This is a genomic window from Streptomyces sp. NPDC020489 (genome assembly GCF_044386545.1).
Lineage (GTDB): Bacteria > Actinomycetota > Actinomycetes > Streptomycetales > Streptomycetaceae > Streptomyces.
Genome location: NZ_JBIRUZ010000014.1, coordinates 57299 through 113281, shown reverse-complemented (window position 1 = coordinate 113281; position 55983 = coordinate 57299). Strand labels below are relative to the sequence as shown.

General features: G+C 72.2%; 54 protein-coding genes and 1 riboswitch (2 of these 55 only partly in view). Of the genes, 31 read left to right on the top strand and 23 right to left on the bottom strand.

All coding sequences use genetic code 11. The features are described from left to right. Nucleotides 1-214, top strand: the 3' portion of a protein-coding gene (locus ACH41F_RS32180; protein WP_398838653.1) for a DUF6350 family protein. It extends 1637 nt beyond the left edge of the window; only the last 214 of its 1851 coding nucleotides appear in the window; the start codon falls outside the window, past its left edge; its stop codon occupies nucleotides 212-214. 3 nt (nucleotides 215-217) lie between these two features. On the opposite strand, the gene ACH41F_RS32175 is transcribed toward ACH41F_RS32180, so the two are convergent. Further along, nucleotides 218-979 carry a hypothetical protein gene (locus ACH41F_RS32175; RefSeq protein WP_391234601.1) on the bottom strand — a complete coding sequence of 254 codons (762 nt, stop codon included), beginning with the start codon at nucleotides 977-979 and terminating at the stop codon, nucleotides 218-220. A 319-nt stretch (nucleotides 980-1298) separates the two neighbouring features. On the opposite strand from ACH41F_RS32175, the gene purN reads away from it, so the two are divergent. The 3 genes from purN (at nucleotide 1299) to ACH41F_RS32160 (ending at nucleotide 4363) form a co-directional block, all read left to right on the top strand. Further along, entirely contained in the window at nucleotides 1299-1928 is a 630-nt protein-coding gene (gene purN, locus ACH41F_RS32170) for a phosphoribosylglycinamide formyltransferase (protein WP_391234603.1), read from the top strand. Next, nucleotides 1925-3490, top strand: a complete 1566-nt coding sequence (gene purH / locus ACH41F_RS32165; protein WP_391234605.1) for a bifunctional phosphoribosylaminoimidazolecarboxamide formyltransferase/IMP cyclohydrolase — start codon at nucleotides 1925-1927, stop codon at nucleotides 3488-3490. The genes purN and purH overlap by 4 nt, the downstream gene beginning before the upstream one ends. A 129-nt stretch (nucleotides 3491-3619) precedes the next feature. Continuing rightward, the gene (locus ACH41F_RS32160; protein WP_391234607.1) at nucleotides 3620-4363 is read left to right on the top strand and encodes an AAA family ATPase; all 744 of its coding nucleotides are present in this window, start codon (nucleotides 3620-3622) and stop codon (nucleotides 4361-4363) included. 65 nt (nucleotides 4364-4428) lie between these two features. Here the strand turns inward: ACH41F_RS32160 and ACH41F_RS32155 are convergent, their stop codons facing one another. Further along, nucleotides 4429-6348, bottom strand: coding sequence for a protein kinase (locus ACH41F_RS32155; RefSeq protein WP_398838651.1), 1920 nt, complete (start codon nucleotides 6346-6348; stop codon nucleotides 4429-4431). Nucleotides 6349-6613: 265 nt separating this feature from the next. Further along, nucleotides 6614-7258 (bottom strand): hypothetical protein, encoded by a 645-nt coding sequence (locus tag ACH41F_RS32150; RefSeq protein WP_391234611.1) that lies wholly within the window; start codon nucleotides 7256-7258, stop codon nucleotides 6614-6616. A 261-nt stretch (nucleotides 7259-7519) separates the two neighbouring features. Here ACH41F_RS32150 and ACH41F_RS32145 point away from each other — a divergent pair, with 261 nt between their 5' ends. The 5 genes from ACH41F_RS32145 to ACH41F_RS32125 all read left to right on the top strand — a co-directional run bounded on the left by ACH41F_RS32145 (nucleotide 7520) and on the right by ACH41F_RS32125 (nucleotide 13056). Then, nucleotides 7520-8374, top strand: coding sequence for a bifunctional methylenetetrahydrofolate dehydrogenase/methenyltetrahydrofolate cyclohydrolase (locus ACH41F_RS32145; protein WP_391234613.1), 855 nt, complete (start codon nucleotides 7520-7522; stop codon nucleotides 8372-8374). Next, entirely contained in the window at nucleotides 8364-8831 is a 468-nt protein-coding gene (locus ACH41F_RS32140; protein ID WP_391234615.1) for a DUF3017 domain-containing protein, read from the top strand. Before ACH41F_RS32145 ends, ACH41F_RS32140 begins: the two co-directional genes overlap by 11 nt. 543 nt (nucleotides 8832-9374) lie before the next feature. Then, on the top strand, nucleotides 9375-10565 hold the full coding sequence (locus ACH41F_RS32135; RefSeq protein ID WP_398838649.1) for a DUF2690 domain-containing protein: 1191 nt from the start codon (nucleotides 9375-9377) through the stop codon (nucleotides 10563-10565). A gap of 313 nt (nucleotides 10566-10878) precedes the next feature. Next, nucleotides 10879-11868 carry a malate dehydrogenase gene (locus tag ACH41F_RS32130; protein WP_398838647.1) on the top strand — a complete coding sequence of 330 codons (990 nt, stop codon included), beginning with the start codon at nucleotides 10879-10881 and terminating at the stop codon, nucleotides 11866-11868. A gap of 132 nt (nucleotides 11869-12000) precedes the next feature. Then, on the top strand, nucleotides 12001-13056 hold the full coding sequence (locus ACH41F_RS32125) for a hypothetical protein (protein ID WP_398838645.1): 1056 nt from the start codon (nucleotides 12001-12003) through the stop codon (nucleotides 13054-13056). 78 nt (nucleotides 13057-13134) lie between these two features. Here ACH41F_RS32125 and ACH41F_RS32120 read toward each other — a convergent pair whose 3' ends face one another. Further along, nucleotides 13135-13881 carry a hypothetical protein gene (locus tag ACH41F_RS32120; protein WP_398838642.1) on the bottom strand — a complete coding sequence of 249 codons (747 nt, stop codon included), beginning with the start codon at nucleotides 13879-13881 and terminating at the stop codon, nucleotides 13135-13137. A gap of 225 nt (nucleotides 13882-14106) precedes the next feature. On the opposite strand from ACH41F_RS32120, the gene ACH41F_RS32115 reads away from it, so the two are divergent. From ACH41F_RS32115 to ACH41F_RS32095, 5 genes are read left to right on the top strand one after another with little or no spacing between them, the layout of a single operon-like run. Further along, a complete protein-coding gene (locus ACH41F_RS32115; RefSeq protein WP_391234625.1) occupies nucleotides 14107-15615 on the top strand; it encodes an aldehyde dehydrogenase family protein in 1509 nt (502 codons plus the stop codon). Between the two features lie 40 nt (nucleotides 15616-15655). Beyond that, entirely contained in the window at nucleotides 15656-17179 is a 1524-nt protein-coding gene (locus ACH41F_RS32110; RefSeq protein ID WP_391234627.1) for a GMC oxidoreductase, read from the top strand. Then, nucleotides 17179-18279 carry a betaine/proline/choline family ABC transporter ATP-binding protein gene (locus ACH41F_RS32105; RefSeq protein WP_391234629.1) on the top strand — a complete coding sequence of 367 codons (1101 nt, stop codon included), beginning with the start codon at nucleotides 17179-17181 and terminating at the stop codon, nucleotides 18277-18279. Before ACH41F_RS32110 ends, ACH41F_RS32105 begins: the two co-directional genes overlap by 1 nt. Continuing rightward, nucleotides 18279-20216 carry an ABC transporter permease gene (locus tag ACH41F_RS32100; RefSeq protein WP_398838640.1) on the top strand — a complete coding sequence of 646 codons (1938 nt, stop codon included), beginning with the start codon at nucleotides 18279-18281 and terminating at the stop codon, nucleotides 20214-20216. The genes ACH41F_RS32105 and ACH41F_RS32100 overlap by 1 nt, the downstream gene beginning before the upstream one ends. Nucleotide 20217: 1 nt before the next feature. Beyond that, entirely contained in the window at nucleotides 20218-21174 is a 957-nt protein-coding gene (locus tag ACH41F_RS32095; protein WP_391234633.1) for a glycine betaine ABC transporter substrate-binding protein, read from the top strand. A 232-nt stretch (nucleotides 21175-21406) separates the two neighbouring features. Here ACH41F_RS32095 and ACH41F_RS32090 read toward each other — a convergent pair whose 3' ends face one another. From ACH41F_RS32090 to ACH41F_RS32080, 3 genes are read right to left on the bottom strand one after another with little or no spacing between them, the layout of a single operon-like run. Then, on the bottom strand, nucleotides 21407-22138 hold the full coding sequence (locus tag ACH41F_RS32090) for an isocitrate lyase/phosphoenolpyruvate mutase family protein (protein WP_391234635.1): 732 nt from the start codon (nucleotides 22136-22138) through the stop codon (nucleotides 21407-21409). After that, nucleotides 22135-22581, bottom strand: coding sequence for a carboxymuconolactone decarboxylase family protein (locus tag ACH41F_RS32085; protein ID WP_391234637.1), 447 nt, complete (start codon nucleotides 22579-22581; stop codon nucleotides 22135-22137). Before ACH41F_RS32085 ends, ACH41F_RS32090 begins: the two co-directional genes overlap by 4 nt. Further along, nucleotides 22578-23087 (bottom strand): carboxymuconolactone decarboxylase family protein, encoded by a 510-nt coding sequence (locus tag ACH41F_RS32080; RefSeq protein ID WP_391234639.1) that lies wholly within the window; start codon nucleotides 23085-23087, stop codon nucleotides 22578-22580. Before ACH41F_RS32080 ends, ACH41F_RS32085 begins: the two co-directional genes overlap by 4 nt. A gap of 47 nt (nucleotides 23088-23134) precedes the next feature. Between ACH41F_RS32080 and ACH41F_RS32075 the strand changes: the two genes are divergently transcribed. Beyond that, the gene (locus ACH41F_RS32075; RefSeq protein ID WP_398838639.1) at nucleotides 23135-24520 is read left to right on the top strand and encodes a PLP-dependent aminotransferase family protein; all 1386 of its coding nucleotides are present in this window, start codon (nucleotides 23135-23137) and stop codon (nucleotides 24518-24520) included. A gap of 266 nt (nucleotides 24521-24786) precedes the next feature. Here the strand turns inward: ACH41F_RS32075 and ACH41F_RS32070 are convergent, their stop codons facing one another. Then, complete coding sequence (locus tag ACH41F_RS32070; RefSeq protein ID WP_398838753.1) at nucleotides 24787-25617, bottom strand: hypothetical protein; 831 nt, start codon at nucleotides 25615-25617, stop codon at nucleotides 24787-24789. 139 nt (nucleotides 25618-25756) lie between these two features. Here ACH41F_RS32070 and ACH41F_RS32065 point away from each other — a divergent pair, with 139 nt between their 5' ends. From ACH41F_RS32065 to ACH41F_RS32050, 4 genes are all read left to right on the top strand, one after another. Continuing rightward, on the top strand, nucleotides 25757-26113 hold the full coding sequence (locus ACH41F_RS32065) for a hypothetical protein (RefSeq protein ID WP_391234643.1): 357 nt from the start codon (nucleotides 25757-25759) through the stop codon (nucleotides 26111-26113). Between the two features lie 31 nt (nucleotides 26114-26144). Continuing rightward, a complete protein-coding gene (locus tag ACH41F_RS32060; RefSeq protein WP_391234644.1) occupies nucleotides 26145-27332 on the top strand; it encodes a glutathionylspermidine synthase family protein in 1188 nt (395 codons plus the stop codon). A gap of 44 nt (nucleotides 27333-27376) precedes the next feature. Further along, complete coding sequence (locus ACH41F_RS32055; protein ID WP_391234646.1) at nucleotides 27377-28192, top strand: methyltransferase domain-containing protein; 816 nt, start codon at nucleotides 27377-27379, stop codon at nucleotides 28190-28192. A gap of 82 nt (nucleotides 28193-28274) precedes the next feature. Further along, nucleotides 28275-28364: riboswitch (ZMP/ZTP riboswitch) on the top strand. A 42-nt stretch (nucleotides 28365-28406) separates the two neighbouring features. Next, entirely contained in the window at nucleotides 28407-29858 is a 1452-nt protein-coding gene (locus ACH41F_RS32050) for a glycine hydroxymethyltransferase (RefSeq protein WP_391234647.1), read from the top strand. A 36-nt stretch (nucleotides 29859-29894) separates the two neighbouring features. Here the strand turns inward: ACH41F_RS32050 and ACH41F_RS32045 are convergent, their stop codons facing one another. From ACH41F_RS32045 to ACH41F_RS32035, 3 genes are all read right to left on the bottom strand, one after another. After that, nucleotides 29895-30608, bottom strand: coding sequence for a hypothetical protein (locus ACH41F_RS32045; protein ID WP_398838636.1), 714 nt, complete (start codon nucleotides 30606-30608; stop codon nucleotides 29895-29897). Nucleotides 30609-30759: 151 nt separating this feature from the next. Continuing rightward, nucleotides 30760-31608, bottom strand: a complete 849-nt coding sequence (locus ACH41F_RS32040) for a hypothetical protein (protein ID WP_398838752.1) — start codon at nucleotides 31606-31608, stop codon at nucleotides 30760-30762. A gap of 124 nt (nucleotides 31609-31732) precedes the next feature. Next, complete coding sequence (locus ACH41F_RS32035; protein WP_391234651.1) at nucleotides 31733-32293, bottom strand: sigma-70 family RNA polymerase sigma factor; 561 nt, start codon at nucleotides 32291-32293, stop codon at nucleotides 31733-31735. Between the two features lie 188 nt (nucleotides 32294-32481). On the opposite strand from ACH41F_RS32035, the gene trpS reads away from it, so the two are divergent. Together trpS and ACH41F_RS32025 are read left to right on the top strand one after the other, a co-directional pair. Then, entirely contained in the window at nucleotides 32482-33492 is a 1011-nt protein-coding gene (trpS, locus tag ACH41F_RS32030; RefSeq protein WP_398838750.1) for a tryptophan--tRNA ligase, read from the top strand. Nucleotides 33493-33664: 172 nt separating this feature from the next. After that, the gene (locus ACH41F_RS32025; RefSeq protein ID WP_391234655.1) at nucleotides 33665-34258 is read left to right on the top strand and encodes a 2'-5' RNA ligase family protein; all 594 of its coding nucleotides are present in this window, start codon (nucleotides 33665-33667) and stop codon (nucleotides 34256-34258) included. 134 nt (nucleotides 34259-34392) lie between these two features. Here ACH41F_RS32025 and ACH41F_RS32020 read toward each other — a convergent pair whose 3' ends face one another. Both ACH41F_RS32020 and ACH41F_RS32015 read right to left on the bottom strand, forming a co-directional pair. After that, nucleotides 34393-35148: a decaprenylphospho-beta-D-erythro-pentofuranosid-2-ulose 2-reductase gene (locus ACH41F_RS32020; protein WP_398838634.1), complete on the bottom strand. Its 756-nt coding sequence runs from the start codon at nucleotides 35146-35148 to the stop codon at nucleotides 34393-34395. Nucleotides 35149-35612: 464 nt separating this feature from the next. Next, nucleotides 35613-36962, bottom strand: coding sequence for an FAD-binding protein (locus tag ACH41F_RS32015; RefSeq protein WP_398838632.1), 1350 nt, complete (start codon nucleotides 36960-36962; stop codon nucleotides 35613-35615). A gap of 143 nt (nucleotides 36963-37105) precedes the next feature. Here ACH41F_RS32015 and ACH41F_RS32010 point away from each other — a divergent pair, with 143 nt between their 5' ends. From ACH41F_RS32010 to ACH41F_RS32000, 3 genes are all read left to right on the top strand, one after another. Then, nucleotides 37106-37708 carry a phosphatase PAP2 family protein gene (locus ACH41F_RS32010; RefSeq protein ID WP_391234661.1) on the top strand — a complete coding sequence of 201 codons (603 nt, stop codon included), beginning with the start codon at nucleotides 37106-37108 and terminating at the stop codon, nucleotides 37706-37708. Beyond that, nucleotides 37701-38678, top strand: a complete 978-nt coding sequence (locus ACH41F_RS32005; RefSeq protein WP_398838630.1) for a decaprenyl-phosphate phosphoribosyltransferase — start codon at nucleotides 37701-37703, stop codon at nucleotides 38676-38678. Before ACH41F_RS32010 ends, ACH41F_RS32005 begins: the two co-directional genes overlap by 8 nt. A 172-nt stretch (nucleotides 38679-38850) precedes the next feature. Then, nucleotides 38851-39762 carry a YhjD/YihY/BrkB family envelope integrity protein gene (locus ACH41F_RS32000; protein WP_391234664.1) on the top strand — a complete coding sequence of 304 codons (912 nt, stop codon included), beginning with the start codon at nucleotides 38851-38853 and terminating at the stop codon, nucleotides 39760-39762. Here the strand turns inward: ACH41F_RS32000 and ACH41F_RS31995 are convergent. After that, entirely contained in the window at nucleotides 39716-41005 is a 1290-nt protein-coding gene (locus tag ACH41F_RS31995) for a D-alanyl-D-alanine carboxypeptidase family protein (RefSeq protein WP_391234666.1), read from the bottom strand. The genes ACH41F_RS32000 and ACH41F_RS31995 overlap by 47 nt on opposite strands. Before the next feature lie 91 nt (nucleotides 41006-41096). Between ACH41F_RS31995 and ACH41F_RS31990 the strand changes: the two genes are divergently transcribed. From ACH41F_RS31990 to ACH41F_RS31980, 3 genes are all read left to right on the top strand, one after another. Further along, entirely contained in the window at nucleotides 41097-41339 is a 243-nt protein-coding gene (locus ACH41F_RS31990; RefSeq protein ID WP_289922017.1) for an SCO4848 family membrane protein, read from the top strand. Nucleotides 41340-41396: 57 nt separating this feature from the next. Beyond that, nucleotides 41397-42734 carry a metallophosphoesterase gene (locus ACH41F_RS31985; protein WP_398838628.1) on the top strand — a complete coding sequence of 446 codons (1338 nt, stop codon included), beginning with the start codon at nucleotides 41397-41399 and terminating at the stop codon, nucleotides 42732-42734. Nucleotides 42735-42911: 177 nt separating this feature from the next. Further along, nucleotides 42912-43313 (top strand): ATP-binding protein, encoded by a 402-nt coding sequence (locus ACH41F_RS31980; protein WP_398838627.1) that lies wholly within the window; start codon nucleotides 42912-42914, stop codon nucleotides 43311-43313. A 250-nt stretch (nucleotides 43314-43563) separates the two neighbouring features. On the opposite strand, the gene ACH41F_RS31975 is transcribed toward ACH41F_RS31980, so the two are convergent. Both ACH41F_RS31975 and ACH41F_RS31970 read right to left on the bottom strand, forming a co-directional pair. After that, nucleotides 43564-44994 (bottom strand): ATP-binding protein, encoded by a 1431-nt coding sequence (locus ACH41F_RS31975; protein ID WP_391234673.1) that lies wholly within the window; start codon nucleotides 44992-44994, stop codon nucleotides 43564-43566. After that, a complete protein-coding gene (locus ACH41F_RS31970) occupies nucleotides 44991-45680 on the bottom strand; it encodes a winged helix-turn-helix domain-containing protein (protein WP_391234675.1) in 690 nt (229 codons plus the stop codon). Before ACH41F_RS31970 ends, ACH41F_RS31975 begins: the two co-directional genes overlap by 4 nt. A 168-nt stretch (nucleotides 45681-45848) precedes the next feature. Between ACH41F_RS31970 and ACH41F_RS31965 the strand changes: the two genes are divergently transcribed. After that, on the top strand, nucleotides 45849-48257 hold the full coding sequence (locus tag ACH41F_RS31965; RefSeq protein ID WP_391234972.1) for an MMPL family transporter: 2409 nt from the start codon (nucleotides 45849-45851) through the stop codon (nucleotides 48255-48257). A 17-nt stretch (nucleotides 48258-48274) separates the two neighbouring features. On the opposite strand, the gene ACH41F_RS31960 is transcribed toward ACH41F_RS31965, so the two are convergent. Further along, a complete protein-coding gene (locus tag ACH41F_RS31960) occupies nucleotides 48275-49093 on the bottom strand; it encodes a TetR family transcriptional regulator (protein WP_398838626.1) in 819 nt (272 codons plus the stop codon). Between the two features lie 25 nt (nucleotides 49094-49118). Further along, complete coding sequence (locus ACH41F_RS31955; protein ID WP_391234678.1) at nucleotides 49119-49529, bottom strand: VOC family protein; 411 nt, start codon at nucleotides 49527-49529, stop codon at nucleotides 49119-49121. 132 nt (nucleotides 49530-49661) lie between these two features. Here ACH41F_RS31955 and ACH41F_RS31950 point away from each other — a divergent pair, with 132 nt between their 5' ends. Beyond that, complete coding sequence (locus tag ACH41F_RS31950) at nucleotides 49662-50096, top strand: hypothetical protein (protein WP_391234680.1); 435 nt, start codon at nucleotides 49662-49664, stop codon at nucleotides 50094-50096. A 58-nt stretch (nucleotides 50097-50154) separates the two neighbouring features. Next, complete coding sequence (locus tag ACH41F_RS31945; protein WP_391234682.1) at nucleotides 50155-50547, top strand: hypothetical protein; 393 nt, start codon at nucleotides 50155-50157, stop codon at nucleotides 50545-50547. 63 nt (nucleotides 50548-50610) lie between these two features. Here ACH41F_RS31945 and ACH41F_RS31940 read toward each other — a convergent pair whose 3' ends face one another. The 5 genes from ACH41F_RS31940 to ACH41F_RS31920 form a co-directional block, all read right to left on the bottom strand. Continuing rightward, entirely contained in the window at nucleotides 50611-51390 is a 780-nt protein-coding gene (locus tag ACH41F_RS31940) for a succinate dehydrogenase iron-sulfur subunit (protein ID WP_391234684.1), read from the bottom strand. After that, nucleotides 51390-53144 (bottom strand): succinate dehydrogenase flavoprotein subunit, encoded by a 1755-nt coding sequence (gene sdhA, locus ACH41F_RS31935; protein ID WP_391234686.1) that lies wholly within the window; start codon nucleotides 53142-53144, stop codon nucleotides 51390-51392. Before sdhA ends, ACH41F_RS31940 begins: the two co-directional genes overlap by 1 nt. Nucleotides 53145-53167: 23 nt before the next feature. After that, on the bottom strand, nucleotides 53168-53650 hold the full coding sequence (locus tag ACH41F_RS31930; RefSeq protein ID WP_391234688.1) for a succinate dehydrogenase hydrophobic membrane anchor subunit: 483 nt from the start codon (nucleotides 53648-53650) through the stop codon (nucleotides 53168-53170). A gap of 5 nt (nucleotides 53651-53655) precedes the next feature. Continuing rightward, on the bottom strand, nucleotides 53656-54036 hold the full coding sequence (sdhC, locus tag ACH41F_RS31925) for a succinate dehydrogenase, cytochrome b556 subunit (RefSeq protein WP_266888806.1): 381 nt from the start codon (nucleotides 54034-54036) through the stop codon (nucleotides 53656-53658). Nucleotides 54037-54189: 153 nt separating this feature from the next. After that, nucleotides 54190-54738, bottom strand: coding sequence for a 2-oxo-4-hydroxy-4-carboxy-5-ureidoimidazoline decarboxylase (locus tag ACH41F_RS31920; RefSeq protein ID WP_391234691.1), 549 nt, complete (start codon nucleotides 54736-54738; stop codon nucleotides 54190-54192). 155 nt (nucleotides 54739-54893) lie between these two features. On the opposite strand from ACH41F_RS31920, the gene ACH41F_RS31915 reads away from it, so the two are divergent. After that, nucleotides 54894-55983, top strand: partial view of a glycoside hydrolase family 20 protein gene (locus tag ACH41F_RS31915; protein WP_398838623.1) — the 5' portion only. 581 nt of this gene lie beyond the right edge of the window; the window shows 1090 of its 1671 coding nt (coding positions 1-1090); the start codon lies at nucleotides 54894-54896; the stop codon falls past the right edge of the window.

Sequence of the window (55983 nt, the reverse complement as noted above, 5' to 3'; positions counted from 1 at the left end):
CTGGTTCTCCCGCGGCAAGCACGCCCGGTCGGCCCCCGCACCCGCCGCGCCGTACGGCCACGGCGAGGACGACCCCTCCTTCGAGCCGTACGACTTCCTGCCCGCCGACCCGCGGGCCTGGCCCGACGACGCCGAGCGGGACGCCTCCCGGCAGGCCCGGTGGGCGGCGCTGAAGGAGGTGTCGGCGCCTCTCGAGCCGCCGGAGGCGCCGTGAGGGTCAGCCGGTGCCGAAGACGTCCCGCAGCTGCTCCGGCAGCAGGCGGTCGCAGGACTGCTTCGCCTCGTTGGTGAGAGCGTCGTTGGTGCAGGTGTAGAAGTCGCTGTAGACGAGCTGCACCGCGAACGTGCTCGCCACCAGGGCGATCGCCAGGGACGAGGTGACCAGTCCGCTGATGGCCGCCGTCCGCTGCGGGCGGCCCCCCGCCTCGGGCACCGAGGCGTCCGGGTCGGGGGTGCGCGGCTTGGCGCGCAGGGCGCTGATGCCCCAGTACAGGGCGAGCGCGCCGAGCAGCAGCGCGACGTACGGCCAGCTGAAGAGGGCGAAGAAGAACGCCCACATACCGGTCAGCAGGGAGTACCGCGCGCGGCGCTGGGCCGGGTCGGTCGGGTCCCAGCGCATGCCGCCGCCCTGGCCGGGACCGCCCTGGCCCTCGGGGCCGGAGCCGCTGCCGGGGCGGTCGCCGAAGGTGCCGGAGGAGCGGCCGGGCTGGCGGTCGCTCCACTGGCTGCCCCACGGCGACCGGCGGCCCTCGTCGTCGTCGGAGGAGTCGCCTGCCGGGTGGCGCGGCTGCCAGGGGCGGTCGGGGGTGCCCTCCGGCGGCGGCGCGAAGGGGTTGTCCTCCTCCGCCTTGCGGTCCGGCTGGTCCGAGGGCGCGTCGGGCGGTGAGGCGGGGCGCTCCCGCAGCAGCACGCCGCGGTGCTCCCCTCCCTGCGCCTGCTGCGGGGGGAGCGAAAGGAGTCGCAGGCTGCGGTCCGGCATCAAGTGAGCGTCTTCCCCTAGGTGATATGACGAGTGACGGCGACGAGCGGACGGCGGGAACGGCTGTCCGGCGTGAGCCTTCATCCGGGAAACGCACCGCACGACGACCACGTTCCCGACTCGGGCCGTAGCAGACGCTACCTCCCGGCCCCGCCCCCGTCCCGTGGGGGCCGCCCGGAGTGCCGGTATCGTTGCTGGCGTTCGGCCGCTTCGTAGACTTCCCCGTATCCCGGGGCGCGAAGCATTCGTACGAACGTACATAACGCACGTCCGGACGGCCGACCGTACGGAAAACGCTCCCCCGAGAAAGGGCCCCACCGTGGCCGCCAAGCCCGTGGCCAAGCGCCTCGTCGTGCTGGTCTCCGGATCCGGCACCAACCTCCAGGCGCTGCTCGACACCATCGGCCAGGTCGGCACGGAGGCCTACGGTGCCGAGATCGTGGCCGTCGGCGCCGACCGCGACGGCATCGAGGGGCTCGCTCGTGCCGAGCGGGCCGGCATCCCGACCTTCGTCCGCAAGGTCAGGGACTACGGGACCCGCGAGGAGTGGGACGCCGCCCTCGCCGAGGCGACCGCCGCGTACGAGCCCGACCTGGTGGTCTCCGCCGGGTTCATGAAGATCGTGGGCAAGGAGTTCCTCGCGCGCTTCGGCGGGCGGTTCGTGAACACCCACCCCGCCCTGCTGCCCAGTTTCCCCGGCGCCCACGGCGTCCGTGACGCGCTCGCGTACGGCGCCCGGGTCACCGGCTGCACCGTCCACTTCGTCGACGACGGCGTCGACACCGGACCGATCATCGCCCAGGGCGTGGTCGAGGTCCGGGACGAGGACGACGAGAACGCTCTGCACGAGCGCATCAAGGAAGTCGAGCGAAGGCTGCTCGTCGATGTCGTGGGGCGGCTCGCCCGCAACGGCTATCGCATTGAGGGACGAAAGGTAGTTATCCAGTGACCGCCGAGAGCAACAAGCGGCCCATCCGACGGGCGCTCGTCAGCGTCTACGACAAGACGGGTCTGGAAGACCTCGCGCGCGGGCTGCACGAGGCGGGCGTGGAGCTCGTCTCCACCGGGTCCACCGCCGGCCGGATCGCCGCCGCCGGCGTCCCCGTCACCAAGGTCGAGGAGCTCACCGGCTTCCCCGAGTGCCTGGACGGCCGCGTCAAGACGCTGCACCCGCGCGTGCACGCCGGCATCCTCGCCGACCTGCGCCTGGAGGACCACCAGCGCCAGCTCGCCGAGCTGGGCGTCGAGCCGTTCGACCTGGTCGTCGTCAACCTCTACCCGTTCCGCGAGACCGTCGCCTCGGGCGCCTCGCCGGACGAGTGCGTCGAGCAGATCGACATCGGCGGCCCCTCGATGGTCCGCGCCGCCGCCAAGAACCACCCCTCGGTCGCCGTCGTCACCAGCCCCGCGCGGTACGCCGACGTCCTGAGCGCCGTCCAGGACGGCGGCTTCGACCTCACCACCCGCAAGCGGCTCGCGGCCGAGGCCTTCCAGCACACCGCGTCCTACGACGTCGCGGTCGCGAGCTGGTTCGCGAGCGAGTACGCGCCCGTGGACGAGTCCCGCTTCCCCGACTTCCTGGGTGCCACCTGGGAGCGCAAGGACACCCTCCGCTACGGCGAGAACCCGCACCAGCCCGCCGCGCTCTACGTCGACGGCAGCGGCGGCGGTCTCGCCGAGGCCGAGCAGCTGCACGGCAAGGAGATGTCGTACAACAACTACACGGACACGGACGCCGCCCGCCGTGCCGCGTACGACCACGACGAGCCCGCCGTCGCGATCATCAAGCACGCCAACCCCTGCGGCATCGCGGTCGGCGCGGACGTCGCCGAGGCGCACCGCAAGGCACACGCGTGTGACCCGCTGTCGGCGTTCGGCGGTGTGATCGCGGTCAACCGTCCGGTGTCCAAGGAGATGGCCGAGCAGGTCGCCGAGATCTTCACCGAGGTCATCGTCGCGCCGGACTACGAGGAGGGGGCCCTGGAGGCCCTCGCCAAGAAGAAGAACATCCGCGTGCTGAAGGCCCCGGCCGCCCCCGCGAACCCGGTCGAGCTCAAGCTCGTCGACGGCGGCGCGCTGCTCCAGGTCACCGACCGCCTCCAGGCGGACGGCGACGACCCGGCGAACTGGACGCTGGCGACGGGGGAGGCGCTGAGCGCGGCCGAGCTCGCCGAGCTGTCGTTCGCCTGGAAGGCCTGCCGCGCGGTGAAGTCCAACGCCATCCTCCTCGCCAAGGACGGCGCCTCGGTCGGCGTCGGCATGGGCCAGGTCAACCGCGTCGACTCCGCCAAGCTCGCCGTGGAGCGGGCCGGTGCCGAGCGCGCGCAGGGCTCCTACGCGGCCTCGGACGCGTTCTTCCCCTTCCCCGACGGCCTGGAGATCCTGATCGAGGCCGGCGTGAAGGCGGTCGTGCAGCCGGGCGGCTCGGTCCGTGACGAACTGGTCGTCGAGGCCGCGAAGAAGGCGGGCGTGACGATGTACTTCACGGGGACGCGGCACTTCTTCCACTGAGCCCGACCCCGCGATCCGCTGATCTCGCTGATCTCGCTGATCTCGCTGATCTCGCTGATCTCGCTGTGCCGCGGCGCCCGGTCCTCGTGACCGGGCGCCGTTGTCAGTGCCGGATGAGAGCCTGGCGGCATGATCGTGGAACGCGCGTACGCCCATGTCGCCGAGGCGGCGGAGCCGGCCGGCCCCGCCCCCTGGCCCTGGTCGGTGCCGTGCGTGCGGCAGCTCCTCGACGACGGCCTGCGGTTCACCGCCCCGGTCACCTTCCTGGTCGGGGAGAACGGCTCGGGCAAGTCGACCCTCGTCGAGGCCCTGGCGGAGGCCTTCGGACTCGACCCCTGGGGCGGCTCGGCGGGCCATCGCTACGCCGGTCCGCGGGAGCGCTCGCCGCTCGGCGACCGGATGCGGTTCGAGGCCACCAGGGCCGGGCGCCGGATGCTCCAGGGCCCGCACACCCGCCGCCGGGGCTTCTTCCTGCGCGCCGAGACCGCGCTCGACGCACTCGGCAGGGAGCAGCGCACCGGCCGTCTCACCGGCACCCCGGAGGAGATGAGCCACGGCGAGGGCTTTCTGATGGCCTTCCGCGAGCGCTTCCGCGAACCCGGCCTGTACGTCCTGGACGAACCGGAGTCCGCGCTCTCCTTCGCCTCCTGCCTCGAACTCGTCGGCGTCCTCGACGACCTCGCCCGCGCGGGCGCCCAGATCATCTGCGCCACCCACTCACCCCTGCTCACCGCCCTGCCCGGCGCCGAGATCATCGAGGTCGGCGAGCACGGCATGCGGTCCGTGGAGTGGCACGAACTGGAGCTGGTCGAGCACTGGCGGCGCTATCTGGACGACCCGCGCGCCTATCTGCGGCACATAGTCGGCGGCTGAGCCGCGCGCCCCTCGCCCCCGGCGACCGGCCCGCTCGTCGGCTCCCGTGCCGCGCCCCGTCGTCGTCAGGTCGAACTCCGCAGCGCCGCCCAGGTCTCGGCGCCCACCGCCCCGTCGGCCTCCAGCCCCTTGGCGCTCTGGAACTGCTTCACCGCGGTCTGGGTCCCCTTGCCGAACTTGCCGTCCACCCCCGAGTCGCCGACGGCGTAGCCGCGCCGGGTGAGCATGCACTGGACCTGGACCACGCGCTCGCCCTTGTCACCCCTGCTGGTGAGCTCGGTGCCGGAGTAGTACGTGCACTCGGAGATCCAGGGCGGGTCGGCGGGGGTGGGCGCGGTCTCGCCGGCCGTGGCGGTGGGGGCGCCGCCGTCACTCGTGGCTCCGCCCCCGCCCTGGGTGGCCGTCGCGGAGGGGGTACGGCCGACCGGGCCGTCGTCGGAACCGGCAGAAGTCTCCTTTTCCCCGCCCGGCTCCTGCGTCGTCTCGTCCGGCCTGCCCGCGGAGCCGTTCGGGGAGCCGCTCGCGGCGGGCGGCGAGGAGGCGCCGGGCAGGCCCGAGGCGGCGTCGGCGTCGGAGGGGGCGCCCGCGGAGACCGTGGGGGACGGTCCGGCTGTCTCCTCGTGGGAGGAGCGGGTGAGTAAGAGCGCGCCCACGACCACGACGGCCACCGCGAGGGCGGCGGCGAGGGCGAGGTAGGGCTTCCTCCGATGGCGGGGAGCGCGGGGGGTGGGGGGCGTGGAGGGCGCGAACTCGCCCGGCGGGGTGGGGAGGGACGCCGCGTAGTGGTGGGCGGGCGGCTGTGGGGGAGCGGGGGTGGGGTCGAGGGCCGGGTCCGAGGCCGAGGCCGAGCCTGAGCCCGGGGCGGCGGGACCCGCGTGAGGCGCATCCGTGCGCGCCCCCGGCATGCCCGGCGCCCCCGGCATGCCCGGCGTCCCCGGCATCCGTGACGTCCCGGACGCCCCCGGCACCCCTGACGCCCCCGGCGCCCGCAGCCCGCCGTTCTGCCGTGTCGAGACCCGCTCCAGCAGCTCGCATGCCGCCTGCTGCTCCAGCAGGCGGGTGGCCAACGGTTCCTGCCAGGGCTCGGTGTCCCCGAGCCGTGCGCGCGCGGCGGCCTCGATCAGCTGCGCCGGGGTGGGGCGCCCGGCGGGGTCCTTGGCGAGGCAGGCGGTCAGCAGCGCGGCCAACGGCTCGTCGACCGAGGCGAGTTCGGACATCACCTCCGCCCTGGGCTCCTCGAAGGCCACCCGGTGCATGACGCCGACGCCGGTGCCGTCGCCGAACGGGGTGTGCCCGGTGGCGGCGTAGATCAGTGTGCCCGCGAGGGAGAAGACGTCGGAGGCCCCGTCGCAGGTGCCCTCTCGCAGGTACTCGGGGGACATGAACGCCGGGGTGCCCACCCGGCTGCCGGTGCCGGTGATGGTGCTGCTGTCGACGGCCCGGGAGATGCCGAAGTCGATGACGTGCACGCCCCGCGGGGACAGCAGCACGTTGGACGGCTTGAGGTCGCGGTGGACGACACCGGCGTCGGCCAGTGCCGCGAGGGCGTGGCCCAGCTCCGCCACCAGCCGCCACACGCCGGCCTGTTCGAGCCTGCCGCCGTTGCGCACGGCGTCGGCGAGGTTGATGCCGGGGACGTACCGGGTGGCCATCCACAGCAGCTCGTCCTCGGACTCGAACCCGGTGCCGAGCAGCCGCGGGGCGTACGGGGTGTCGACCCGCCCGTGCACGGCGGCCTCCCGCTCGAACCGCCGCCGGAACTCCGGGTCCTCGGCGTACTCGGGCCGGATCACCTTCACCGCGGCGAGGCCGGGGCCGTCGTCGGCGGGGCGGGCCAGATGGACCCGTCCCATCCCGCCGCTGCCGAGCCGCCCGAGTGGCACGTACGGTCCGATGCGGGCGGGGTCGGCGGGCTGGAGCGGAGCGGCACCGGCGCGTATGAGCTCGGCGTGGTACGGCGGCGTGGGATGCCGCTGGTCCGTCATGAGTCCCCCGAGTGCTGTTCTGCCTCAACGCCCAACGGCGTCACGCGAGTTGCAGTGAGGCTAGCGTGCCGGGGCGGCCTTGGACCCGCCGGTGCCGGACCGGCGGCCGGCAGTCCGGCCGAGGGGAGGGCAGGAAACGCGGGGCGAGCGGCCCGCGACGGACCAGGGCCGTGTCTCCCCGCGTGCGGGTGAGACACGGCCCTTGGACACGGTCGGCGTGAACCGTCCGTTCGCGAACGCGAGTTCGGCGCGCTCGCCGTGCGGGTCAGTAGCGCGGGCGGGCGAACCAGGCAGTGCCGCTGGGAACGACCGGGGCGGCCGCGATGATGCCGCCGAACGCCAGCCACAGCAGCGGGCCGACGACCGCCGAGGCCAGACCGGAGTCGAGGCCGACGAACAGGCCGAGGATGCCGACGATGGCACCGAGAGCGCCGTAGATCACGGTGGTGATCCGGATGCCCTGGCCGCCCCGGCTGAACTTGACGCCGAGGGTGATCGACAGGGCCGCCAGAGCCGCCGCGAGCAGGGCGAAGACGCCGAAGACGCCGGCCGCCATGTCGGCGCCGTCGCTCCCGGTGCTGAACCCGAGCTCGTCGGCGCCGTCCGACACGTCGCTCGCGAACGCGGCGAAGTAGAGGAAGACCAGGGCGCCGATGATCTGCACGGCCGAGATGATGAACAGGAAGACGCGGGCCGTCACCAGCAGGCCCGGCATCGACTGCGGCACCATGTTGGCGCCCCCCGGGTAGCCGGGGTACGCCGGCTGCGGCGGGTAACCGGGGTAGGCCTGCTGCGGCTGCGGCGGGTATCCGGGCGGCGGTCCCTGCTGCGGGTAGCCGTACCCGGGGGGAGCGGCGGGCGGCTGCTGGGGCGGGGGCCCATAGGGGTTGTTCGGGTCGCCGAAACTCATGGCGGTGTTTCCTCCGTAGACCGAATGTGCGGGGACGACGAGCGGCACGGTCGGAGGAAGGTTCTACAGATGCGGTTCGTCCCCCCGGTACAGCCCGCGGCACTGTGGCCACAATCGTTCTTCAGTGGCCGGTTCGTTGTCCAGCCGCAATCCCTATGTGTTGTGCAAGTGCAACATCGCTGATCATGAGTGGATACGGCGGGACAGGCGCACAGGGACCCGGATTGGAACCGGGACCCCGTCATCCGCGAGGATGGGGTCATGACCGCCCAGATTCTCGATGGCAAGGCCACCGCAGCCGCGATCAAGTCCGATCTGACCGCCCGCGTGGCGGCGCTGAAGGAGAAGGGCGTCACGCCCGGCCTCGGCACGATCCTCGTCGGGTCCGACCCCGGCAGCCAGAAGTACGTCGCGGGCAAGCACCGCGACTGCGCGGAGGTCGGCATCGCCTCCATCCAGCGCGAACTGCCGGAGACGGCGACGCAGGAGGAGATCGAGGCGGTGGTGCGGGAGTTGAACGAGGACCCCGCCTGCACCGGGTACATCGTCCAGCTGCCGCTCCCCAAGGGCATCGACGAGAACCGCATCCTGGAACTGATGGACCCGGACAAGGACGCCGACGGCCTCCACCCGATGAACCTCGGCCGCCTGGTCCTCAACGAGCCGGCCCCGCTGCCCTGCACCCCCAACGGTGTGCTCACCCTCCTGCGCCAGTACGGCGTGGAGATCAAGGGCGCCGAGGTCGTGGTCGTCGGCCGCGGTGTCACCATCGGCCGCCCGATGCCGCTGCTGCTGACCCGGCGCAGCGAGAACGCGACCGTGACCCAGTGCCACACCGGCACCCGCGACCTCTCCGCGCACCTCAAGCGCGCCGACATCATCGTCGCCGCCGCCGGGTCCGCCCACCTCATCCGTCCCGAGGACGTGAAGCCCGGCGCCGCCGTCCTCGACGTCGGTGTCTCGCGCAGCGCCGAGGGCAAGATCGTGGGCGACGTGCACCCCGGCGTCGCCGAGGTCGCCGGGTTCATCTCCCCGAACCCCGGCGGTGTCGGCCCGATGACCCGGGCCCAGCTGCTCGTGAACGTGGTCGAGGCGGCGGAGCGCAGTGTCGGCTGACCAGGAGCAGAACGACATCGAGGTACGGGACGCGATCAGCGCGCCCGACGCGGAGGGCAGGCCGCGCCGGGTCACCCGCCGCTTCCCGCTGTTCACCCGGGACACCGCCCGTCCCGAGGGCGGTGGCCGGGCCGCACCGAGCGACGCCCCGGCGCCCGCCCGGCAGTGGCCGATCCTCACCGTGCTGGCCGTGGTCGCGCTCGGCCTGCTGCTCACCGCCCTCGACGTCTTCCGCTACGGCACCCTGCTGATCGGCGCGGCGCTGGTCACCGGTGCCGTGCTGCGCTGGATGGTGCGGGACGTCGGCATGCTCGCGGTGCGCTCCCGCTTCACCGACATCGTGACCTACGGCGTGCTGGGCACCGTGATCGTCCTGCTGTCGATGATGGCCCAGCCGGATCCCTGGCTGGAGATCCCGTTCCTGAAGGACACCCTGCACTTCACGGTCGACAGCTAGCGGCCCACTGCCACGGCGACGGCGGCCCGTCCTCTCCCCCGAGCAAGGACGGGCCGCCGTCTGCGTCCACCTTCTTGCACGGCGAACGCCCCGTTCAACGCCTGTCAGCGCGCTGTGCCACGGAAGTGACCGTTCCGCTACGGTGTCCGGTCCCTGTCACCACGGGAACCGATCACCTCCCGGCGTCGGCTTGGTCGCTTTTGGGGGAGCTTCGCACCTGAGTGGTGAGTGTCACGGATTGTGTGCCTTCTGTGTGCCGATGTGTGGACAAGTTCGCGGATGTGCGACGAAGTCGCTCAACAACCGGGTTAGCGTGTCCGATCGGGATGGTCCGGGACGTCCCGTCGCGTGCAGACTGGACCCCGGCATGGTGAGCGTGCGACGGTGCATGCCCACAGCCCCGATGCACCCGTGCGCCCCCACCCCGGGAACTGAGATCCTTAGCGGGCGCATCCCTTTGGGTAGCCCGACGGGGACCTGAGCAGAGGGCACATGCGCGGGGGGAACACACCAGCACCAACCGGGGGGAAGAGGGGGGTAGCAATGCCTCGTTGGAGGGCCTTGCCCGATGAACTTGATCCGCAGGTCAGGGAGTTCGCCAGCCAGCTCAGGCGGCTCGTGGACCGCAGCGGTCTGAGCGTCGCGGCGCTGGCCGACCGCACGGGCTACAGCAAGACGTCCTGGGAGCGTTATCTCAACGGCCGGCTGCTCGCGCCCAAGGGCGCGATCGTGGCGCTCGCCGAGGTCACCGGTACCAATCCGATCCACCTGACCACCATGTGGGAGCTCGCCGAGCGCGCCTGGAGCCGCTCGGAGATGCGCCACGACATGACCATGGAGGCCATCCGCATCTCGCAGGCGCGCGCCGCGCTCAGCGAGTTCGGGGCGCCTCCCGCGAGCGCCAAGGGCGGCAGGACGGCCCGCAAGAGCACCAGCGCCACGGCGACCCCGGGGGTGGCCGGGCCCGCGGGCGTGGCCCCGACGGTGCCGCCGCAGCCGACGGCGCCCGAGGTCAGGGACGCGACGCCGGGGAACCGCGAGGGCGGCGACAGCACGAACTCCTGGGGCCTGGCCGGGTACAAGGGACCTTCCCCGACGGGCGGACGCGCCCCGGAGGGTACGGCCCGACCGGCATCGGCGCCCACGCCCGCACCGACGCCGACGTCGGCCCCTGGCCCGTCGTACGGCGAGCCCCCGCGGGGGCCCCGTTCCGCCGCTCGCGGCGGTGGCGGGGGCAGGCGGCGGCTGACGATGTTCCTCGCGGGTGTCGTCGGTGTGCTCGTGGTGGTCGGCGCCGCGTACGTGCTCACCGAGGGCGGCGGCGGCAAGGAGAACGAGGGTCAGGACGCCTCGCCCTCCCCGACCGCCACCACCTCCGTCGACCTCCCGCCCGGCGTCAAGTGCAGCGGCGACTCCTGCACCGGCAAGGACGCGGAGGCCATGGGGTGCAGCGGGGACCTGGTGACCACCGCCTCGACCGCCACCGTCGGCACGACGGTCGTGGAGGTCCGCTACAGCAAGACCTGCGGTACCGCGTGGGGCCGTATCACCCGGGCCGCGCAGGGCGACGAGGTCGTGGTGAGCGTCGGCAAGGCCGGCAAGAACAAGCAGAACGGGTCGATCACCGTGGCCGGCGACACCATCGCGTACACGCCGATGGTCGCGGTGAAGGACGCCGGGGACGCCGTCGCCTGCGCCACGCTCGCGGCGGGCGAGAAGGGGTGCACCCGGTAGTCGCCGGGCCCTCGAGAACAATGTCGGGGCCACCGGCATGGCCGGGCGGATCGTGGGCAGGCGAACCGTACCCCCACGGGAATCCGGCCATGTCGGTACCCCCCACGGCGGCCGCTCCCGTCCCCCTCTCCCGGACGGGCGGCCGCCTCTTTCGCGTCTCTGTGGGGTGGGCCACAGGAACCCGGCGGTGCGCGATCCCGGATGCGCGATAGCCTGACCGGTGGATCTCTTGATGCCGAGAGATCGATCATTTGTACGTCCCGCACCCCGGGGCAGGGACGCCACCACCGACAGCTGTCATACGGAGAACTCCATGACCCGCACTCCCGTGAACGTCACCGTCACCGGCGCGGCCGGCCAGATCGGTTACGCCCTGCTCTTCCGCATCGCCTCCGGCCAGCTGCTCGGCGCGGACGTGCCGGTCAAGCTCCGCCTTCTGGAGATCACCCCGGCGCTCAAGGCCGCCGAGGGCACCGCCATGGAGCTGGACGACTGCGCGTTCCCGCTGCTCCAGGGCATCGAGATCACCGACGACCCGAACGTGGCCTTCGACGGCGCCAACGTGGCCCTGCTCGTGGGCGCCCGCCCGCGCACCAAGGGCATGGAGCGCGGTGACCTCCTGGAGGCCAACGGCGGCATCTTCAAGCCGCAGGGCAAGGCCATCAACGACCACGCCGCGGACGACATCAAGGTCCTCGTCGTCGGCAACCCGGCCAACACCAACGCCCTGATCGCCCAGGCCGCCGCCCCGGACGTACCCGCCGAGCGCTTCACCGCGATGACCCGCCTGGACCACAACCGCGCGCTGACCCAGCTCGCGAAGAAGACGGGCACCACGGTCGCCGACATCAAGCGCCTGACCATCTGGGGCAACCACTCCGCCACGCAGTACCCCGACATCTTCCACGCGGAGATCGCCGGCAAGAACGCCGCCGAGGTCGTGAACGACGAGCAGTGGCTGGCCGACACCTTCATCCCGACCGTCGCCAAGCGCGGCGCCGCGATCATCGAGGCCCGTGGCGCGTCCTCCGCCGCCTCGGCCGCCAACGCCGCCATCGACCACGTCCACACCTGGGTCAACGGCACCGCCGACGGCGACTGGACCTCCATGGGCATTCCGTCGGACGGCTCCTACGGCGTCCCGGAGGGCCTGATCTCCTCCTTCCCCGTCACCGCCAAGGACGGCGCGTACGAGATCGTCCAGGGCCTGGACATCAACGAGTTCTCCCGCGCCCGGATCGACGCCTCTGTCGCCGAGCTCGCGGAGGAGCGAGAGGCGGTCCGCGCCCTCGGCCTCATCTGAGAGCTGTAGCGGACGGCTACTGTCACGAGCTTGCGCGGGCCGTGTTCCGGTTTCTTCCGGAGCGGGGCCCGCGCCCGTTTTCACCGCTACCGTCAAGAACGTTACCCGCCAAGGTGATTCGGGGGGTTCGCGATGAACAGCGGATGGCACGGGAACAGCAGCGGCAGCGGCCACGACGGCGGCGCCGCGAACGGCTACAGCTCGGGCTCCGACGAGCACGAGCCCAGCGAGGAGCGTGGCCAGGCGCCCTGGGGCCCACACGGGCAGGCCGGGTCCGCGCCGCCCTGGGCCTCGGCGGAGACCCAGACCTCACCGGCGCCGCCGCTCTGGGCCGCGCCGCCGCAGCAGTCGCCGCCGACCCCGCCCTGGTCGTCGGCCCTGCCCCGGACGGGCGGCACACCGCACCCGCTGCCGCCCCCGCCGTACCCGCAACCGCCGCCCCCGGCCTACGTACCGCCGCAGGCCGCGCCGCCGTCCGTCAGCGGTCCGCGTCGGGTTCTGCTCGTGCTCACCGCGACGGCCGTGCTGGGGTCCGGCATCGGCGCCGGTGTCTGGTTCCTGACCCGGGAGGGGGCGACCGGCACGGGCGCGACCCCGGGGACGAGCGTCGCGGTCACCACCTCCGCGCCGACCGAGCCGTCCGCGCCGACCGAGCCATCGGCGCCCTCCGGGACCACGCCCGCCGCGACCACCCCGCCGGCCTCGCCCCTCGCGTCCCCGCCGGCCACACCCGGTTCCGGTTACCGCCTCGCCGAGGACCCCGTCGGCTACACGGTCTTCGTGCCCGAGGACTGGACCCGTCGGCAGAAGCAGGGCGAGAAGGCCCCGGTGGTCTTCTACGACGCCCCCGCCGACGGCCGTCAGTTGCAGATCTTCCGGCTGTCGGAGGACAGCCCCGCCGACTCCCTGCGCCTGGCCGAGAACTCCCCGGACTTCGGCTTCGTCCGCCAGCGCGGTTACCAGGCACTCGAACGCGACAAGGGCGGGACCTGGTCCGAGCTGACCTACCGCTACGACGACGAGGACAGCGGCGCGCGCCAGGTCATCGACCACCGCTTCCGGGCGGCCGACGGCGAGTCCTACGCGATCCGCGCCAGCGGCCCCGAGGAGCTGTCCCCGGCACTGGTCCGCGAGCCGCTGACCGCGGCACTGGGGTCGTTCTGCCCGGGGGAGGGGCCCTGCCTCTGAGCGGCGTGGCCGGTGTCGGGAAGCCGTAGGCGCCGGGCCCCGCGCTCCAGAGGCGCCTGGCCGGTCCGCCGGAGCGTGTCAGGTGCCCTGAAGTTCCTCCTGGAGCTTGCCGACGTCCACCGACTCGTCCGCCGAGGGTGTCGCGGTCGGCACCGGCTTGTCGTAGTCGCTGAAGGTCAGCGTCAGGTCGGTGCCGTCGCCCCGCTGGATCGCCTTGACCAGCCGGTGCGGGGAGTCCGAGGTGACGTACAGGACCGCCCTCTTGCCGTCCTCGGTGCCGGTCAGCGGGATCACCTTCGTGCCGTCGACGGTCGTCTCGTCGCCCTTGGTCAGCTTGCCGTCCTCGGAGGAGTCACCGCCGACGTCCCGCTGGAAGGCGGTCAGGTCGCAGGTGTCGGCCATGCCCTTGAGCATGGCGTCGTCCGTGGAGCCGTGGATGTAGCGGTTCTTGAAGAGCTCGGCGACCGCCTCGCCCTGACTGCCGGGCACCTGGGCCTTCCAGAAGGTCCGGTCCGGTTTCATCCACACCTCGTCGCCCTGTTTGACGAGCTCGACGCTGCCGCCGCCCGAGCCCATCCGCATCGACCCCACGCAGTCGCCGTCCTGGTCGAGGGCGAGGTTCATCGACGTCGGCTGGGTTTTGCTGGTCGTCGTGCTCGTGCCGCGGTCCGTCAGCCGCAGCCGGACCGACTCGGCGTCGAGCAAATTGTCCTGGGCCTGGTCGGCCAGTTGCCGGGCGGTCAGATCGTCCCCGTCGTCGGCGCCGACGAGCACCGGCGAGAGCAGCAGTACGGTCGTCGCGCAGATCAGCGCTTTGCCTGCCATGCGTCACCTCCTGGCGCGCGCGTGGCGGCCGTCACATGACCACCGTGCGCGGACCATGTCCAGCGTACGTTTCGCCCCAACTTGTCCGCATGTCCAGTGACACGGCGCACTTTCGGACAGCGATTGCGCATGCAATTCCGGGCCGCGGGAATGCGACGACGGTCCTTGTGAGTGACACCCGTGTGACTCACGGGAACCGAACAGGAACGGAAGGCAACACCGATCATGGCCGGAGAACACGCACGACAGGCGCGTCAGACGATCCACGCGGGCGGCGAGTGGCGAGAGGCCGTCTCGGGCGCGACCCGCGACATCATCGACCCCGCGGACGCCCAGCCGTTCGCCGTCGTCGCCGAGGGGGACGAACAGGACGCCGACCTGGCGATCGCCGCCGCACGGCAGGCCTTCGACCACGGCGACTGGCCACGCACCCCCGTCTCCGAGCGCGCCGCGCTGCTCTACCGCGTCGCCGATCTCCTGGTTCGCGACCGCGAGCGGCTCGGTCTGCTGGAGAGCCGTGACGCGGGCAAGACCCTCGAAGAGGGCCGGGTCGACATCGACTGTGTCGCCGACGCCTTCCGCTACTTCGCCGGGCTCGTCGCCGCCGAGGCCCCCGGCCGGGTCGTCGACGCAGGCTCGCCCGACATCCACAGCGTCGTCGTCCACGAACCGGTCGGCGTCTGCGCGCTGATCACCCCCTGGAACTACCCCCTGCTCCAGGCCAGTTGGAAGATCGCGCCGGCGCTCGCGGCCGGCAACACCTTCGTCGTCAAGCCGAGCGAGATCACGCCGATGACGACCATCGCGCTCATCGAGCTGCTGGTGGAGGCCGGTCTCCCCGCCGGTGTCGCCAACATCGTGACCGGGCCCGGCCATTCGGTCGGCGCCCGCTTCGCCGAGCACCCCGACGTCGACCTCATCTCCTTCACCGGCGGTCTCGTCAGCGGCACCAAGGTGGCGCGGGCCGCGGCTCCTTCGGTCAAGAAGGTCGCCCTCGAACTCGGCGGCAAGAACCCCAACGTGGTCTTCGCCGACGCCTGCGCCACCGAGGAGGGCTTCGACACCGCCGTCGACCAGGCCCTCAACGCGGCCTTCATCCACAGCGGCCAGGTCTGCTCGGCGGGCGCGCGACTCATCGTGGAGGAGTCCGTCCGGGACCGCTTCGTCGCCGAACTCGCCGCGCGGGCCGGCCGCATCAGGCTCGGCCGCGGCACCGACGCCGACGTCGAGTGCGGGCCGCTCGTCTCCGAGCAGCAGCGCGACAAGGTCGAGGGATACGTCGCCTCGGCCCTCGCGGAGGGCGCCGTCCTGCGCACCGGCGGCAAGCGGCCGGAGGGCCTGGGCGCGGGCTACTTCTACGAGCCGACCGTCCTGGACGCCTGCCACCGCGAGATGCGGGTCGTCCGCGAGGAGGTCTTCGGCCCGGTCCTCACCGTCGAGACCTTCCGCACGGAGGACGAGGCCGTCTTCCTCGCCAACGACACCGAGTACGGCCTCGCCGGCGGCGTCTGGACCTCCGACGCCGGACGCGCCCGCCGGGTCGCCGGCCGGCTGCGCCACGGCACCGTCTGGATCAACGACTTCCACCCCTATCTCCCGCAGGCGGAGTGGGGCGGCTTCGGCAAGAGCGGCACCGGCCGTGAACTGGGCCCCGCCGGACTCGCCGAGTACCGCGAGACCAAGCACATCTACCAGAACCTCGCGCCCAAGCCTGTCCGCTGGTTCGCCGGCTGAACCCTCGCTCGTCCCCCACGCACGTCCCTGGAGTACCCCCATGCACCAACACGAATACGACTATGTCGTCGTCGGTGGTGGCACCGCCGGCTCCGTCATAGCCTCCCGACTCACCGAGAACCCCGACGTCACGGTCGCCGTCATCGAGGGCGGCCCCAGTGACGTCGGCCGCGACGACGTCCTCACCCTGCGCCGCTGGATGGGCCTGCTCGGCGGCGAACTCGACTACGACTACCCGACCGTGGAGCAGCCACGCGGCAACTCCCACATCCGGCACAGCCGCGCCCGCGTCCTCGGCGGCTGCTCCTCCCACAACACGCTGATCGCCTTCAAGCCGCTGCCCTCCGACTTCGACGAGTGGGAGGCGAACGGCGCCAAGGGCTGGGGCGCGGTGTCCATGGAGGCGTACTACGCGCGCCTGCTCAACAACATCGTCCCCGTCGACGAGAAGGACCGCAACGCCATCGCCCGCGACTTCGTCGACGCCGCCCAGGCGGCCACCGGCGTCCCGCGCGTCGAGGGCTTCAACCGCAAGCCCTTCGACGACGGCGTCGGCTTCTTCGACCTCGCCTACCACCCCGAGAACAACAAGCGGTCCTCGGCGTCGGTGGCGTACCTGCACCCCGTGATGGACGAGCGGCCCAACCTGACGATCCTGCTGGAGACCTGGGCGTACCGGCTCGAGCTGGACGGCACGCAGGTCCGCGGGGTGCACGTCCGCGACAAGGACGGCGAGGAGTTCGTCGTACGGGCCCGCCGCGAGGTCGCCCTGTGCGCGGGCGCCGTCGACTCGCCCCGGCTGCTGCTGCACTCGGGCATCGGCCCGCGCGAGGACCTCGAGGCGCTCGGCATCCCCGTCGTCCACGACCTGCCCGGCGTCGGCGAGAACCTCCTCGACCACCCCGAGTCCGTGATCGTCTGGGAGACCAACGGCCCCATCCCCGAGAACTCCGCGATGGACTCCGACGCGGGCCTGTTCGTCCGCCGCGATCCCGCCCATCCGGGCCCTGACCTGATGTTCCACTTCTACCAGGTCCCCTTCACGGACAATCCTGAACGTCTGGGTTACGAACGACCTTCGTACGGCGTCTCGATGACCCCGAACATCCCCAAGCCCAAGAGCCGCGGCCGGCTGTACCTGAAGAGCGCGGACCCCGCCGAGAAGCCCGCCCTCGACTTCCGGTACTTCACCGACGAGGACGACTACGACGCCCGCACGCTGGTCGACGGCATCCGCATCGCCCGCGAGATCGCGCGGACCGAGCCGCTGGCGGGCTGGCTCAAGCGCGAGGTGTGCCCCGGCCCCGACATCACCGGTGACGAGGAGCTGAGCGAGTACGCCCGCAAGGTCGCGCACACCGTCTACCACCCGGCGGGGACCTGCCGGATGGGGGCCGTGGACGACGAACTCGCGGTCGTCGACCCCGAGTTGCGCATACGTGGCCTGGACGGCATTCGCATAGCCGACGCCTCCGTGTTCCCGACGATGACCGCCGTCAACCCGATGATCGGGGTGCTGATGGTCGGGGAGAAGGCCGTGGACCTGATCGGAGGTGGTGCGTGATGAGTACGACAGTCGAGACGACCGCGACCAGTGGGACCGATGCGACCGGTGCGACCGGCGAGAACCCGGTGTTCTCCGTCGACGGACTGTGGAAGGTCTTCGGACCGAAGGCCGACCGCGTCCCCGCCGACCCCGAGCTGACCTCCCTGCCCCCCGCCGAACTCCGCTCCCGCACCGGCTGCACGGCCGCCGTCCGCGACGTCTCCTTCGACGTCCGCAAGGGCGAGGTCTTCGTGGTGATGGGCCTGTCGGGCTCCGGCAAGTCCACCCTGGTGCGCTGTCTGACCCGGCTCATCGAGCCGACCGCCGGCACGATCGCCATCGACGGTGAGGACGTCCGCGCCATGGACCGCGCCCGGCTGCGCGAACTGCGCCGCCACCGTGCCGCGATGGTCTTCCAGCACTTCGGCCTCCTGCCGCACCGCACCGTCCTCGACAACGTGGCCTACGGTCTGGAGATCCAGGGCATGGGCAAGGCCGAGCGCCGGGCCCGCGCCGCCGAGGTCGTGGCCAAGGTCGGCCTGGAGGGGATGGAACAGCGCCGGCCCAGCCAGCTCTCCGGCGGCCAGCAGCAGCGGGTGGGGCTCGCCCGTGCGCTCGCCGCCGACCCCGAGGTGCTGCTCTTCGACGAGCCGTTCAGCGCCCTGGACCCGCTGATCCGCCGGGACATGCAGGAGGAGGTCGTCCGGCTGCACCGCGAGGAGGGCCGCACGATGGTCTTCATCACCCATGACCTCAACGAGGCGCTGAAGCTGGGCGACCGTATCGCCCTGATGCGCGACGGGCGCGTGGTCCAGCTGGGCACCCCGGAGGAGATCGTGGGTTCCCCGGCCGACGACTACGTCCGCGAGTTCGTCCGGGACGTCCCGCGCGAACAGGTCATGACGGTGCGCAGGGCGATGCGGGCCGTGGCGGCGGGGGAGGCGGGCAGCGGTCCCGCCGTCGCGCCCGACGCCACCGTCTCCGAGGCCATCGAGGCGGTCGCACGGGCCGGGGCCCCGGCCCGGGTGGTGGACCAGGGCCGGTGTGTCGGGGTGGTGGACTCGGACACGCTGCTGGAGGTGGTGGCCGGCACCGCCGAGGAGAAGGAGGCGGTCTGATGGCTGCGATCAGCGCTCCCGCCCCCCGCACGCTCCCCGCGGTTCTCAGGAAACGCGCCGTCCACAAGCTCCTGCTGCTCGCCGCCGTCGCCGCGGTCCTCGTGCCCCTGGCGAACGCCCGCTGGGCCAGCGGCACCTGGCCGGACGCGCTGACCGTCGACCTCACCGACCCGCTCAGCCGGGCCAGCGACTGGATCGTCGACAACCGCGACAGCCACCCCCTGTTCCTCTACTTCTTCGGCCACGTCAGCAACGTGGTCGTGCTCTCCGTCCGCGCCGTCTACCTGGTGCTGCTGGCGGCCGGCTGGGCCGGGGTGACCGCGCTCGGCGCCCTCGTCGCCTGGCGGGTCGCGGGCCTGCGGCTCGCTGTCGGCACCGCGGTGGCGTTCCTCGCCTGCGGTGTGCTCGGCATGTGGGTGGCGACGATGCAGACGCTCGCCCTGATGGTCGTGGCGGTGCTCGCCTCGGTCGTCGTGGGCGCGCTCCTCGGACTCGCCGCCGGTCTGTCCGACCGCCTCGACCGCGCCCTGCGCCCCCTCCTGGACACCATGCAGGTGCTCCCCGCGTACGCCTACCTCCTCCCCGTCGTCATGATCTTCGGCATGGGCGTCCCCGCGGCCGTCCTCGCCACCGTCGTCTACGCCGCCCCGCCCATGGCCCGCCTCACCGCCCTCGGACTGCGCGGCGCCGACAAGTCGGTGCTGGAGGCGGTCGACTCGCTCGGCGCCACCGCGCGCCAGCGGCTGCTGACCGCCCGTATCCCGCTGGCCCGCAAGGAACTCCTCCTCGGCCTCAACCAGACGATCATGATGGCCCTGTCCATGGCCGTCATCGCGTCCGTCATCGGCGCCGGCGGCCTCGGTGACCGCGTCTACCAGGCCCTCGCCTCGGTCGACGTCGGCGCGGCCCTGGCGGCCGGCATCCCGATCGTGCTCCTCGCCGTCGTACTGGACCGCGTCACGGCCGCCGCGGGCAGCGGCACACCGGAGCCCCGCCGCACCGCGGGCTGGGCCTACGCCCTGGTCGCCGCCCTCGCCGTCGCCGTGGCCGGACGCCTCCTCGGCCGACTCGACTGGCCCGACGCCTGGGTCGTCCAGATCGCCCAGCCCGTCAACCGCGCCGTCGACTGGATGACCGCCCACCTCTACTCCGGCGTCCCCGTCATCGGCGGCACCGCCGACTGGGCCGCGCACTTCACCACCTGGGTCCTGGACCCGGTCCGCGACGGCCTCCAGTGGCTGCCCTGGTGGTCGGTGCTGCTCCTGGTCGCCGCCCTCGCCTGGCTCATCGGCACCTGGCGCACCACGCTCACCGCGGTCCTCGCCATGGCCGCGATCGGCGTGCTCGGCGTGTGGGAGCCGGCCCTGGACACGCTCTCCCAGGTGCTGGCCGCCGTCGCGGTCACCCTCGTCATCGGCGTCGCCACCGGCATCGCGGCCGCCCGCAGCGACCGCCTCGACCGAGCGCTCCGGCCCGTCCTGGACGTCTTCCAGACGATGCCGCAGTTCGTCTACCTGATCCCGGTGGTGGCCCTCTTCGGCGTGGGCCGGGCCCCGGCCGTCGCGGCCGCCGTCGTCTACGCGCTGCCCGCCGTCGTCCGCATCACCGCCCAGGGCCTGCGCCAGGTCGACCCGGCCGCCCTGGAGTCCTCCCACTCCCTCGGCGCGACCAGCTGGCAGCAGCTGCGCCAGGTCCAACTCCCGCTCGCCCGACCGGCGTTGCTGCTCGCCGTCAACCAGGGCGTGGTCCTGGTCCTCGCCGTCGTCATCATCGGCGGCCTGGTCGGCGGTGGAGCGCTCGGCTACGACGCCGTCTTCGGCCTCGCCCAGGGCGACCTGGCGACCGGGCTGGTGGCCGGCGCGGCCATCGTCTGCCTCGGCCTGATGCTCGACCGGGTGACCCAGCCCACCGAACGCCGCGCGAGGAAGGGAGCCTGACATGCGCGCACCTACGACCGCCGTGGTGGCCGGCGCGGCCTCCCTGCTGCTGCTCACCGGCTGCGGCGCCGCCGACATGACCCAGCAGGCCTCGCCCTTCGCCAACGCGCAGGGCGCCAAGACCGTGAACCTGTCCGTGCAGTCCTGGGTCGGCGCCCAGGCCAACGTCGCCGTGGCCCAGTACCTGCTGGAGCACGAACTCGGCTACCGCGTCGACACCGTCCAGGTCGACGAGGTCCCCGCCTGGGACGCGCTCAGCCAGGGCCGCGTCGACGCGATCCTGGAGGACTGGGGCCACCCCGAGCAGGAACAGCGCTACGTCAAGGACAAGAAGACCATCGTCAACGGCGGCGGCCTCGGCGTCACCGGGCACATCGGCTGGTACGTCCCCACGTACTTCGCCAAGGAGCACCCGGACGTCACCGACTGGAAGAACCTCGACAAGTACGCCGACCAGATGCGCACCGCGGAGAGCGGCGGCAAGGGCCAGCTGATGGACGGCTCGCCCTCCTACGTCACCAACGACAAGGCGCTGGTGAAGAACCTGAAGCTGGACTACCAGGTGGTCTTCGCCGGTTCCGAGGCCGCGCAGATCACCCAGATCAAGCAGTTCGCCAAGGAGAGGAAGCCCTTCCTCACCTACTGGTACGCCCCGCAGTGGCTCTTCAAGAAGGTCCCCATGACCGAGGTGAAGCTGCCCGCGTACAAGGAGGGCTGCGACGCCGACCCGGAGAAGGTCGCCTGCGCCTATCCGCACACCCCGCTCCAGAAGTACCTCAACGCCGACTTCGCGAGCACCGGCGGCAAGGCGGCCGCGTTCCTGAAGAAGTTCAAGTGGACGACCGAGGACCAGAACGAGGTCTCCCTGATGATCGCCGACCAGAAGCTGACGCCCGAGCAGGCGGCGAAGAAGTGGGTGGAGGGGCACGCCTCCACCTGGAAGGCGTGGATCCCTTAAGAAGGCCACGCGTTCACCGTGGTGGCGCTCGCCCCCTCTCGCTCGGGGGAGGGGGAGCGGGCCGCGCCGCCCGCGGAGCCGCAGGCAGGGGGACCTGCCGCGGTGCGCGGACGGCGCGGTGCGTCGGCATGCCGGTCACGTCGGCGCCTGGTGCGCTGACGGCCAGTCACGATGACGGTCAGTCACGCTGACGCCCGGTCACGGCCAGCGTTGGGTCACGGTCGGCGTCCGGTCACCTCGGCGGTCGGTCACCCAGCTGTGCGGCCAGTCCGGCGAGGATCTCGGAGGAGCGCCGCTGGAGACCCGGCCCGAAGGTGATCCGGGTGGCGCCCCGCTCGCCGAGCTCGGCGGGGGTGAGGCCCGCACCGACCTGCGCGATCACGTTGATCGGGCCGTGGATCCCGGACCGCAGCAACGGCAGCACCTTCGCCGGGGCGCCGATCGGGTACACGCAGTCGGCACCCGCGGCCGTGTACAACGCCGCCCGCTCGATGGCCGCCTCGGGATCGTCGACCCCGCGCACGAAGGTGTCGATCCGCGCGTTGACGAACAACTCGTCCCCCGCCGCGTACCGCACCTCGGCGAGCCATTCGGCGTGCTGGTGCGGGTCCTTGAGGACACCCCCGTTGGAGTCCTCAAGGTTGCAGCCCACGGCACCCGCCTCCAGCAGCCGCTCCACCAGCTCCTTCGGAGCCAGCCCGTAACCGCCCTCGACATCCGCGGACACCGGCACGTCCACGGACCGGGCGATCCGCGCCACCGCCGCGAACATCTCCTCCGCCGGGGTCTGCCCGTCCGCGTGCCCGAGCGCGGCGGCCACCCCCGCGCTCGGAGTCGCGAGCGCGGGAAAACCGGCGTCGACGAGGACCCGCGCGCTGGCCGCGTCCCAAGGTCCGGGCAGGACCAGCGGGTCGTCGTGCGCGGGCCGACGGTGCAGTGCGCGGAAGATCTCCACCTTGCTCATGCTGTGTGCCCTCCCGGCGGGACGCGGCGGCTCACCATCACCCGGTTCCAGTTGTTGATCGCGACGATCAGACCCAGGAGATGGGCGAGCCGGCCGTCGTCGAAGTGCTTGGCGGCCCGCTCGTACACCTCGTCGGGCACGAACCCCTCGGTGAGCACGGTCACCGCCTCCGTCAGCGCCAGCGCCGCCCGCTCCCGCTCGTCGTAGACGTCCCCGGCCTCCTCCCAGGCGGCCAGCAGATCCAACTGCCGCTCGCTCACCCCGTGTTCACGAGCGATCCGCAGATGCATGTCGAGACAGAAGGCGCAGTGGTTGAGCTGCGAGGCCCGGATCATCACCAGCTCGGCCAGCGCGGGTTCCCCGAGCCCCTTCTTCGCGGCGGCACTGAGCGCGGACATGGCCTGGCCGACCGCCTGGTCCAGCAGCGGGGTACGGGCCGTCACCGGTGCCCCGGCCGGTAGTGCCCGGGAACCAGCCGGCAGCTCACACCGAACCGGTTCCACGCGTTGATGACGGCGATCGCGGCGATCAACTGCGCCAGCTCGGGTTCCGTGAAGTGCCGAGCGGCCCGCTCGTACACCTCGTCGGGCACGAACCCCTCGGTGAGCACGGTCACCGCCTCCGTCAGCGCCAGCGCCGCCAGCTCCCGCTCGGTGTAGAAGTGCTCGGACTCCTCCCACGCGCTGAGCTGCACGATCCGCTCCACGCTCTCACCGGCCGCGAGCGCGTCCTTGCTGTGCATGTCGACACAGAGCGCACAGTGGTTGATCTGCGAGGCCCGGACCTTCACCAGCTCCAGCAGCTTGGTGTCGAGGCCCTTCCGCGCGGCGGCGTCGAGCCTGACCATCGCCTTGAAGACCTCGGGCGCCTGCTCGGCCCAGTTCAGTCGGGGTGTGTGTTCAGGGGCGTACTCCACGATCGTGGGACCGTCCTCGATGTGCGTCGTCATGAGATCGACGCTAGGCGTGAGGCTGCCCACCGGTATGGTCCATTTCCATGCCGAATTCCTGGGCCACCTTGGGTGTCGACCTCCACCTGGAACCCACCGGCCCGGGGCTGCGCCGCGGTCTGACCGACGCCCTGCGCGAGGCCGTCCGCACCGGCCGCCTCGCCCCCGGCACCCGGCTGCCCTCCTCCCGCTCCCTCGCCACCGACCTCGGCATCGCCCGCAACACCGTCGGCGACGCCTACGCCGACCTGGTCGCCGAGGGCTGGCTCACCGCCAGGCAGGGCTCGGGCACGCGCGTGGCGGACCGCGCGGTGGCCCCGCCCTCCGGCACCGGCCCCGGCCGCCGTACCGCGCAACGCCCCGCCCACGACTTCCGCCCCGGCACCCCCGACCTGACCGCCTTCCCCCGCGCCGAGTGGCTGAAGGCCGCCCGCCGCGCCCTCCTCGCCGCCCCACACCACTCCCTCGGCTACGGCGACCCGCGCGGCCTCGTCGAACTGCGCACCGCCCTCGCCGGCTACCTGGCCCGGGTACGGGGCGTCCGCACCGACCCCGACCACATCCTGATCACCGCGGGCTGCGCCCACGCCCTGCGCATCCTCGGCACCGTCCTGCGAGCGCGCGGCGTCCGCTCGGTGGCGGTGGAGTCCTACGGCCTGGACGTGCACTGGGACCAACTGTCCGCCGCAGGCCTGCGCGTGGCGCCCCTCCCCTTCGACGAACTCGGCACCGACCCGGGCCGGCCGTCCGGTGCCGGAGCCGTCCTCCTCACCCCCGCCCACCAGTTCCCGATGGGCGTGCCCCTGCACCGCGACCGGCGCACCGCGGTCGTCGACTGGGCCCGGCGCACCGGAGGCCTGGTCCTGGAGGACGACTACGACGGCGAGTTCCGCTACGACCGCCAGCCCGTCGGCGCCCTCCAGGGCCTCGACCCCGACCGTGTCGTCTACCTCGGCACGGCCAGCAAGGCCCTGGCCCCCGGCCTCCGCCTGGCCTGGGCGGTCCTCCCGCCGGATCTCGCCGAGGCGGCCGCGGAGGCCAAGGGCAAGGTCGACACCTGCGGGGTGCTGGACCAGCTGACCCTCGCCGAGTTCATCGCCTCCGGCGCCTACGACCGCCACGTCCGCGCCTCCCGCCTCCGCTACCGGCGCCGCCGGGACGCCCTCGTCGCGGCGCTGGCCACCCACGCCCCCGACGTCCACGTCACCGGCATCGCCGCCGGCCTCCACGCCGTCCTGCGCCTCCCACCCGGCACCGAACACTCCGTGGTCCGGTCCGCCGCCTGGCAGGGCGTCGCCCTCCACGGCCTGTCCTACTTCCGCCACCCCCAGGCGGTCGCCGAGCGCCTGGACGCCCTGGTGGTCGGGTACGGAGCCCCGTCGGACCGGGGGTGGACGGGCGCACTGGAGGCGCTGTGCAGGGTTATGCCGTAGGGCTGGGGGTGCGCGGAGAGGGGGTGAGGTGGGACGGGGTGCGCGGGTGAACCCTCGGCTGGCCACACCCGCGGGAGGCGGCCGCCCGCCCGGCGCCTCCCGAGGGTGTGGCCGTCACAGGCTCGCCGGTTCCTGCTCGGGCAGCCGTCACGGGCCGGCTGCCTCCTGCCCGGGCAACCGTCACACGCCCGCCGGTTCTTGCCCGGGCAACCGTCACACGCCCACCGCCTCCCACCCAGGCAGCCGTCACACACCCGCCGCGGCAGTCACCCGCCCCCCGCCTCCCGCGCCGGCGCCTCCCCGAACCGTGCCAGCCCCAGTGCTCCCGCCACCGCGACCAGGAAGCCCAGCACCGCCAGCCACCCCAGCCCCTCCCGGGTGCGGTCTCCCAGCCACACCACCCCCACCAGCGCGGGCCCGACCGTCTCCCCGATCACCATCGCGGCGGTCGCCACCGTCACCGACCCCCGTTGCAGGGCCGAGGTCAGACACAGGAACGCGGCGCCCCCGCCGAGCACCAGGGCGTAGGCCGCCGGATTCGCGAGCAGCTCCGCCGGCGCGAGCGAGTCGATCAGCCGCACCGCGACCTCGACCACCCCGAACCCGAACCCGGCCCCCAGCCCGAGCAGCGACGAACGCCCCCGCTCCGGCAACCGCCCGCCACCGAGCCCGAGCAACAGCACCCCCACGGCGACGGCGAGCATCACGTACCGCAACGCGTCAGGCCCGCTGCGGTCCCCCTCCGTCCCCGACGCGATCCCCAGCATCGCAAGCCCGGCACACACCACCCCCACCGCACCCCGCTCCGCCCGGCTCAACCGCACCCGCAGCAACCGCGCCGCGACCACCGCAGTCACGGCCAGACTCGCCGCCAACGCCGCTCCGACCGCGTAGATCGGCACCGACCGCAGCGCCGCGATCTGCAGCAGGAACCCCAGCCCGTCCAGCGCCAGCCCCGCCACATACCGCCACTGCCGCACCGCCCGCAGCAGCAGCGCCGCCTCCCCACCACCCCCGCTGCCCGCGGCCCGCGCGGCAACCGCCTGCAACACCGTCGCCGTGCCGAAACAGACCGCCGCACCCAGCGCGCACACCATCCCAAAGAGCACAAAGCGACTGTAGGGGAGGGGCCGCGACCGACGGGGTGCCTGCGGGGCGCTTGCCACCGATCTCTAGGCTGACCGCCGGACAACCGACAGCCGGACCACCGGCGGACACACCACGGGGAGACGGGACATGGCGGAAACACGGCGCCGACTGCGTTCGAGCACGGTCGTGCTCGGCGGCATGGGAGTCGTCGCGGCGGCACTCACCTCCTGCGGCTCGGAGCCCGACCGCCGCTGCGTCGACCGCGACAGCTACACCTACGAGGGTTACAAGATCGTCGCCGACAAGAACTGCAACTCCGGCAGCTCCGGCTCCTCCTCCGGCAGGAGCGGCAAGAAGAAGACCGGCAGGGCCGGCACCGCCGACGCCGCCTGGTACTACGAGGGCGACGTCAGCGGCCGTTACGCCGACCACGGCACCTTCAGCAGGAGCGAGGCCGTCGACCGCGGCGGCTTCGGCTGCTCCGGCGGCAGCGGCGGCGGCTGAGCGGGCGCAGGACGACGAGCGGACGCGACCCATGGAACGCCGTACCACCGAACCCCGCCCCGGCTGGCAGCGGACCGTCGAGGAACAGGGGCTCATCTACCCCCTGACCCGCTACCCCGATGACTCACTGCGCCCCTACTGGGACGAGAGCGCCTACTACGTCTTCTCCCTCGACGAGATCGAGGCACTGGAGGAGGTCGTCGAGGAACTCCACCGCATGTGTCTGCGGGCGGCGGACCACATCGTCACGACCGGACGCTTCGCCGACCTCGGCATCACCGACCCGCGGATCGCCGACGCGGTCGCCGAGGCCTGGCGCCGGCGCGCCGAACTCCCGTCCCTCTACGGCCGCTTCGACCTGCGCTACGACGGCACCGGCCCCGCCAAGCTCCTGGAGTACAACGCCGACACCCCCACCTCGCTCGTCGAGGCCGCCTCCCCCCAGTGGTTCTGGATGGAGGAGCGCTTCCCCGGCGCCGACCAGTGGAACTCCCTCCACGAGCGGCTGATCGCCGCCTGGCGGAAGCAGGCCGCGCTGCTCCCGCCCGGCAGCCCGCTGTACTTCGCCTACTCCTCGGCCGACGAACTCGGCGAGGACCTGATGACGGTCGCCTACCTCCAGGAGACGGCCGAACAGGCAGGCCTGGACACCGCCTGGATCTCCATGGAGGAGATCGGCTGGGACCGACTCTCCGGCCGCTTCGTCGACAAGCAACTGCGGTTCATCCGCAGCTGCTTCAAGCTCTACCCCTGGGAGTGGCTGACCACCGACCGCTTCGCCGATCACGTCCTGGACACCCTCGACAACGGCGGCGGCACCGGCACCACCCTGTGGATCGAACCCGCCTGGAAGATGCTGCTGAGCAACAAGGCGCTCCTGGCGATCCTCTGGGAGCTGTACCCGGGCCACCCGAACCTCCTGCCCGCGTATCTCGACGGGCCACGGGAGTTGGCCGGATCGAAGGGGTACGTCGCCAAGCCGCTGCTGGGCCGGGAGGGCGCCGGCGTGACCCTCCACGCACCGGGTGACCCTGCCCCCGCGCCACGCGAAGAACCCTGCTGCTACCAGGAGTTGGCGCCGCTGCCGGACTTCGACGGCAACCGTGTCGTGCTCGGCGCCTGGGTCGTCGAGAACGAGTCCGCGGGCCTCGGCATCCGGGAGTCGGCCGGACCGGTCACTGACGAATACGCGCGCTTCCTGCCCCACGTGATCCTCTGACGCGACACAATGATCGGTCCGTGACGAACGGAAAGGGGCGATCGGTGAGCGACACCGCCACGGCGCAGAACGGATACGTGTTCGACCCGTCCTGGGAGCGCGAACACAGCCGGCTCAGCGCGCTGGAGGAGATCTACGACAGCCAGAGCCGCCATCGGCTGTCCGCACTCGGGGTGGCCGAGGGCTGGCGCTGCCTCGAGGTGGGCTGCGGCGCAGGCAGCATCGCGCGCTGGCTGGCCCGGGAGGTCGGCGCCGCGGGACGGGTCCTCGCCGTCGATCTCGACACGCGCTTCGCCGCCTCCCACGGGCTGTCCAACCTGGAGGTGCGCCAGCACGACATCCTCGCGGACCCGCTCCACGACGAGCCCTTCGACCTCGTGCACGCGCGAGCCGTGCTGGAGCACCTCTCCGACCGCGACGAAGCCCTGCGCCGCATGACCGCCGCGACCCGCCCCGGCGGCTGGGTGGTGGTGGAGGACTTCGACATCGACGGGCCGATGTACCCGGCCGCCGCCCGCTACTACCCGCCCGAGTACCTGGAGGTGGCCGAGCGCCTCGGCCGCGCGCTGCGCGCCGCCTTCGGCGCCGCGGGGGTGGACCCCGGCACCGGCCGCCGCCTGCCGCAGGCCCTGACCGACGCCGGGCTCACCGAGGTCCGCGCGGAGGTCTACGCCCCGGTCCTGACCGGTGGCACCGCCGCCTTCTTCCCCCTCACCCTGCGCTCCCTGCGGCCGCGCCTGCTGGCGACGGGCGAGGTGAGCGACGCGGACATCGAAGAAGTGATCACCATGACCAAGCGCCAGGGCACCACCTACATCCCCAACTTCATCGTCGTCGCCTGGGGCCGCAAACCGTCCTGACCCGGCGCCGCCCGCAAGGGGCGGCCGCACGCTCGCATGGTGGACGCGGGACCGTCACCGCCCGGCGCGCCCGGTAGGCTGGCCGACAGGCCGTGACTGGCGCGCTGGGATGGGACGGACCATCGGGGAGCGGCCTGTGAGTGATCAAGTGCCGTGCGCCTGGGCCGAGCCGTGAATCGTGACCGCAACCCGCCACGCCATCCGGAGGCCGCACATGTCGGAGCAGCAGCCCCTCTCCACCCAGTCCACCGCCTTCCGCGCCGCCCTCGACGTGATCCGCGCCGTCGAGCCGCGCGTCGCCGACGCCATCGGCCAGGAGGTGCACGACCAGCGCGAGATGCTCAAGCTGATCGCCTCCGAGAACTACGCCTCCCCGGCCACCCTCCTGGCGATGGGCAACTGGTTCAGCGACAAGTACGCCGAGGGCACCATCGGACGCCGCTTCTACGCCGGCTGTCGCAACGTCGACACCGTCGAGTCGCTCGCCGCCGAGCACGCCAAGGAACTCTTCGGCGCCCGTCACGCCTACGTCCAGCCCCACTCCGGCATCGACGCCAACCTCGTCGCCTTCTGGTCCGTCCTCGCCGACCGCGTCGAGGTGCCCTTCCTGGAGAAGGCCGGCGTCCGTCAGGTCAACGACCTCACCGACGCCGACTGGGCCGAGCTGCGCCAGGCCTTCGGCAACCAGCGCATGCTCGGCATGTCCCTGGACGCCGGCGGCCACCTCACCCACGGCTTCCGCCCCAACATCTCCGGCAAGATGTTCGACCAGCGCTCCTACGGCACGGACCCGGCGACCGGTCTGATCGACTACGAGGCACTGCGGGTGTCCGCCCGTGAGTTCAAGCCGCTCATCATCGTCGCCGGCTACTCCGCCTACCCCCGCCTGGTGAACTTCCGCATCATGCGCGAGATCGCCGACGAGGTCGGCGCGACCCTGATGGTGGACATGGCGCACTTCGCCGGTCTGGTCGCGGGCAAGGTGCTGACCGGCGACTTCGACCCGGTCCCGCACGCCCAGATCGTCACCACCACGACCCACAAGTCGCTGCGCGGCCCCCGCGGCGGCATGGTCCTGTGCGACGACTCCCTCAAGGACCAGGTCGACCGCGGCTGCCCGATGGTCCTCGGCGGCCCGCTCCCGCACGTCATGGCCGCCAAGGCCGTCGCCCTCGCCGAGGCCCGGCAGCCCGCCTTCCAGGACTACGCCCAGCGGATCGTCGACAACTCCCGCGCCCTCGCCGAGGGCCTGATGCGCCGGGGCGCCACCCTGGTGACCGGCGGCACCGACAACCACCTCAACCTGATCGACGTCGCCACCTCCTACGGCCTCACCGGCCGCCAGGCCGAGGCCGCCCTCCTCGACTCCGGCATCGTCACCAACCGCAACGCCATCCCGGCCGACCCCAACGGCGCCTGGTACACCTCCGGCATCCGCATCGGCACCCCCGCCCTGACCACCCGTGGTCTGGGCACCGCCGAGATGGACGAGGTCGCCGGCCTCATCGACCGCGTCCTGACCACCGCCGAGGCGGGCACCACCAAGTCGGGAGCGCCCTCCAAGGCCGCGCACGTCCTCGACGCCAAGGTCGCGGACGAGATCTCGCGCCGCGCCACCGACCTCGTGGCGGGCTTCCCGCTCTACCCCGAGATCGACCTGGGCTGATCAACGCTCTCTCGAGTTGTCAAAGACCGGCGACTCTCACAGGTCGATGAGTTCCTGACGTGGTTCCTCCCGCGGCGGTCCGGCTTCCCGCCGGTCCGCCGCGCGGCGTATCAGCAGCGTCCCGCCGACCCCGGCCGCGCACCCGACGGTGAGACCCGGCAGCGACCACCACCAGTCGGTGGCACCGCTCGCCCCCGATCCCGCCCCCGGCTGCCGCGCCTGGGCCGCCGCTCGCGCCGACTCGGTCGCCTCCGGTGCCGTCCCGTCCGTGCCGTCCGTGTCCCAGGGCGGTGGGTACTCCACCGCGGACCCTCCGGCGGAGGATGCCTTGCCCGTCACCCCCAAATCCTTCAGCAGGTCCCGGAGCGCGGCCGGCTGGTCCGCCCGGTGCCAGGAGCCGTTCGTCGAGGCGCCGCGGTTCGCCGCCGTGTGGATCCAGACCGCCTTGGAGTCCACCGCCGGGTAGACCCGGTCGACCCGATAGGGCGTCACGTCGTGCAGCATCCATGTGACGTTGATCTGCGGGCCGGTGACCAGATCGGCCTCGGGCGGCTTGCCCGCCGTGCCCCGGCCCACCGCACCGAGGAGCCGCTGCAACACGTCGTACTCCCGGTCGGAGTAGTACAGCGACGCCGTCTCCGTGCTCTCCGGCGAGACGATCAGCACGCTGGTCGGCCCGCCGGCCGCAGCGGACCCGGCGCCCCACAAGGTGAACCCGAGCGCCGTCGCCCACACCCCTGCCAGCGCCACCGGTCGACGCCCGCCACCCCGCCTGCCACGCGCCCGTTCCTGCATCACAAACCCCCACCAGCCGATGCCGTGCGGCCCGCCCCCGTCGCCGCGAGCCGCGTGTCACTTCTGGTACACCGCCCGGCCCGCCGAGGTTCCCACCCGGCCCGCACTATTTCGGCGAGGTCGTCGGCGACGTCGCGATCTCCACCGCCCGCGCGCTCGACGGCACCCCCTCCAGCCGCAGCGTCACCTGCTCGGGGCCCACCGCACGGCTCCACAGCAGCGTCGGACCGGCCGTCCGCTCCCGCCGTGTGTAGTGCTCGCCGTCCGCGTCCACCAGCCAGAAGCTCAGCAGGTGAGGGCGCGGAAACCACAGGGCCGTGTCGTGCACCGCGCCCGCGTCCGAGGAGGCGGTGTCGAGCGAGATCCACTCCGGCTGCTCCCGCACGGTCTTGGCGAAGGTGAGGTCCAGACCCGCCCCGAACTGGTCCAGCCGGATCGTGCCCCCGCGCTCACGCCAGCACAGGCTGACCAGGAAGCGCCCCTGCCGCTCGGCGGTCACCGCCACCGCGTCCGGGACGCCGAGCGCCTCGGGCACCAGCGGTGCGAAACCGGCCCGCCGCTCGGCCTGCGCGAGGGACACCGAGTGCCCGCAGCCGGGCACCTCGGCGCCGGGCGAGGGCACCGCCGACGGGTCGTACCGCACCTCGACGCCGCCGAACCCGAACCAGTCGTAGACCGCGGCCCGCACCGGCGGTGTCAGGACGAGCACGGTCAGCACACCGCACAGGGCCGCGGTCAGGGAGCGCCAGCGCAGCCGCGTCCAGCGCCGCACCGCGGTCAGCCGCTCACGGCCGCGCGACGGCTCGGCCACCGGGACCGGCACCTGCTCGGCGAGTATCTGCCCCAGCACCCGCTCCACCATCGTCTCGGAGTCGAGGGCGCCCCCGCCCCCGGGCGCGTCCAGGGACCTGCCCAGCGTCCGCAGCTCCTCCGGCAGCCCCGGGGCACCGCCCACGGGCCCCCGCCCGCGATCACGCCCCGCCGGCCCCGGGCCCCGGTCACCGCCGCGACCGCGGGGACCGCGGCCACCGGAGCCCTGGGGCCCACCGCCGCCCTCACCGCCGTACGGCTTCCGTCCCTCACTCACGCCCGTCACCTCCTTCCCGGGGCTCGAAATCCGGCAGCAACCGGCCCAGTTTCCGCAGTGCGCGGTTCAGCCGGGACTTCACCGTGCCCCGGGGCCAGCCCAGGGACAGGGCCGTCTCGGACTCGTCCAGCTCCAGCAGATAGCGGTGGATGACGACCAGCCGGTGCTCCTCGCTCAGCTTCTCCAGCGCGGACAGCAGGGCCACGCGACGCTCCGTCTCCAGGGTCGCGACCGCCGGGTCCGCCGATTCCGGTATCAGCGGCTCCGCCTCCACGAACGCCGCCTCCCGGCCGGCGAGCGTGCGCTGCCGGGCCGCCGTACGCACTGTGTTCCTCGTCTCATTGGCGACGATCGACAGCAGCCACGGCCGGAACGCCGCCCCGTCCTTGAACCTGCCCAGCGCGCAGTACGCCTTGACGAAGGCCTGCTGCACCACGTCCTCCGCGTCCGCACCCGCCCCGAGTGCCGCGGCCGCCCGGAGCGCGATGCCCGTGTGGGCGCGCACCAGCTCCGCATACGCCTCCGGCTCCCCGGCGCGTACACGGGCGATCACCGCGGCCTCATCGACGATGCGGCCCCCCTCCCGCGTTCTCACACTCTTGTTACACCGCAGGAGAGGGATCGGTTCCCATCTGTTTCCGACCAGTTCCGGATCGGGGCCCGACACCTGAGAGAATGGTGAGCATGGCCTCTGATCGCCCACCCGTCACCCACCACCACCCTCAGGGGAATGGCTTCGCCATGCCGGCTCGTTTGCGCGTGCTCTCCGGAATCCAGCCCACGGCAGGCTCGTTCCACCTCGGCAACTACCTCGGCGCCGTCCGCCAGTGGGTGGCCCTGCAGGAGTCCCACGACGCGTTCTACATGGTCGTCGACCTGCACGCGATCACGATTCCGCAGGACCCGGCCGAGCTGCGCGCCAACACCCGGCTCGCCGCCGCCCAGCTGCTCGCCGCGGGCCTCGACCCCGAGCGCTGCACGCTGTTCGTCCAGAGCCATGTCCCCGAGCACGCCCAGCTCGCCTGGGTCATGAACTGCCTGACCGGGTTCGGCGAGGCCTCCCGCATGACCCAGTTCAAGGACAAGTCCGCCAAGCAGGGCGCGGAGCGGGCCTCGGTGGGCCTGTTCACGTACCCCGTCCTCCAGGTCGCGGACATCCTGCTCTACCAGGCCAACGAGGTCCCCGTGGGCGAGGACCAGCGCCAGCACATCGAGCTCACCCGTGACCTCGCCACGCGCTTCAACGGCCGCTTCGGGGAGACCTTCACGCTGCCGAGGCCGTACATCCTCAAGGAGACGGCGAAGATCTACGACCTTCAGGACCCGTCGATCAAGATGAGCAAGTCGGCCTCCACGCCGAAGGGCCTCATCAACCTCCTCGACGAGCCGAAGACCACCGCCAAGAAGGTCAAGAGCGCCGTCACCGACACCGACACCGTCATCCGCTACGACGCCGAGAACAAGCCGGGCGTCAGCAACCTGCTCACCATCTACTCGACCCTCACCGGGGCGGGAATCGCGGAACTGGAGCAGAAGTACGACGGCAAGGGCTACGGTGCGCTCAAGACGGACCTCGCCGAGGTCATGGTCGAGTTCGTGACACCGTTCCGGGAGCGCACCCAGCAGTATCTGGACGACCCCGAGACGCTGGACTCGATCCTGGCCAAGGGTGCGGAGAAAGCGCGCGCGGTCGCCGCGGAGACGCTGGCCCAGGCCTACGACCGGGTCGGTTTCCTGCCCGCCAAGCACTGAGGCGCGAGCCGCACAGCCGTACCACTGGACAGAGCGCTGCACATCACTCCGGTTGCGCCTGCCCACAGCTCAGCCGTGGCCGTACAGTCGATAGCCGTACGGTCGGGACGAATCCGACAGAGGGCCGTCACAGGACAGTCCGACGACAGTCGACAGAAGACAGGGAGACGACGTGGGGACCGTAACGATCGGCGTGTCGATCGCGGTCCCGGAGCCTCACGGCAGCCAGCTCCAGCAGCTGCGCGCGGGCTTCGGCGACGCCGCTGCTCACGGCATCCCCACGCATGTCACGCTGCTGCCGCCGACCGAGGTCGACGCCGCCGCGCTGCCCGCCATCGAGGCGCACCTCACCGAGGTCGCCGCGGCCGGCCGGCCGTTCCCGATGAAGCTGTCCGGCACCGGCACCTTCCGGCCGCTGTCGCCGGTGGTGTACGTCCAGGTCGTCGAGGGCGCCGAGGCGTGCACCTGGCTCCAGAAGCAGGTCCGTGACGCCTCCGGTCCGGTGGCGCGCGAACTCCAGTTCCCGTACCACCCGCACGTCACGATCGCCCACGGCATCGAGGACGAGGCCATGGACCGCGCCTACGAGGAGCTGTCCGGCTACGCCGCCGAGTGGCCCTGCACCGGCTTCGCCCTCTACGAACAGGGCGCCGACGGCATATGGCGCAAGCTCCACGAGTACGCCTTCGGCGGGCCGGTGGTGCCCCAGCAGGCCTCGGCCCCCGCGGAACAGGGCACCGTGGAGCAGGGCACGACGGCCCCCTAGCGGCACCGTCCCGGGTCACTCCGCCCCTGGCCCTCCCGCCTCCCGCCGACCGGATCCCCAAAGGCGTACGCGCTGCCTATGTGCGCCGTCGAACGACACCCCGCGCGTACGCCGCCCCGGCCCCGCCGGGAGCCCTAGATCGGCAGCCGCCGGAAGACCTCCCGCGGCAGGTGCCGCAGCGCCGACATCACCAGCCGCAGCGCGCCCGGCACCCACACCGTCTCCGAGCGGCGCCGCAGCCCGAGCTCGATCGCCGTCGCGACGGCCTCCGGAGTCGTCGCGAGGGGCGCCTCGGGGAGGCCCGCGGTCATCTTCGACCGTACGAACCCGGGGCGTACGACCATGACGTGCGCGCCGGTGCCGTGCAGCGCGTCGCCCAGCCCCTGTGCGAAGACGTCGAGGCCGGCCTTGCTGGAGCCGTAGATGAAGTTGGAGCGGCGGGCCCGCTCGCCGGCGACCGAGGACAGCACCACGAGCGAGCCGTGCCCCTGGGTCTGCAACGCGCGCGCGGAAACCAGACCGGCCGACACCGCGCCGGTGTAGTTGGTCTGCGCGACCCGTACCGCGCTCACCGGCTCGCGCTCGTCGTGCGCCTGGTCGCCGAGGACCCCGAAGGCGAGCAGCACCATGTCGATGTCGCCCTCCGCGAAGACCTTGCCGAGGACCGCCTCGTGCGACTCGGGGTCGAGCGCGTCGAAGGCGACGGTGTGCACGTCGGCGCCCAGGGCGCGCAGCTCGGCCGCGGAGTGCTCCAGCGCGGGCGAGGGGCGCCCCGCCAGCCACACCGTGCGCAGGCGCCGGACGACGAGTCGCCGCGCGGTGGCCAGCGCGATCTCGGACGTGCCGCCGAGGACGAGCAGGGACTGGGGGAGGCCGAAGGCGTCCTTCACGACAGCAGCTCCTAGAGGTTGCGCGGGTGGTCGGCTGAAGAGACGGCGATCGCCCACGAGGGACAGGTGGCGATCACCTGGGGTGAGGAGACGGTGCTCGCCCCGGAGGGAAGAGACAGCGGTCGTGTGGGGGCGGACACGGCGATCGCCTGGGGCGGACATGGCGGTCGCCTGGGGGCGGACACGGCCGGTCGCCTGGGGGCGGAGATGGCGGTCGTCTGGGGTGGACAGGGCGGTCGTCTGGGGTGGACAGGGCGGTCGTCTGGGGTGGACAGGGCGGTCGCCTGGGGCGGGCACGGCGGTCGCCTGGGGCGGGCACGGCGGTCGTCTGGGGTGGACACGGGCCGGTCGTCTGGGGTGGGCACGGCGGTCGTCTGGGGGCGGAGACGGCGGTCGTCTGGGGTGAACAGGGCGGTCGCCTGGGGCGGGCACGGCGGTCGCCTGCGGGTGGACACGGCGGTCGCCTACAGGGACAGACGGCGCGACAGGTCCGAGACGAACACCGCGTGCGGGTCCGTCTCGGCGCGCAGTGCCCGGAAGTCGTCGAGGCGCGGGTACATCGCCGCGAGCAGCTCGGGGCGCAGCCGGGAGTCCTTGGCGAGGTAGACGCGGCCCCCGGCGGCGGCCACCTCCTCGTCCAGTTCGTCGAGGAGGGCGCCGAGGCCCGGCAGGCCCGCCGGGAGGTCCAGTGCGAGCGTCCAGCCGGGCATCGGGAAGGAGAGCCAGCCCGGGTCGCCGTCGCCGAAGCGCTTGAGGACGGCGAGGAAGGACGGGCAGCGGCGTCGTGAGAGGCGGCGCACGATCCGGCGCAGGGTCTCCTCCTGGCCGTACCCGACGACGAACTGGTACTGCACGAAACCGCCGCGGCCGTAGACGCGGTTCCAGTGGGGCACGCCGTCCAGGGGGTGGAAGAAGGCGGCGAGGCTCTGGAGTTGGCCGGTACGCGCGCGAGGCGCCTTGCGGTACCAGAGCTCGTTGAACAGGCCCACGCTGGTCCGGGTGAGCAGGCGTTCCGGGAGGTGGGCGGGCATGGCGGGGAACCGGGGGGTGCGGAAGGCCAGGGGGTCCCTTCGCGCGCGCGTGCCCAGTGCGTCCAGGGGCGCGTGGTCGCCGCGGGTCAGCACCGCGCGGCCGGTCGCCGCGCCGCGCGCGAGCAGGTCGATCCAGGCGACCGAGTAGCGGTACTGGTGGTCGGTGGCCGACAACCGGGCCATCAGGTCGTCCAGGTCCCGGGCCCGCTCGGTGTCGACCGACATCAGCGACGTCCCGACCGGCTGGAGCTGCACCGTCGCGGTCAGGATCACGCCGGTCAGGCCCATGCCGCCGGTGGTGGCGTCGAACAGGGGGGTGCCGCGGGCGACCGTGCGGATCTCCCCGTCGGCGGTGAGGAGTTCGAACGACAGGACGTGCCGCGAGAAGGATCCGGAGACGTGGTGGTTCTTGCCGTGGATGTCGGCGCCGATCGCCCCGCCGACCGTGACGTAGCGCGTGCCGGGGGACACCGGTACGAACCAGCCGAGCGGCAGCAGTACCCGCATCAGGCGGTGCAGGGAGACGCCCGCGTCGCACAGCACGGTGCCGCCCGCGGCGTCGATGGCGTGGACGCGGTCCAGGCCCGTCATGTCGAGCACCGCGCCACCGGCGTTCTGCGCGGCGTCCCCGTACGCCCGTCCCAGGCCTCTGGCGATGCCTCCGCGGGCCCCGCAGCCCCGGACGGCGGCCGCGGCCTCCTCGTAGCTCCGTGGACGGATCAGACGGGCCGTGGTGGGTGCCGTGCGGCCCCATCCCGTGACGGAAACGGTCTCGGCAGACATGCCGGTGACCGTATCGCCCTTAAGTGGGCGATGGGTTTTCAAACATCCCGAGACATACATCCTCTCCCCGAAATGGGTGATTAATGGGATGTCGCTCAATATTGCCGGAGTTATAGCCGTGTCGGCGTGAACAGTGACTCCACATGGACCCCCTCGACGACCTCGACGACATGGATCACCGAATCCTTTCGGCGCTCCGGGCGTGCGGTACCGATCCGCGCGTCGCGCGTGCCGCGCGGGCCCTGTCCCGGGCCGGCGAGCACGGGGCGCTGTGGCTCGCGGTGGGCTTCGCGGGGGCCGCAGTGGACGGCGCGCGGCGCGGCGCCTGGGTGCGGGCGACGGCCCTCACCGCGGGCGCGCACGTCGTCAGCATGGGCGTGAAAAGGGTGGTGCGTCGCCCCCGCCCCGCGCACGTCACCCCCCTCGTGCACACCCTCGGCCGGCACTCCTTCCCGAGCTCGCACGCGACCTCCGCCGCTGCCGCCGCGGTCGCCTTCGGCGCGCTGGGGGCACGCGGGGCTCGGTCCACGCCTCCTCGCCGCGCACCCCTCCCCGCAGGCGCGCTCCCCGCACCCGCCGTCCCCACCCTCGCCGCACGCGCCCTCCCTCCCCTCGCCGTCGCGATGTGCCTCTCCCGGCTGGTCGTCGGTGTCCACTACCCGTCGGACGTCGCGGCGGGCGCGGCCCTGGGGGCGCTCACGGCGTGTGCGGGCGCGCGCTGGACGAGAGGGGGAGCGGATGCCTGAGACCGCGCCGCTCACGAACAGCGCGCACCCCAACAACGCGGCGCTACTGGAGCAGCGCACGCCCCCGAGCCGCACCCCACCACCCCGGGACGGCTCCCTCCTGGGAGGGCTCGTCAGGACCGCCCGTCCCAAGCAGTGGGTCAAGAACATCCTCGTCATCGCCGCGCCGGCCGCAGCGGGACAGCTCTTCACCACGCACGCCCTCACCCGACTCGCCCTGGTCTTCGCCCTGTTCACGGCCTGCGCCGCCGCGATCTACCTGATCAACGACGCCCGCGACGCCGAGGCCGACCGCGCCCACCCCACCAAACGCCACCGCCCGGTCGCCGCCGGCCAGGTCCCCGTGCCCCTCGCGTACGCCGTGGGAGTCACCCTGGGCGCCCTCGCGCTCTCCGCGGCCGTCTGGCTCACCCCGCCCCTCGTCCCGGCGCTGCTGACCGCCTATCTGGGCATGCAACTGGCGTACTGCGTCAGCCTCAAGCACGTCCTCGTCGTCGACCTGGTCGTCGTCACGACCGGGTTCCTGATGCGGGCGATGGTCGGCGGGCTGGCGCTCGGCATCCCGCTGTCGCGCTGGTTCCTGATCACCACCGGCTTCGGGGCGCTGTTCATGGTGGCGGCCAAGCGCTACTCGGAAGCGGTGCAGATGGCCGGGAAGGCGGGCGCCACGCGCGCGTTGCTCACCGAGTACACCCCCGGGTACCTGCGGTTCGTCTGGCAGCTGGCGGCCGGGGTCGCCGTCCTCGGGTACTGCCTGTGGGCACTGGAGGAGGGCGGGGCGCACACCGGCCTGCTGCCGTGGCGCCAGCTGTCCGTGGTCGCGTTCATCCTCGCGGTCCTGCGCTACGCCGTCTTCGCCGACCGCGGCACGGCCGGCGAACCCGAGGAGGTCGTCCTCGGCGACCGGGCCCTCGCGCTGGTCGGCCTGGTCTGGCTCGCCATGTACGGGCTGGCGGTGGCCCATTGGTGAGCACACGCGCGTGCACCCGCTCCCCGCGCGCCCGCACCCGCTCCCCGCGCGCGTGCCCCCGCCCCACACGCCAGTCCACCCGCTCCACACGCGCGTGCACCCGCTCCCGGGGTACCCGCACCGTGGTCTTCCGAATGTTCGGCACCGAGGTCATCGAGGGCAGAGTCGGATCATGGACTGGCTGAAGAAACTCCCCGTGGTGGGGCCCGCCGTGGCCCGGCTGATGGTCACGCACGCGTGGCGGTCGTACGAGCGTCTGGACCGGGTGAAGTGGACGCGGCTCGCCGCCGCGATGACGTTCATCAGCTTCGTCGCGCTGTTCCCGCTGCTGACCGTGGCCGCCGCGGTCGCCGCCGCGACCCTCAGCACCCAGCAGCAGAACAAGCTGGAGGACAAGATCGCCGACCAGGTGCCCGGCATCTCCGAGCAGCTGAACATCGACGGCCTGGTCGCGAACGCCGGCACGGTCGGTCTCATCGCCGGCGCCGTCCTGCTGTTCACCGGCATCGGCTGGGTCGGCTCCATGCGCGAGTGTCTGCGCGCGGTGTGGGAGCTCCCGGACGAGGAGGAGAACCCGCTGCTGAGCAAGGCCAAGGACGCGGGCGTGCTGCTCGGCCTCGGCGGCGCGCTGCTCGTCACGATCGCCGCGTCCACCGTCGGCTCCGCCCTGGTCGGCTGGATCAGTGACGAGATCGGCATCGACCGGGAGGGCTGGGGCGCGGTCCTGCTGCGCACCGCCGCGTTCCTGATCGCCGTACTCGCCGACTTCCTGCTGCTGCTCTACGCCCTCACCCTGTTGCCCGGCGTCCAGCCGCAGCGCCGCCGGCTGCTGGTGGCGGCGCTGATCGGCGCGGTCGGCTTCGAGCTGCTGAAGCTGCTGCTGAGCGGCTACATGCAGGGCGTGGCCGCGAAGAGCATGTACGGCGCGTTCGGGGTGCCGGTCGCCCTGCTGCTGTGGATCAACTTCACCTCGAAGCTGGTGCTGTTCTGCGCCGCCTGGACGGCGACGCAGAGCAAGGAGGACGAGCTGCCCGGGCTCAGCGCCGACGACGTACCAGATCCGGCAGCGGCCACCGGCGGTTGACCAGGAACGCGCCCGCGGCCAGCAGCACCAGCACGCCGCCGGTGATCGCGAGCGCGACGCCGATGCCGCCGGAGCTCTTCTCTACCCCGGCGGCCACCGGCTTGCCCGCGTCGGACGCGGAGGCGGACGCCGAGGCGCCGCCGGCCTGGCCGCTGTCGTTCGACTCCGGCTGGGCGCTCGACCGCGCACCCTTCGGCGCCACCAGCTCACCCACCGGCTCGACCTTCCCCGCGGCCTTGAAGCCCCAGTCGAAGAGCTTGGCGGTCTCCTTGTAGACCTCGTTGTGCTCGTCCTTCTCAGGGTTCATCACGGTGACCAGCAGCACCTTGCCGCCGCGCTCCGCGACCCCGGTGAAGGTCGCGCCCGCGTTGGTGGTGTTGCCGTTCTTGACGCCCGCGATGCCCGGGTAGACGTCGATGTCGGAGTCACCGGCCAGCAGCCTGTTGGTGTTGCGGATCTCGAAGGACCCGCGGACCGTCTTGCCCTTCTTGGTCTTCTTCGTCTCGCCGGGGAACTTCGCCGTGACGGTCGAGCAGTACTCGCGGAAGTCCTTCTTCTGAAGTCCGGAGCGGGCGAACAGCGTCAGGTCGTACGCGCTCGACACCTGGCCCTCGGCGTCGTAGCCGTCGGGGCTGACCACCGTGGTGTCGAGGGCCTGGAGCTCCTCGGCGTGGGCGTTCATCTCGGCGACCGTGTTCTTCACGCCGCCGTTCATCGCGGACAGCACGTGCACGGCGTCGTTGCCGGACTGAAGGAACACCCCGAGCCACAGGTCGTGGACGGTGTAGCTCTCGTCCTCCTTTATCCCCACCATGCTGGAGCCGGCGCCGACGCCCGCCAGGTCGGAGGGGACCACCCGGTGCTTGAGCGTGCTGGGGAACTTCGGCAGGACGGTGTCGGCGAACAGCATCTTCAGGGTGCTCGCCGGGGCCAGCCGCCAGTGGGAGTTGTGGGCGGCCAGCACGTCCCCGGACTCGGCGTCCGCCACGATCCACGAGCGCGCGCTGAGGTCCTTGGGCAGCACCGGCACGCCGCTCGCCAGGTTCACCTGCGTCCCGGCCTGCCCGAGCCGGGCGCCGCCGACGGTCGACATGGCCGCGGGGGGTGTGGCCGAGGGGGAGGCCGAACCGGAGGGCTTCGGACCGGGGGCCGCGAAGGCGGGGGCGGCGGTGAGCGCGAAGGACGTCAGGGTGGCGGAAACGACCAGCAGGGAGCGCCTGGCGGTCTTCAGGGGTGCGGGCACGAGCGGAAACGTACATGCCGGGGGCCGGGAAGTCCCGTCGGCCGCCCCACCCCGGACGCGGAACCGGACACCTGGCGGAGATACTGGGCGTATGAAGCTCAGCCGCCCCGTCTCCTGGTTCCTGCTCGCCTTCGGGGTGTGGAGCTGGGTCATCTGGATCACTTTCGTCAAGAATCTCGTCAAGGACGGCAGCGGGCTCGCGTTCGACGACGCGGGCGACCCGACCGCGTACTTCTGGGTGCACCTGCTGCTCGCCGTCGTGTCCTTCGTATTGGGGACGGTCGTCGGGGGCATCGGGTTGCGCGGAGTGCGCGCACTGCGCCGGACGTCATAGCCGGCGACCGGTCGGCAGCAGGTCCGCGTCCAACCGACAACAAAGGGATACGACTTCGTGGTCTTCGTCTTCGCGCTGCTCGCCCTGGGCGTTCTGGTCGCGGGCAACTGGTATGTGTGGCGCCGGTTGTTCCGTGACACCACCGAGCGTCCGGGAGGGTTGCGCCGCGCGGGCGCCGCGCTGATCGCGGGCGGCTGGCTGATGGCGGTCGCTGCCCTGGTGGCCGAACGCGCCGGCGCGCCGTTCTGGCTCCAGCGCGTACTGGCGTGGCCCGGCTTCCTGTGGCTCGCGCTGTCGATCTACCTGCTGCTCGGTGTGGTGGCCGGTGAGGTCCTACGACCCCTGCTGCGCCGCCTCCTCGAACGGCGGGACCGGCGCCGGGCGTCCGCCGAGGCGCCCCTGCCGCGACCGGAACCCGTACCGGTGGGCGCGTCCCCGGAGGAGCCGCTGGAGGCCGCCGCGCACGGCACCGTGGAATCCGAGGCGGGCAAGCCCCCTGAGGAGCCGCGGGAAGCCGCCTCGCACGGCACCGGGGCGTCCGCTGCGGCAGGCGCCCCGGGGACGCCGCCGCCCTCCCGTCGCCTCTTCGTCTCCCGGGTCGCGGCCGGTGCCGCGGCCGCTGCCGCGCTCGGCACCGTCGGGTACGGGACGTACGGCGTGCTGCGGGGGCCGAAGGTCAAGCGGGTGACCGTACCGCTGGCCAAGCTGCCGCGCGCGGCGCACGGTTACCGCATCGCCGTGGTGAGCGACATCCACCTCGGGCCCGTCCTCGGCCGCGGTTTCGCGCAGACGGTCGTCGACACCATCAACTCCACCCAGCCCGACCTGATCGCGGTCGTCGGCGACCTGGTCGACGGCAGCGTGAAGGACCTCGGCCCCGCCGCGGCCCCTCTCGCCGGACTGCGCGCCAGGCACGGCACGTTCTTCGTCACCGGCAACCACGAGTACTTCTCCGGCGCCGAGCAGTGGGTGCGGGAGGTGCGGCGGCTCGGCATGCGCCCGCTGGAGAACGACCGCACGGAACTGCCGTACTTCGACCTGGCCGGCGTCAACGACATCGCGGGCGAGAGCGAGGGGCAGGGCCCCGACTTCGCCAGGGCGCTCGGCGACCGGGACACGGCACGCGCGTGCGTGCTCCTCGCCCACCAGCCGGTCCAGATCCACGACGCCGTCGACCACGGCGTGGACCTCCAGCTCTCCGGCCACACCCACGGCGGTCAGCTCTGGCCCGGCAACGTCGTCGCGGCCGCCGCGAACCCGACCGTCGCGGGGCTGGAACGGTACGGCGACACCCAGCTCTACGTCAGCCGCGGCGCCGGCGCCTGGGGGCCGCCGACCCGGGTGGGCGCCCCGTCGGACATCACGGTGATCGAGCTGGCGTCACGGCAGGCCTGACGGGGGCGGCGCACCTGGATCGCGCACCTGGACCCGGAGGGGTGCGCCGGACCCTCGGCCGCACTCCGCCCGACCGCATGAGCCGATCACGCGGGATCGACATTCGCCGGAGTGACGCGGGGTAACACCCTTACGCGGCACCATGTGACGGAGGTGTGCGCGGGGTGAGGAGCAATCGTGTTGAGACGCAACTCCTTCCGGCTGCCCCGGCATCCGGCGTCCGTCGGTCTCGCCCGGCGCCGGGTACGGGACCATCTGGCCGACTGGGGGCACGGGACCGACGACCCGGCCCTGGCCGACGCCGTCCTGCTGGTGTCCGAGCTGGCCACCAACGTCGTACGCCACGGGCTCCTGCTGGAGCGTGAGTTCGAGGTCGCGGTGACCGCGCTGGCCGACGGCTCCTGCCTCATAGAGGTCTCCGACGAGGGGCGGCTGGAGCCGCGGCTCAGGGTGGTCGGCGAGTTCGAGGAGGCCGGCCGGGGACTGCACCTGGTGGAGAACATCGCCGCCGCGTGGGGCGTGTGGAGCCGGGGCCGGCACGGCAAGACCATCTGGGCCCTGGTGCCGGCCCACGCCTGATGGCGCCGGTGGGGCCCCGACTAGGCCCGCGTCGGCACGACAGACCATCTGAGCCTTGGTCCCGGCCCACGTCTGACGGCGCCGGTGGGGCCCCGACTAGGCCCGCGTCGGCACGGCAGACCATCTGAGCCTTGGTCCCGGCCCACGTCTGACGGCGCCGGTGGGGCCCCGACTACGCCCGCGCCGGCACGGCAAGACCATCTGGGCCCTGGTGCCAGCCCACACCTGACAGAGCCGGTGCGGTCCCCGATCACGCCCGCGCCGGCAGCAGGACCGTCACCGCCATCCCCTCGCCCGGTGCCGTGCGGACCGCCACCCGGCCGCCGTGGGCCTCGACCACCCCCTGCACGATCGCCATGCCGAGCCCGCTGCCCGCGCCCCCGCCGGCCCGGAAGAACCGGTCGAAGACGCGCGCGGCGTCCTCCTCGCGGAGCCCGGGTCCCTCGTCCTCGACGTACAGCCGCACCACCCCGTCCGCCCGCTCCACCCCGAGCCGCACCGGCACGTCGGCCGGCGTGTGGGTGCGCACGTTGCCCACCAGGTTGCCCAGCACCTGCCGCAGCCCCGACTCGTCGGCCCGCACCAGCAGCGAACCCCCGGCGTCCACACCGACGGGCCGGTCCGGCTGCTGCACCCGCAGATCCTCGGCGGCGTCCCGCACCAGACGGCTCAGGTCCACGTTGCGCAGGCGCAGCTCGGGCTGCTGGTCGAGGCGGGCGAGCATGAGCAGCTCGTCGACGAGCCGGCCCATCCGGTCCGTCTCCGCCAGCACCCGCTCCCAGGCCCGCTTGCGCTCGGCCTCCTCGCGCAGCATGCCCTTGTCGTACAGCTGGAGGTAGCCGCGTATCGCCGACAGCGGGGTGCGCAGCTCGTGCGAGGCGTCGGCGACGAAGCGGCGCAGCTGGGACGCGCTGTCCTCGCGCGTGCGGTACGCCGACTCCACCTGCTGGAGCATGGAGTTGAGGGCGACCCGCAGCTGCTCCACCTCCAGCGTCGCCTCCCGGCTGGAGGGCACCCGCCGGGTGAGGTCCCCCTCGGCTATCGCCGACGAGGTCTCCACCATGTCCTCCAGCGGCCGCATCCGGCGCCGCACACTGAACATCGTCAGACACGCCAGCAGCACCAGCAGCAGCGTGCCGATGGCGAGATCGAGCTTGACGGCCTTGCCGACGCCCCGGTGGACGGCCTCGGTGGAGGTGGCCAGCAGGACGTACGTGCCGTCGGCGAGGGGGACCGCGGTCGCCCGGTAGGCGTCACCGCGCACGCGGACGTCGTGCGGCTCGGTGTCGGCGGCCAGCGCGCGCGGGTCGCCCACGGCGGACGCGAGGTCCCGCTGGACGTCGCTCGGCGTGTACCCGGCCAGGGTGAGCGTCCCGCCCCGCTCGTCGACGAGCGTGAGCAGCTCGTCCGGCCGGGGGTCCGTCACGCTCTGCCGCATGAACTGCTCGCGCACGATCGCCAGCTCGCTCAGGCCCTCGATCATCTCCAGGGTGAGCTGCGAACCGCCGAGCGACTTGCGGGTCTGGGAGAGTTCGCCGTCGATCTGGTCGAGCAGGTAGTACCGCATGCCCATCACGCTCACCGCGGTCGCCGCGACGATGCCGAGCGCCAGCACCACCACGTTGGCCAGCGTCAGCCGGGCGCGCAGCGAGTGCCGCGACAGGGAGCGCGGAAACCTCATGCGAGCCCGTATCCGACGCCGCGCCGGGTGGTGATGACCGGCGGCCCGAGCGCGTCCAGCTTGCGCCGCAGATAGCTGATGTAGGTCTCCACGACGGTCGACTCGGCCGGCGCGTGCTCGTACTGCCAGACGTGGCGCAGGAGTTGCTCCTTGGACACGATCCGGCCGCCGTTGCGCACCAGGAACCGCAGCAGCGCGTACTCGGTGGGGGTCAGCTCCACGGTCCGCCCCGCGCGGTGCACGCTGTACGTCGTCTCGTCCAGCTCCAGGTCGCCGTAGGTCAGCGGCGGCCGCTGCGGCAGCACGTCGGCGCGCCGGGTGCGGCGCAGGACGGCGGTGACCCGGGCGACGACCTCGTCGATGTTGAACGGCTTGGTGATGTAGTCGTCGCCGAAGCCGAGGGCGCCGACGATCTCGCCGGGCGCGTCGCGCGCGGTGAGGAAGACCAGCGCCAGGTCGGGCTGTTCGTCGCGCAGCCGGCGGCCGAGAGCGCGGCCGTCGCCGTCGGGCAGCATGACGTCGAGCAGCGCCACGTCCGGCCGGGTGCGCTCGGCGAGCGACAGGGCCTCGCGGACGGTGCCCGCGATCATCACCTCGAAGCGGTGGTAGCGCAGCGCGATGGCGAGGACGTCCGCGATGCTCTCCTCGTCCTCCACGACCAGCACGGTGCCAGAAGCCGTCGTCATGCCCCCAGTATCGGCGGCGCCACTGACAGCCGGGGGCCTCGGCGCTTTGGAGTTCCTTGAGAGTCGCTCGCCCGCGGTGTCCACGGGCGCGTGCCGGAGCCAATCCTGGTGCCCAGGACCTGGGGGACCAACCGACGACCGACTGGGGAGTGTTGTTTCGTGGCGGCATTGGCACGGTGGTGCTATCGACACCGGCTGGTGGTCCTGTTCTTGTGGCTGGGGGCCGTTTTCGGTCTGGGCTTCGCGGGTTCGTCCGCGGGCACGGACTACGCGAACGAGTTCTCCCTCCCGGACACGGACTCCAAGCGCGCGTACGACCTGATGGAGAAGGCCTTCCCGCAGAGCGCGGGCGACACTGACACCGTGGTGTGGAAGGTCGACGAGGGTTCTGTCCGGGACGACTCCGTACGGTCCCGGATCGAACCCGCGCTCAAGAAGATCGGCGCGATGAAGGGGGTCGGCGAGGTCACCGACCCGTACGCGGCGGGCGGGGCGGCGCAGATCAGTGAGAACGGTCGGATCGCCTACGCCCAGGTGACCTTCGTCGAGCAGGCCAACGCCGTACCCAAGGAACTCGTCGAGGACGTCGTCGACACCGCCCAGGCGGCCGAACGTGACGGGCTCCAGGTCGAGTTGGGCGGGCAGGCGATCACCCGCACCCAGGAGCCGCCGACCGGGATCGCCGAGATGGTCGGCATCGTCGCCGCGGCGATCGTGCTCTTCCTGGCCTTCGGTTCGCTCTTCGCGATGCTGCTGCCCCTCGTGGTCGCCATCGCCGCCCTCGGCACCGGACTGTCGGTGACCTCGCTGCTCAGCCACGTCACCGACGTACCCGAAGTGGCGCCACTGCTCGGCTCGTTGATCGGCCTCGGCGTCGGCATCGACTACGCCCTGTTCATCGTGACCCGGCACCGGCGGGGCATCCTGCGCGGCATGAAGCCCGAGGACTCGGCGGTCACCGCCCTCAACACCTCGGGCCGCGCGGTGCTGTTCGCGGGCGGCACGGTGTGCATCGCGCTCGCCGGCATGCTGGTGATGAACATGCGCTTCCTGGACGGCGTGGTCATCGCGACCTCGCTGACCGTGGTGCTGAGCGTGCTGGCCGCGGTCACCCTGCTGCCCGCGCTCCTCGGCCTGCTCGGCATGCGCGTCCTCAGCCGCCGCCAGCGGCGCAGGCTCGCCGCGAGCGGACCGGAGCCGGAGCACACGAGCGGCCTCGCCGCGCGCTGGTCGGCCCAGGTCGAGAAGCGCCCGCGTGCGATCGCCGGGCTCGCCCTCGTGGTCATGCTGTTCCTGGCGCTGCCCGTGCTGTCGATCCGGCTCGGCGCCACCGACCAGGGCAACCACCAGGAGTCGACGACCACCCGGCAGGCCTACGACCTGCTCGCCGAGGGCTTCGGCCCCGGCTTCAACGGCCCGCTCCAGGTGGTCGTCTCCGAGGGCGACGCCCAGGGGCTCGTGTCGCGCATCGAGGCCACCGAGGGCGTGGCGCGGGTGGCCGCCGTACCGCCCGCCAACGGTGTCACGCTCATCCAGGTCGTCCCGACGACCTCACCGCAGTCGGAGAAGACCGACCAGCTCATCGACCGGCTGCGCGACGAGGTGATCCCCGCCTCCGGCGCCGAGGCCCACGTCGGCGGCGTCACGGCCGTCTTCAAGGACTTCGCGGCCGTGACCGGCGAGCGGCTGCCGTACTTCGTCGCGGCGATCATCACGCTCGGCTTCCTGCTCCTGCTGGTCGCCTTCCGCTCGCTGGTGGTCCCGCTGACCGCGGCCCTGATGAACCTGATCGCCGCGGCCGCGTCCTTCGGCGTCCTGGTGGCGATCTTCCAGTGGGGCTGGGGCACGGAGCTCATCGGCATCGGCAAGGAGGGCCCGATCACCGCGTTCCTGCCGGTCATCATGCTCTCCCTGCTCTTCGGCCTCTCGATGGACTACCAGGTCTTCCTGGTGAGCCGGATGCACGAGGAGTGGGTGCACACCAAGGACAACGCGCGCGCGGTCCGGGTGGGTCTCGCGGAGACCAGCCGGGTCATCAACTGCGCGGCCCTGATCATGATCTGCGTGTTCTCGGCGTTCGTCCTCAGCGGTGACATGGAGGGCGCGATGGCGGGCATCGGCCTCGCCGCCGCGGTCGCCCTGGACGCGTTCATCCTGCGCACGGCACTGGTGCCGGCCGCCATGCACCTGCTCGGCACGTCCAACTGGTGGCTGCCGGAGGGGCTGGAGAAGCGGCTGCCGCATCTCGCGGTCGAGCCGAAGGAGGAGGCCCTCGCACCGGCCGCCGAGGCCACCGGCGGCCCCGCCTCGGCCGTCCACGGGTTCGTCCGGGACACCGACGGCGAGCCGGTCGCGGGCGCCGCGGTGACGCTGCTGTCCAAGGGCGGCCGCCAGCTGGACCGGGTGGTGACCCTGGCGGACGGCTCGTACATCGTCTCGGTCCCGGCGCCGGGCACCTATCTCCTGGCGGCCTCGGCGTCCTCGTACGCCACGCGCGCGGGGCACGTCGTCGTCGGCGAGGGCCCGCTGGTGTACGACGTGGAGCTGGCCGAGGGGGAGCTGGACGCGGTGAACTGAGGGGGTTCCAGGGGGTTCTAGGGGGTGCTGCCGGGGTCCGGGCCAGGTTTCCCGCCGGGGTCCGGCAGCATCTTCGTCATCCCCGGCAGGAAGTCCGTGAACAGCTCGTGCACCTCGCGGACGAGGGGCCTGAGCACCCGGAACCGGGCGAGCGCGACCCCGCGCGCGGTGAGCCTCGCCCCGCGTGCGGCGAGCCGGTAGCTGCGCTCGCGCCCCTCGGTCCGGTCGAAGATCCAGTAGAGCACCAGCCCCATCTGGGAGAGCCACATCAGCTCGGGCAGCACGTCCCGCAGCTCCTCCGGCACCTTGGTCCTGGCGCCGGCCAGCACCTCGCGGTGGACGCTGATCGCCTCCACGCGCGCGTGCTCCGCCTCGGGCGAGAAGGGACTGAGCGGACTGTCCGGGTCGGCCGCGTTCTTGAAGAACTGCACCGCGAACTCGTGGTACGGCGTGGCGATGTCCAGCCACGCCCGCAGCACGCCCGCGAGCCGCGCCTCCAGGTCGGTCTCCCGCGCCAGGACCTCGCGGACCGCCACCTGGTGCTCGGCGGCGATCCGGTCGTAGAAGCCCTGGATCAGGTGCTCCTTGCCCTCGAAGTAGTAGTACGCGTTCCCGACCGAGACCCCGGCCTCCTTGGCGATGGCCCGCATGGTCGTCTTGTCGTAGCCGCGCTCCCGGAACAGCCGCATGGCCGTCTCCAGGATCAGGGCACGGGTCTGTTCGGACTTGCTGGGCGAGCCGCCGTGGTCCTTGCCGGGCGTACCGCCCTCTTCTTTGCCGGGTGTACCGCCCTGGTCCTTGCCGGGCGTACCGCCCTCTTCGTTCGTCGCGGGCACGGAACGAGAGCCTAACGGGCCGCCTCTAGGGTCGACGCCCCAGCTCCGGGCGCTTGGCGTAGTCCGTGAGGCCGAGGACGTTGCCCCAGGGGTCGGCGATCTCGACGGTCCAGCCGGTGGCCACGGAGAAGGGCTCGTCCAGCAGCGCGATCCCCGCGGCACGCAGTTCCCGTGCCGCCACGCGCGCGTCCGGCACCTCCATCCAGACGCGCGGGGCGGGCCACGGCGGCGGACGGTGCCCGAACCCCTCCTCCTGCCGGAGCAGGATCCCCGGTGTCTCGCCCCCGACCTTCAGCAGCGCGATGCCGGCCTCGTCGAGCCGGAACGCCACCACGAACCCGGCGCGCTCGTAGAACCCGACGGCCTCGCCGAGGTCGCCCACGGCCAGCAGGACGTTGTCGAAACCGAGCAGCTCGTACGACTGTTCATCTGACATGCCATCAGATTAGGTGCGGGGGCGGTGGTTGCCGCAGAGCCCGGCGACGGGGTCACTCATTGGGCCGAGAAGCGGCCGCCCGCCTCGGTACGCTGAGCCGTCGTCAGTGCCGTGGGGGCCAAGGGGGCGGAAATGGTGGTGGAGGCAGAGACCTTCCTCGACGAAGTGCGGTCGGCCTTCGCGGACGTCGCCGCGAGACTCGGCCTCGACGGTCCGGGAGAGGGGGACCGGGACCGGCACCTCGCCGTCGCGACCTACACGGGTTCCGGGGTGCGCTACCGGGTCGTCCTCGGGCTGTGGGACGGGGACGTGGAGACACACGTCTGCCGTGCGACCGGGGCGACCGAGTGCAAGGTCGGCATCGGGAAGCTGGCGCTCGCCGCGGGACTGGCCGAGGGGCGTGTCCCGTTCGGCGCCCGCGGTCTCCGCCAGCTGCGCAAGTCCCTCGCCGCGCAGGCGCGTTACGTCGAACTCGTGCATCCGCTGGTCTCCGGCGCCCCGGAGCCGGCCGTCGCGCTGATGCGGGCCGCCGGAGCCCGGGAGTGGAGCCGGCCCGCCCTGCGGTGACGGGGGGCCGGGGCCGGGGCCGGGGCCGTTGTCAGTGGCGGACCGTACTGTCGACGGCATGGGAATCGTGACGTTCGTCGACGAGACGACCAGCGGGGGCCGGAGCGGCGGCTGGGGCCTGGAGATCGCCGAGGAACGGCTCAGCGTCCGGGAGTTGATCCGACGCCGGGTCTTCCAGGAGGTCGCCGAGTACCACGCCGGCCTGCCCGGCGTCTTCCAGGGACTGGTCCAGCCCGAGGACACCGAGCGCGTCCGGAGCGGCTACGCCCTGCGCACGCCCCGCCGGATGGACCCCGAGAAGCAGACCGCGCTGGCGCTCAGGGCCTTCGCGGGCAACGGCTTCCTGGTGCTCGTCGGCGACCGCCAGGTCACCGAGCTCGACGAGGAGGTCGAGCTGACGCCCGGCACCGAGGTCACCTTCCTGAAGCTCGTCGCGCTGGTGGGGGGATGAGAAGGCCCCGCCTTCCGGTGCGCACCGGAAAGCGGGGCCCTCGCCGCCGTAGCGGGAACGATCTCAGAAGCGGCGCGTGATCAGCGCCTTCTTCACCTCGGCGATCGCCTTCGTCACCTCGATGCCGCGCGGGCAGGCGTCCGTGCAGTTGAAGGTGGTGCGGCAACGCCACACACCGTCACGGTCGTTGAGGATCTCCAGGCGCTGCTCCCCGGCCTCGTCACGCGAGTCGAAGATGAAGCGGTGGGCGTTGACGATGGCGGCGGGACCGAAGTACTGGCCGTCGTTCCAGAAGACCGGGCAGGACGACGTGCACGCCGCGCAGAGGATGCACTTCGTGGTGTCGTCGAAGCGCTCGCGGTCCTCCGCGGACTGCAGACGCTCCCGCGTGGGCTCGTTCGTGTCCTTCGTGATGAGGAAGGGCATGACGTCCCGGTACGCCTGGAAGAACGGCTCCATGTCGACGACCAGGTCCTTCAGGACCGTCAGGCCCTTGATGGGCTCGACCGTGATCGGCTTCTCGGGGTTGATGTCCTTGATCAGCGTCTTGCAGGCCAGACGGTTCTTGCCGTTGATCCGCATGGCGTCCGAGCCGCAGATGCCGTGCGCGCAGGAGCGGCGGAACGTCAGCGAGCCGTCCAGGTCCCACTTGATCTTGTGGAGGGCGTCCAGGACGCGCTCCTTCGGGTCGATCTCCAGCTGGAAGTCTTCCCAGACCGCTTCCGCCGAGACCTCGGAGTTGAAGCGGCGCACACGGACGGTGATCGTGATGTAGGGGGAGTCGGCGAAGCCGGGCTCGGGCTCGCCGGCCGCGTCCTTCTTGTCCAGAACAGGGGTTGCCATCAGTACTTACGCTCCATCGGCTGGTAGCGGGTCTGGACGACCGGCTTGTAGTCGAGACGGATGGACTCGGTGCCGTCGTCGCCGACCTCGCGGTACGCCATGGTGTGGCGCATGAAGTTGACGTCGTCGCGGTTCGGGTAGTCCTCGCGGTAGTGACCGCCGCGGGACTCCTTGCGGGCCAGCGCGGAGACCGCCATGACCTCGGCGAGGTCCAGCAGGTTGCCGAGCTCGATCGCCTCCAGCAGGTCCGTGTTGAAGCGACGGCCCTTGTCCTGGATCGCGACGTTCTTGTAGCGCTCGCGCAGCTCCGCGATCTTCTCGACCGCCGTCTTGATCGTCTGCTCGGTGCGGAACACCATGACGTTGGCGTCCATGGTCTCCTGGAGCTCCCTGCGGAGCGTCGCCACCCGCTCGGTGCCGGTGGAGGAGCGCAGCCGCTCGACCTGCTCGGCCACGAACTGCGCCGGGTTCTCCGGCAGCTCGACGTAGTCGGCGCTGTGGCTGTACTCGGCGGCGGCGATGCCCGCCCGGCGGCCGAACACGTTGATGTCCAGCAGGGAGTTCGTGCCCAGGCGGTTGGCGCCGTGCACCGAGACGCAGGCGACCTCGCCGGCCGCGTACAGGCCCGGGACGACCGTGGTGTTGTCCGCGAGGACCTCGCCCTGGACGTTGGTCGGGATGCCGCCCATGGCGTAGTGCGCGGTGGGCTGGATCGGGATCGGGTCCGTGTACGGCTCGATACCGAGGTAGGTCCGCGCGAACTCGGTGATGTCCGGGAGCTTGGCGTCCAGCTGCTCCGGCGGGAGGTGGGTGAGGTCGAGGTAGACGTGGTCGCCCTCGGGACCGCAGCCGCGGCCCTCACGGATCTCCGTGTAGATGGAGCGGGACACCACGTCACGGGAGGCGAGGTCCTTCATGACCGGCGCGTACTTCTCCATGAAGCGCTCGCCGTCCTTGTTGCGCAGGATGCCGCCCTCACCGCGGGCGCCCTCCGTCAGCAGGATGCCCATGCGCCAGATGCCGGTCGGGTGGAACTGGAAGAACTCCATGTCCTCCAGCGGCAGCCCGCGACGGTAGACCGCGGCCTGGCCGTCACCGGTCAGCGTGTGCGCGTTCGACGTCACCTTGAAGAACTTGCCGGTGCCGCCGGAGGCGTAGATCACGGCCTTCGCCTGGAAGACGTGGATCTCGCCGGTGGCCAGCTCGTACGCCACGACACCGGCGGACTTCTTGACGCCGTCGACCTCGGTGATCAGCTGGTCCAGGACGTAGAACTCGTTGAAGAACTCCACGCCCTCTTTGACGCAGTTCTGGTACAGCGTCTGGAGGATCATGTGGCCGGTGCGGTCCGCGGCGTAGCAGGACCGGCGGACCGGGGCCTCGCCGTGGTTGCGGGAGTGACCGCCGAAGCGGCGCTGGTCGATCGTCCCGTCGGGCGTCCGGTTGAACGGCAGGCCCATCTTCTCCAGGTCGAGGACCGCGTCGATGGCCTCCTTCGCCAGGATCTCGGCGGCGTCCTGGTCGACCAGGTAGTCACCGCCCTTGACGGTGTCGAAGGTGTGCCACTCCCAGTTGTCCTCCTCCACGTTGGCCAGCGCGGCGGCCATGCCGCCCTGCGCGGCGCCCGTGTGGGAGCGGGTGGGGTAGAGCTTCGTCAGCACGGCGGTACGGCTGCGCTTCGTCGCCTCGATGGCGGCGCGCATGCCGGCGCCGCCCGCGCCGACGATGACGGTGTCGTACTTGTGGATCTTCATCAGGAAATTCCTCAGCCCCGTGCCTAGCGGATGTTCGGGTCGAAGGTGAAGATCACCAGCGTGCCCAGCAGGATGGTGAACACCGAGGCGGTGTAGAGCAGGCCCTTGAGCCACAGCCGGGTGTTCGCGCGCTCCGCGTAGTCGTTGATGATCACGCGCAGGCCGTTGGTGCCGTGCAGCATCGCGAGCCACAGCATCAGCAGGTCCCAGACCTGCCAGAACGGCGACGCCCAGCGGCCGGCCACGAAGGCGAAGCCGACCTTGGAGACGCCGCCGTCGAGCACCAGCTGGATCAGCAGGTGGCCGAGGACCAGGACGACCAGCACGATGCCGGACAGGCGCATGAACAGCCACGCGGCCATCTCGAAGTTGCCGCGGGTGGACCGCGGGGTCTTCTTGGTGCGCTTGCGCGGGGCCTCGATGAGGGGGGCCGGGTTGTCGACGTCGTAGAGGGTCTCGCCCTCGACGGGGCCGATTCCGGACGCGGACTTCTCAGTGATGGACATACGCGTCAGCTCCCGAACAGTTCACGAGCGGCGTGGCCGAGGACGGGGTAGATCGCCCCGATCATCAGCACGACCCACAGGCCGACGACCGACCAGAGCATCTGCTTCTGGTAGCGCGGCCCCTTCGACCAGAAGTCGACGGCGATGACGCGCAGGCCGTTGAGCGCGTGGAACAGGATGGCGGCGACGAGGCCGTACTCCAGGCACGCGACGAGCGGGGTCTTGTAAGTGGCTACGACCCTGTCGTAGTCCTCGGGGGAGACACGGACGAGAGCGGTGTCCAGCACGTGAACGAACAGGAAGAAGAAGATGAGGACGCCGGTGACTCGATGAGCCACCCAGGACCACATTCCTTCCCGGCCGCGGTACAGCGTTCCAGCCGGCACGGAAGTCCCTCCGGGAGCGGGGATTGGGGCCGCCGGCTTGTGCTGTCGGCCTGGCCCGGCCGGGTACGGTCCACCGGCCCCCAGCATCGTAGCGACGTGTTGTCGGGATGCTGACAGCGGCCCAACCGATGTGATCAAAGTTGCACGGACGGGCTACTGGGGCACGTGGTTCCGTTGTCTGAGGGCATCGACCAGTCGTCCCCTCGCCAGGCGCCGCAATTCGTCGGCCGCCAGCGCCCGCTCCTCCTCCGGATCGTTTGTCAATCGTGACCGGATTCCCGCCAGGACGTGGTCCAGGGCCTCGGTCGGCGGCAGCCCGTCGAGACAGATGACGAAAGCGTGCCCGAACTTCGCCTCGTACGCGGCATGTGCGGCGTCCAGTGCCATATGGGCGGCTTCGTACGTCCCGTCCGGCAGGCTCGGCAGGGTCTCACCCGCCAGGGCCTCCGCCAGATCCCCCGGCGACAGGTCGTACGCCGCCTCGTCCGACGCCGCGAGTAGGGACTCCAGATCCGGGTACGGGCGGTGTTCCGCCACCCGGCGGGACCAGCGCAGGCTGCGCAGGCAGCCGAGAAGGAGGCCGTGGGCCTCTTCCGGGGACGCGGAGTTGAAGGCGTCCAGCGGGCTGGGCGACGGTGAGGTGCGGATCTGCTCGGGCAGAGCCGGTATGGCCACTCGGCCAGGAAGGTGTGTGGGCGTCACGTGTGTTTCGGCAGGGGCAGCTGTGAGAGGTGTCGCGTCACGTTACCGAGAGCGGGCGAGACGTGTCCGACAGACAACCGAATTTCACTCGAACGGCAGAGTTTCGGACCGTCTGATGGACCCGTTCGGCCACCCCTCATGCCTAGGTTGGGAACGTGAGCCAGCACAGGCGCCGCCCGTCGGCGCGCGAGGCACGGCAGCTGCGGACCCGGGTGGTCGTCGGCGCGGCGGTGGCCGTGACCGTCGGCGCGGGCGTGGGGCTCGGGATGTGGGCCTCGGGGCACGGCGACGACAGCGGTCCGGCGGGGTCGGCGGCCCAGCGGCCGTCCGGCGACACCGCGGGGAGCACGACCGGCGCGGCGCGCACCCCGAGCCCGACACCGTCACCCACTCGCTCCTACCCCCTGTCCAAGACCCCGCGCACGATCCCGGCCGTCGGCGCGCACCAGCCGGAGCGCGGCCCGGGCTGGCGTCCGCGCGGCGGGCAGCGGGTGGTGGTGAACGACGCGGCACTGGCCGACGAGGGCAGGCTGGTCGCCGGTGAGCTGGGACTGACATACGCCGGTGAGAAGGCGGACGTCAAGGACGGCGACCTGCGGCTGGCGCTCGACGACGGCCAGGGGGGCGGCGCGGAGGCGTACACCATGACCGTGCGCGCGGGCCGGGTGGAGATCAAGGGGTCCGCCGACGCGGGCGTCTTCTACGGGACCCGCACCCTCAAGCAGGAGGTGCACGCCGGCGGCACCGCGCCGGAGGGCGTCGTACGGGACGCGCCGGCCAAGGCGGTGCGCGGGTTCTCCCTGGACATCGCGCGCAAGAACTTCACCGCGGGCTGGATCGAGGACCGGGTGCGCGAGCTCGGGGACCTGAAGTTCAACCAGCTCCAGCTGCACTTCTCCGACGACCAGGGCTTCCGGATCGCGTCCGACACGCACCCCGAGATCGTCTCCGCGCAGCACCTCACCAAGGCCCAGGTCAGGTCCATCGTCCGGCTCGCCGCCCAGCGGCACGTCACCGTCGTGCCCGAGATCGACTCCCCGGGGCATCTGGGCGCCGTGCTCGCCGCGCACCCGGAGCTCCAGCTGCGCAACGCCTCCGGGACCGCCGTCACCGGGGCCATCGACATCTCCAAGGCCGGGTCCGCCCGGCTCGTCGACGATCTGCTGGACGAGTACGCCGGTCTCTTCCCCGGCAAGCGCTGGCACCTGGGCGGCGACGAGTACCGGGCGCTGACGGTGAACGATC

Bases quoted from the DNA above. Each gene is read 5' to 3' on its own strand.
- ACH41F_RS32175 (WP_391234601.1), bottom strand. From the start codon at position 979: ATGCCGGACCGCAGCCTGCGACTCCTTTCGCTCCCCCCGCAGCAGGCG.
- ACH41F_RS32160 (WP_391234607.1), top strand. From the start codon at position 3,620: ATGATCGTGGAACGCGCGTACGCCCATGTCGCCGAGGCGGCGGAGCCG.
- ACH41F_RS32155 (WP_398838651.1), bottom strand. From the start codon at position 6,348: ATGACGGACCAGCGGCATCCCACGCCGCCGTACCACGCCGAGCTCATA.
- ACH41F_RS32150 (WP_391234611.1), bottom strand. From the start codon at position 7,258: ATGAGTTTCGGCGACCCGAACAACCCCTATGGGCCCCCGCCCCAGCAG.
- ACH41F_RS32145 (WP_391234613.1), top strand. From the start codon at position 7,520: ATGACCGCCCAGATTCTCGATGGCAAGGCCACCGCAGCCGCGATCAAG.
- ACH41F_RS32135 (WP_398838649.1), top strand. From the start codon at position 9,375: ATGCCTCGTTGGAGGGCCTTGCCCGATGAACTTGATCCGCAGGTCAGG.
- ACH41F_RS32130 (WP_398838647.1), top strand. From the start codon at position 10,879: ATGACCCGCACTCCCGTGAACGTCACCGTCACCGGCGCGGCCGGCCAG.
- ACH41F_RS32125 (WP_398838645.1), top strand. From the start codon at position 12,001: ATGAACAGCGGATGGCACGGGAACAGCAGCGGCAGCGGCCACGACGGC.
- ACH41F_RS32120 (WP_398838642.1), bottom strand. From the start codon at position 13,881: ATGGCAGGCAAAGCGCTGATCTGCGCGACGACCGTACTGCTGCTCTCG.
- ACH41F_RS32115 (WP_391234625.1), top strand. From the start codon at position 14,107: ATGGCCGGAGAACACGCACGACAGGCGCGTCAGACGATCCACGCGGGC.
- ACH41F_RS32110 (WP_391234627.1), top strand. From the start codon at position 15,656: ATGCACCAACACGAATACGACTATGTCGTCGTCGGTGGTGGCACCGCC.
- ACH41F_RS32105 (WP_391234629.1), top strand. From the start codon at position 17,179: ATGAGTACGACAGTCGAGACGACCGCGACCAGTGGGACCGATGCGACC.
- ACH41F_RS32100 (WP_398838640.1), top strand. From the start codon at position 18,279: ATGGCTGCGATCAGCGCTCCCGCCCCCCGCACGCTCCCCGCGGTTCTC.
- ACH41F_RS32095 (WP_391234633.1), top strand. From the start codon at position 20,218: ATGCGCGCACCTACGACCGCCGTGGTGGCCGGCGCGGCCTCCCTGCTG.
- ACH41F_RS32090 (WP_391234635.1), bottom strand. From the start codon at position 22,138: ATGAGCAAGGTGGAGATCTTCCGCGCACTGCACCGTCGGCCCGCGCAC.
- ACH41F_RS32080 (WP_391234639.1), bottom strand. From the start codon at position 23,087: ATGACGACGCACATCGAGGACGGTCCCACGATCGTGGAGTACGCCCCT.
- ACH41F_RS32075 (WP_398838639.1), top strand. From the start codon at position 23,135: ATGCCGAATTCCTGGGCCACCTTGGGTGTCGACCTCCACCTGGAACCC.
- ACH41F_RS32070 (WP_398838753.1), bottom strand. From the start codon at position 25,617: ATGGTGTGCGCGCTGGGTGCGGCGGTCTGTTTCGGCACGGCGACGGTG.
- ACH41F_RS32065 (WP_391234643.1), top strand. From the start codon at position 25,757: ATGGCGGAAACACGGCGCCGACTGCGTTCGAGCACGGTCGTGCTCGGC.
- ACH41F_RS32060 (WP_391234644.1), top strand. From the start codon at position 26,145: ATGGAACGCCGTACCACCGAACCCCGCCCCGGCTGGCAGCGGACCGTC.
- ACH41F_RS32050 (WP_391234647.1), top strand. From the start codon at position 28,407: ATGTCGGAGCAGCAGCCCCTCTCCACCCAGTCCACCGCCTTCCGCGCC.
- trpS (WP_398838750.1), top strand. From the start codon at position 32,482: ATGCCGGCTCGTTTGCGCGTGCTCTCCGGAATCCAGCCCACGGCAGGC.
- ACH41F_RS32015 (WP_398838632.1), bottom strand. From the start codon at position 36,962: ATGTCTGCCGAGACCGTTTCCGTCACGGGATGGGGCCGCACGGCACCC.
- ACH41F_RS32010 (WP_391234661.1), top strand. From the start codon at position 37,106: ATGGACCCCCTCGACGACCTCGACGACATGGATCACCGAATCCTTTCG.
- ACH41F_RS32005 (WP_398838630.1), top strand. From the start codon at position 37,701: ATGCCTGAGACCGCGCCGCTCACGAACAGCGCGCACCCCAACAACGCG.
- ACH41F_RS32000 (WP_391234664.1), top strand. From the start codon at position 38,851: ATGGACTGGCTGAAGAAACTCCCCGTGGTGGGGCCCGCCGTGGCCCGG.
- ACH41F_RS31990 (WP_289922017.1), top strand. From the start codon at position 41,097: ATGAAGCTCAGCCGCCCCGTCTCCTGGTTCCTGCTCGCCTTCGGGGTG.
- ACH41F_RS31975 (WP_391234673.1), bottom strand. From the start codon at position 44,994: ATGAGGTTTCCGCGCTCCCTGTCGCGGCACTCGCTGCGCGCCCGGCTG.
- ACH41F_RS31970 (WP_391234675.1), bottom strand. From the start codon at position 45,680: ATGACGACGGCTTCTGGCACCGTGCTGGTCGTGGAGGACGAGGAGAGC.
- ACH41F_RS31955 (WP_391234678.1), bottom strand. From the start codon at position 49,529: ATGTCAGATGAACAGTCGTACGAGCTGCTCGGTTTCGACAACGTCCTG.
- ACH41F_RS31950 (WP_391234680.1), top strand. From the start codon at position 49,662: ATGGTGGTGGAGGCAGAGACCTTCCTCGACGAAGTGCGGTCGGCCTTC.
- ACH41F_RS31945 (WP_391234682.1), top strand. From the start codon at position 50,155: ATGGGAATCGTGACGTTCGTCGACGAGACGACCAGCGGGGGCCGGAGC.
- ACH41F_RS31940 (WP_391234684.1), bottom strand. From the start codon at position 51,390: ATGGCAACCCCTGTTCTGGACAAGAAGGACGCGGCCGGCGAGCCCGAG.
- sdhA (WP_391234686.1), bottom strand. From the start codon at position 53,144: ATGAAGATCCACAAGTACGACACCGTCATCGTCGGCGCGGGCGGCGCC.
- ACH41F_RS31930 (WP_391234688.1), bottom strand. From the start codon at position 53,650: ATGTCCATCACTGAGAAGTCCGCGTCCGGAATCGGCCCCGTCGAGGGC.